Annotated in this window: 59 protein-coding genes, 2 rRNA genes and 1 other RNA gene (2 of these 62 only partly in view); 38 read left to right on the forward strand and 24 right to left on the reverse strand. The window is 58.5% G+C overall.

The window, feature by feature from the left end:
- The 4 genes from ONZ54_RS01720 to ONZ54_RS01735 all read left to right on the forward strand — a co-directional run.
- Positions 1-1,262: ribosomal RNA gene (locus ONZ54_RS01720) — 23S ribosomal RNA — on the forward strand; it begins 1,628 nt to the left of the window's first position.
- 121 nt (positions 1,263-1,383) lie between these two features.
- Positions 1,384-1,498 (forward strand): 5S ribosomal RNA (rrf, locus tag ONZ54_RS01725).
- Positions 1,499-1,856: 358 nt separating this feature from the next.
- Positions 1,857-2,174: a PTS system regulator TmaR gene (gene tmaR / locus ONZ54_RS01730; RefSeq protein ID WP_005314445.1), complete on the forward strand. Its 318-nt coding sequence runs from the start codon at positions 1,857-1,859 to the stop codon at positions 2,172-2,174.
- Between the two features lie 217 nt (positions 2,175-2,391).
- A complete protein-coding gene (locus ONZ54_RS01735; protein ID WP_087756670.1) occupies positions 2,392-5,475 on the forward strand; it encodes a transglycosylase domain-containing protein in 3,084 nt (1,027 codons plus the stop codon).
- A 90-nt stretch (positions 5,476-5,565) separates the two neighbouring features.
- Here the strand turns inward: ONZ54_RS01735 and yjgA are convergent, their stop codons facing one another.
- A complete protein-coding gene (gene yjgA, locus ONZ54_RS01740) occupies positions 5,566-6,090 on the reverse strand; it encodes a ribosome biogenesis factor YjgA (protein WP_021140203.1) in 525 nt (174 codons plus the stop codon).
- 112 nt (positions 6,091-6,202) lie between these two features.
- Here yjgA and pmbA point away from each other — a divergent pair, with 112 nt between their 5' ends.
- The gene (gene pmbA, locus ONZ54_RS01745) at positions 6,203-7,546 is read left to right on the forward strand and encodes a metalloprotease PmbA (RefSeq protein WP_271787331.1); all 1,344 of its coding nucleotides are present in this window, start codon (positions 6,203-6,205) and stop codon (positions 7,544-7,546) included.
- Positions 7,547-7,637: 91 nt separating this feature from the next.
- On the opposite strand, the gene murA is transcribed toward pmbA, so the two are convergent.
- From murA to mlaF, 7 genes are read right to left on the reverse strand one after another with little or no spacing between them, the layout of a single operon-like run.
- Positions 7,638-8,894, reverse strand: a complete 1,257-nt coding sequence (gene murA / locus ONZ54_RS01750) for a UDP-N-acetylglucosamine 1-carboxyvinyltransferase (protein WP_021140204.1) — start codon at positions 8,892-8,894, stop codon at positions 7,638-7,640.
- Positions 8,895-8,909: 15 nt separating this feature from the next.
- Positions 8,910-9,167 (reverse strand): BolA family iron metabolism protein IbaG, encoded by a 258-nt coding sequence (gene ibaG / locus ONZ54_RS01755; RefSeq protein WP_005306001.1) that lies wholly within the window; start codon positions 9,165-9,167, stop codon positions 8,910-8,912.
- Positions 9,167-9,439, reverse strand: coding sequence for an STAS domain-containing protein (locus ONZ54_RS01760; protein WP_005314432.1), 273 nt, complete (start codon positions 9,437-9,439; stop codon positions 9,167-9,169). Before ONZ54_RS01760 ends, ibaG begins: the two co-directional genes overlap by 1 nt.
- Positions 9,436-10,068, reverse strand: coding sequence for a phospholipid-binding protein MlaC (gene mlaC / locus ONZ54_RS01765; protein ID WP_005314430.1), 633 nt, complete (start codon positions 10,066-10,068; stop codon positions 9,436-9,438). Before mlaC ends, ONZ54_RS01760 begins: the two co-directional genes overlap by 4 nt.
- Positions 10,069-10,077: 9 nt before the next feature.
- Positions 10,078-10,569, reverse strand: coding sequence for an outer membrane lipid asymmetry maintenance protein MlaD (mlaD, locus tag ONZ54_RS01770; RefSeq protein WP_005314428.1), 492 nt, complete (start codon positions 10,567-10,569; stop codon positions 10,078-10,080).
- Positions 10,570-10,576: 7 nt separating this feature from the next.
- Complete coding sequence (gene mlaE / locus ONZ54_RS01775; protein WP_005314426.1) at positions 10,577-11,356, reverse strand: lipid asymmetry maintenance ABC transporter permease subunit MlaE; 780 nt, start codon at positions 11,354-11,356, stop codon at positions 10,577-10,579.
- A complete protein-coding gene (mlaF, locus tag ONZ54_RS01780) occupies positions 11,356-12,156 on the reverse strand; it encodes a phospholipid ABC transporter ATP-binding protein MlaF (protein WP_011898278.1) in 801 nt (266 codons plus the stop codon). Before mlaF ends, mlaE begins: the two co-directional genes overlap by 1 nt.
- A 207-nt stretch (positions 12,157-12,363) precedes the next feature.
- On the opposite strand from mlaF, the gene ONZ54_RS01785 reads away from it, so the two are divergent.
- The 10 genes from ONZ54_RS01785 (at position 12,364) to npr (ending at position 19,178) form a co-directional block, all read left to right on the forward strand.
- Positions 12,364-13,359 carry a KpsF/GutQ family sugar-phosphate isomerase gene (locus ONZ54_RS01785; RefSeq protein WP_011898279.1) on the forward strand — a complete coding sequence of 332 codons (996 nt, stop codon included), beginning with the start codon at positions 12,364-12,366 and terminating at the stop codon, positions 13,357-13,359.
- Complete coding sequence (kdsC, locus tag ONZ54_RS01790; protein ID WP_005314419.1) at positions 13,359-13,913, forward strand: 3-deoxy-manno-octulosonate-8-phosphatase KdsC; 555 nt, start codon at positions 13,359-13,361, stop codon at positions 13,911-13,913. Before ONZ54_RS01785 ends, kdsC begins: the two co-directional genes overlap by 1 nt.
- Positions 13,910-14,470, forward strand: coding sequence for an LPS export ABC transporter periplasmic protein LptC (gene lptC, locus ONZ54_RS01795; protein WP_005314417.1), 561 nt, complete (start codon positions 13,910-13,912; stop codon positions 14,468-14,470). The genes kdsC and lptC overlap by 4 nt, the downstream gene beginning before the upstream one ends.
- Entirely contained in the window at positions 14,457-14,984 is a 528-nt protein-coding gene (lptA, locus tag ONZ54_RS01800) for a lipopolysaccharide transport periplasmic protein LptA (protein ID WP_005314414.1), read from the forward strand. The genes lptC and lptA overlap by 14 nt, the downstream gene beginning before the upstream one ends.
- A gap of 3 nt (positions 14,985-14,987) precedes the next feature.
- A complete protein-coding gene (lptB, locus tag ONZ54_RS01805; protein WP_005314412.1) occupies positions 14,988-15,713 on the forward strand; it encodes an LPS export ABC transporter ATP-binding protein in 726 nt (241 codons plus the stop codon).
- Positions 15,714-15,778: 65 nt separating this feature from the next.
- Positions 15,779-17,218 carry an RNA polymerase factor sigma-54 gene (locus ONZ54_RS01810; protein ID WP_059112774.1) on the forward strand — a complete coding sequence of 480 codons (1,440 nt, stop codon included), beginning with the start codon at positions 15,779-15,781 and terminating at the stop codon, positions 17,216-17,218.
- A gap of 21 nt (positions 17,219-17,239) precedes the next feature.
- Complete coding sequence (hpf, locus tag ONZ54_RS01815) at positions 17,240-17,527, forward strand: ribosome hibernation promoting factor (RefSeq protein WP_005305957.1); 288 nt, start codon at positions 17,240-17,242, stop codon at positions 17,525-17,527.
- Positions 17,528-17,529: 2 nt separating this feature from the next.
- Positions 17,530-17,976, forward strand: coding sequence for a PTS IIA-like nitrogen regulatory protein PtsN (gene ptsN / locus ONZ54_RS01820; protein ID WP_271787332.1), 447 nt, complete (start codon positions 17,530-17,532; stop codon positions 17,974-17,976).
- Between the two features lie 42 nt (positions 17,977-18,018).
- On the forward strand, positions 18,019-18,885 hold the full coding sequence (gene rapZ, locus ONZ54_RS01825) for an RNase adapter RapZ (RefSeq protein WP_005314405.1): 867 nt from the start codon (positions 18,019-18,021) through the stop codon (positions 18,883-18,885).
- Positions 18,886-18,905: 20 nt separating this feature from the next.
- Complete coding sequence (npr, locus tag ONZ54_RS01830; RefSeq protein WP_005314403.1) at positions 18,906-19,178, forward strand: PTS phosphocarrier protein NPr; 273 nt, start codon at positions 18,906-18,908, stop codon at positions 19,176-19,178.
- Between the two features lie 18 nt (positions 19,179-19,196).
- Here the strand turns inward: npr and ONZ54_RS01835 are convergent, their stop codons facing one another.
- From ONZ54_RS01835 to ONZ54_RS01890, 12 genes are all read right to left on the reverse strand, one after another.
- Entirely contained in the window at positions 19,197-21,101 is a 1,905-nt protein-coding gene (locus ONZ54_RS01835) for a BglG family transcription antiterminator (RefSeq protein WP_271787333.1), read from the reverse strand.
- A 103-nt stretch (positions 21,102-21,204) separates the two neighbouring features.
- On the reverse strand, positions 21,205-21,945 hold the full coding sequence (gene dagF, locus ONZ54_RS01840; protein WP_271787334.1) for a 2-dehydro-3-deoxy-phosphogluconate aldolase: 741 nt from the start codon (positions 21,943-21,945) through the stop codon (positions 21,205-21,207).
- Positions 21,946-22,053: 108 nt separating this feature from the next.
- Positions 22,054-23,169: a DgaE family pyridoxal phosphate-dependent ammonia lyase gene (locus ONZ54_RS01845; protein WP_271787335.1), complete on the reverse strand. Its 1,116-nt coding sequence runs from the start codon at positions 23,167-23,169 to the stop codon at positions 22,054-22,056.
- The gene (locus tag ONZ54_RS01850; protein WP_271787336.1) at positions 23,153-24,292 is read right to left on the reverse strand and encodes an amidohydrolase/deacetylase family metallohydrolase; all 1,140 of its coding nucleotides are present in this window, start codon (positions 24,290-24,292) and stop codon (positions 23,153-23,155) included. The genes ONZ54_RS01845 and ONZ54_RS01850 overlap by 17 nt, the downstream gene beginning before the upstream one ends.
- Positions 24,293-24,334: 42 nt before the next feature.
- On the reverse strand, positions 24,335-24,985 hold the full coding sequence (locus ONZ54_RS01855) for a DUF4310 family protein (protein ID WP_021140216.1): 651 nt from the start codon (positions 24,983-24,985) through the stop codon (positions 24,335-24,337).
- A gap of 11 nt (positions 24,986-24,996) precedes the next feature.
- Complete coding sequence (locus ONZ54_RS01860) at positions 24,997-25,773, reverse strand: DUF4311 domain-containing protein (protein ID WP_005314394.1); 777 nt, start codon at positions 25,771-25,773, stop codon at positions 24,997-24,999.
- A gap of 40 nt (positions 25,774-25,813) precedes the next feature.
- Positions 25,814-26,110 (reverse strand): DUF4312 family protein, encoded by a 297-nt coding sequence (locus ONZ54_RS01865; RefSeq protein ID WP_005314392.1) that lies wholly within the window; start codon positions 26,108-26,110, stop codon positions 25,814-25,816.
- Positions 26,110-26,475 carry a glycine-rich SFCGS family protein gene (locus ONZ54_RS01870; RefSeq protein ID WP_005314389.1) on the reverse strand — a complete coding sequence of 122 codons (366 nt, stop codon included), beginning with the start codon at positions 26,473-26,475 and terminating at the stop codon, positions 26,110-26,112. Before ONZ54_RS01870 ends, ONZ54_RS01865 begins: the two co-directional genes overlap by 1 nt.
- A gap of 18 nt (positions 26,476-26,493) precedes the next feature.
- Positions 26,494-26,853, reverse strand: coding sequence for a transcriptional regulator (locus ONZ54_RS01875; RefSeq protein ID WP_005314387.1), 360 nt, complete (start codon positions 26,851-26,853; stop codon positions 26,494-26,496).
- Between the two features lie 316 nt (positions 26,854-27,169).
- Complete coding sequence (gene degS, locus ONZ54_RS01880; protein WP_113720801.1) at positions 27,170-28,300, reverse strand: outer membrane-stress sensor serine endopeptidase DegS; 1,131 nt, start codon at positions 28,298-28,300, stop codon at positions 27,170-27,172.
- An 89-nt stretch (positions 28,301-28,389) separates the two neighbouring features.
- Positions 28,390-29,751, reverse strand: a complete 1,362-nt coding sequence (locus ONZ54_RS01885) for a Do family serine endopeptidase (protein ID WP_005314377.1) — start codon at positions 29,749-29,751, stop codon at positions 28,390-28,392.
- A gap of 81 nt (positions 29,752-29,832) precedes the next feature.
- Positions 29,833-30,213, reverse strand: coding sequence for a Z-ring associated ZapG family protein (locus ONZ54_RS01890; RefSeq protein WP_005314374.1), 381 nt, complete (start codon positions 30,211-30,213; stop codon positions 29,833-29,835).
- Positions 30,214-30,353: 140 nt separating this feature from the next.
- On the opposite strand from ONZ54_RS01890, the gene zapE reads away from it, so the two are divergent.
- From zapE to ONZ54_RS01930, 8 genes are all read left to right on the forward strand, one after another.
- Positions 30,354-31,448, forward strand: coding sequence for a cell division protein ZapE (zapE, locus tag ONZ54_RS01895; protein WP_271787337.1), 1,095 nt, complete (start codon positions 30,354-30,356; stop codon positions 31,446-31,448).
- 266 nt (positions 31,449-31,714) lie between these two features.
- Positions 31,715-32,143 carry a 50S ribosomal protein L13 gene (gene rplM / locus ONZ54_RS01900; RefSeq protein ID WP_005314367.1) on the forward strand — a complete coding sequence of 143 codons (429 nt, stop codon included), beginning with the start codon at positions 31,715-31,717 and terminating at the stop codon, positions 32,141-32,143.
- Between the two features lie 15 nt (positions 32,144-32,158).
- A complete protein-coding gene (rpsI, locus tag ONZ54_RS01905; RefSeq protein WP_005314365.1) occupies positions 32,159-32,551 on the forward strand; it encodes a 30S ribosomal protein S9 in 393 nt (130 codons plus the stop codon).
- A gap of 295 nt (positions 32,552-32,846) precedes the next feature.
- Complete coding sequence (petA, locus tag ONZ54_RS01910) at positions 32,847-33,440, forward strand: ubiquinol-cytochrome c reductase iron-sulfur subunit (protein ID WP_005314362.1); 594 nt, start codon at positions 32,847-32,849, stop codon at positions 33,438-33,440.
- Positions 33,441-33,442: 2 nt separating this feature from the next.
- Positions 33,443-34,660, forward strand: a complete 1,218-nt coding sequence (locus ONZ54_RS01915; protein ID WP_005314360.1) for a cytochrome b — start codon at positions 33,443-33,445, stop codon at positions 34,658-34,660.
- Positions 34,657-35,391 (forward strand): cytochrome c1, encoded by a 735-nt coding sequence (locus ONZ54_RS01920; RefSeq protein ID WP_058394604.1) that lies wholly within the window; start codon positions 34,657-34,659, stop codon positions 35,389-35,391. The genes ONZ54_RS01915 and ONZ54_RS01920 overlap by 4 nt, the downstream gene beginning before the upstream one ends.
- Before the next feature lie 87 nt (positions 35,392-35,478).
- On the forward strand, positions 35,479-36,108 hold the full coding sequence (gene sspA / locus ONZ54_RS01925) for a stringent starvation protein SspA (protein ID WP_271787338.1): 630 nt from the start codon (positions 35,479-35,481) through the stop codon (positions 36,106-36,108).
- Positions 36,105-36,530, forward strand: a complete 426-nt coding sequence (locus ONZ54_RS01930) for a ClpXP protease specificity-enhancing factor (protein WP_017412546.1) — start codon at positions 36,105-36,107, stop codon at positions 36,528-36,530. Before sspA ends, ONZ54_RS01930 begins: the two co-directional genes overlap by 4 nt.
- 53 nt (positions 36,531-36,583) lie before the next feature.
- Here ONZ54_RS01930 and dolP read toward each other — a convergent pair whose 3' ends face one another.
- The 4 genes from dolP to ONZ54_RS01950 are packed head-to-tail and all read right to left on the reverse strand — an operon-like array spanning position 36,584 to position 39,867.
- Positions 36,584-37,162 carry a division/outer membrane stress-associated lipid-binding lipoprotein gene (dolP, locus tag ONZ54_RS01935; protein ID WP_058394603.1) on the reverse strand — a complete coding sequence of 193 codons (579 nt, stop codon included), beginning with the start codon at positions 37,160-37,162 and terminating at the stop codon, positions 36,584-36,586.
- A 4-nt stretch (positions 37,163-37,166) separates the two neighbouring features.
- On the reverse strand, positions 37,167-37,757 hold the full coding sequence (locus ONZ54_RS01940) for an SIS domain-containing protein (RefSeq protein ID WP_005314325.1): 591 nt from the start codon (positions 37,755-37,757) through the stop codon (positions 37,167-37,169).
- A 9-nt stretch (positions 37,758-37,766) separates the two neighbouring features.
- A complete protein-coding gene (locus ONZ54_RS01945; protein WP_165484344.1) occupies positions 37,767-38,138 on the reverse strand; it encodes a YraN family protein in 372 nt (123 codons plus the stop codon).
- Complete coding sequence (locus tag ONZ54_RS01950; RefSeq protein ID WP_271787339.1) at positions 38,080-39,867, reverse strand: penicillin-binding protein activator; 1,788 nt, start codon at positions 39,865-39,867, stop codon at positions 38,080-38,082. The genes ONZ54_RS01945 and ONZ54_RS01950 overlap by 59 nt, the downstream gene beginning before the upstream one ends.
- Positions 39,868-40,066: 199 nt before the next feature.
- Here ONZ54_RS01950 and rsmI point away from each other — a divergent pair, with 199 nt between their 5' ends.
- The 15 genes from rsmI to ftsA all read left to right on the forward strand — a co-directional run.
- A complete protein-coding gene (rsmI, locus tag ONZ54_RS01955; protein WP_005314319.1) occupies positions 40,067-40,900 on the forward strand; it encodes a 16S rRNA (cytidine(1402)-2'-O)-methyltransferase in 834 nt (277 codons plus the stop codon).
- Between the two features lie 61 nt (positions 40,901-40,961).
- Positions 40,962-41,348: RNase P RNA component class A (gene rnpB / locus ONZ54_RS01960), an RNA gene on the forward strand.
- A 448-nt stretch (positions 41,349-41,796) separates the two neighbouring features.
- Positions 41,797-42,255, forward strand: coding sequence for a division/cell wall cluster transcriptional repressor MraZ (mraZ, locus tag ONZ54_RS01965; protein ID WP_021140324.1), 459 nt, complete (start codon positions 41,797-41,799; stop codon positions 42,253-42,255).
- The gene (gene rsmH / locus ONZ54_RS01970; protein ID WP_271787340.1) at positions 42,256-43,194 is read left to right on the forward strand and encodes a 16S rRNA (cytosine(1402)-N(4))-methyltransferase RsmH; all 939 of its coding nucleotides are present in this window, start codon (positions 42,256-42,258) and stop codon (positions 43,192-43,194) included. It begins immediately after the preceding gene.
- Between the two features lie 3 nt (positions 43,195-43,197).
- Positions 43,198-43,512, forward strand: coding sequence for a cell division protein FtsL (gene ftsL / locus ONZ54_RS01975; protein ID WP_005314205.1), 315 nt, complete (start codon positions 43,198-43,200; stop codon positions 43,510-43,512).
- Entirely contained in the window at positions 43,509-45,263 is a 1,755-nt protein-coding gene (locus tag ONZ54_RS01980) for a peptidoglycan glycosyltransferase FtsI (RefSeq protein WP_005314203.1), read from the forward strand. The genes ftsL and ONZ54_RS01980 overlap by 4 nt, the downstream gene beginning before the upstream one ends.
- Positions 45,264-45,361: 98 nt before the next feature.
- Entirely contained in the window at positions 45,362-46,846 is a 1,485-nt protein-coding gene (gene murE / locus ONZ54_RS01985) for a UDP-N-acetylmuramoyl-L-alanyl-D-glutamate--2,6-diaminopimelate ligase (RefSeq protein ID WP_271787341.1), read from the forward strand.
- On the forward strand, positions 46,843-48,198 hold the full coding sequence (gene murF, locus ONZ54_RS01990; RefSeq protein ID WP_271787342.1) for a UDP-N-acetylmuramoyl-tripeptide--D-alanyl-D-alanine ligase: 1,356 nt from the start codon (positions 46,843-46,845) through the stop codon (positions 48,196-48,198). The genes murE and murF overlap by 4 nt, the downstream gene beginning before the upstream one ends.
- Positions 48,192-49,274, forward strand: coding sequence for a phospho-N-acetylmuramoyl-pentapeptide-transferase (gene mraY, locus ONZ54_RS01995; RefSeq protein WP_005314196.1), 1,083 nt, complete (start codon positions 48,192-48,194; stop codon positions 49,272-49,274). The genes murF and mraY overlap by 7 nt, the downstream gene beginning before the upstream one ends.
- A gap of 3 nt (positions 49,275-49,277) precedes the next feature.
- On the forward strand, positions 49,278-50,561 hold the full coding sequence (gene murD / locus ONZ54_RS02000) for a UDP-N-acetylmuramoyl-L-alanine--D-glutamate ligase (protein ID WP_169046908.1): 1,284 nt from the start codon (positions 49,278-49,280) through the stop codon (positions 50,559-50,561).
- The gene (ftsW, locus tag ONZ54_RS02005; protein ID WP_005314192.1) at positions 50,558-51,742 is read left to right on the forward strand and encodes a cell division protein FtsW; all 1,185 of its coding nucleotides are present in this window, start codon (positions 50,558-50,560) and stop codon (positions 51,740-51,742) included. The genes murD and ftsW overlap by 4 nt, the downstream gene beginning before the upstream one ends.
- Positions 51,739-52,824 carry an undecaprenyldiphospho-muramoylpentapeptide beta-N-acetylglucosaminyltransferase gene (gene murG / locus ONZ54_RS02010; RefSeq protein ID WP_058394595.1) on the forward strand — a complete coding sequence of 362 codons (1,086 nt, stop codon included), beginning with the start codon at positions 51,739-51,741 and terminating at the stop codon, positions 52,822-52,824. Before ftsW ends, murG begins: the two co-directional genes overlap by 4 nt.
- A complete protein-coding gene (gene murC, locus ONZ54_RS02015; protein WP_271787343.1) occupies positions 52,821-54,275 on the forward strand; it encodes a UDP-N-acetylmuramate--L-alanine ligase in 1,455 nt (484 codons plus the stop codon). The genes murG and murC overlap by 4 nt, the downstream gene beginning before the upstream one ends.
- 97 nt (positions 54,276-54,372) lie before the next feature.
- A complete protein-coding gene (locus ONZ54_RS02020; RefSeq protein ID WP_058394593.1) occupies positions 54,373-55,125 on the forward strand; it encodes a cell division protein FtsQ/DivIB in 753 nt (250 codons plus the stop codon).
- Positions 55,106-55,792, forward strand: partial view of a cell division protein FtsA gene (gene ftsA, locus ONZ54_RS02025; RefSeq protein WP_005314183.1) — the 5' portion only. Its footprint extends 573 nt past the window's final position; the window shows 687 of its 1,260 coding nt (coding positions 1-687); it begins with the start codon at positions 55,106-55,108; the stop codon falls past the right edge of the window. Before ONZ54_RS02020 ends, ftsA begins: the two co-directional genes overlap by 20 nt.

Consider the following 55,792-nt stretch of genomic DNA (forward strand, 5'->3'; position numbering starts at 1 on the left):
GGCGCTTGAGAGAACTCGGGTGAAGGAACTAGGCAAAATAGAACCGTAACTTCGGGAGAAGGTTCGCTCTTGACAGTGAAGTCCCTTGCGGATGGAGCAGTTGGGAGTCGCAGTGACCAGATGGCTGGGACTGTTTATCAAAAACACAGCACTCTGCAAACACGAAAGTGGACGTATAGGGTGTGACACCTGCCCGGTGCCGGAAGGTTAATTGATGGGGTTAGCGCAAGCGAAGCTCTTGATCGAAGCCCCGGTAAACGGCGGCCGTAACTATAACGGTCCTAAGGTAGCGAAATTCCTTGTCGGGTAAGTTCCGACCTGCACGAATGGTGTAACCATGGCCATGCTGTCTCCACCCGAGACTCAGTGAAATCGAATTCGCCGTGAAGATGCGGTGTACCCGCGGCTAGACGGAAAGACCCCGTGAACCTTTACTACAGCTTGGCACTGAACATTGAACCTACATGTGTAGGATAGGTGGGAGGCTTTGAAGGCGTGACGCCAGTTGCGCTGGAGCCGTCCTTGAAATACCACCCTTGTATGTTTGATGTTCTAACGCAGGGCCCTGAATCGGGCTCGCGGACAGTGCCTGGTGGGTAGTTTGACTGGGGCGGTCTCCTCCCAAAGAGTAACGGAGGAGCACGAAGGTTGGCTAATCCTGGTCGGACATCAGGAGGTTAGTGCAATGGCATAAGCCAGCTTAACTGCGAGACGGACAGGTCGAGCAGGTACGAAAGTAGGTCATAGTGATCCGGTGGTTCTGAATGGAAGGGCCATCGCTCAACGGATAAAAGGTACTCCGGGGATAACAGGCTGATACCGCCCAAGAGTTCATATCGACGGCGGTGTTTGGCACCTCGATGTCGGCTCATCACATCCTGGGGCTGAAGTCGGTCCCAAGGGTATGGCTGTTCGCCATTTAAAGTGGTACGCGAGCTGGGTTCAGAACGTCGTGAGACAGTTCGGTCCCTATCTGCCGTGGGCGTTGGATGATTGAAGGGAGTTGCTCCTAGTACGAGAGGACCGGAGTGAACGAACCTCTGGTGTTCGGGTTGTCACGCCAGTGGCACTGCCCGGTAGCTAAGTTCGGAATCGATAACCGCTGAAAGCATCTAAGCGGGAAGCGAGCCCTGAGATGAGTCATCCCTGACCCCTTGAGGGTCCTAAAGGGCCGTTGGAGACCACAACGTTGATAGGTGGGGTGTGTAAGCGCGGCGACGTGTTGAGCTAACCCATACTAATTACCCGTGAGGCTTAACCATACAACACCCAAGAAGTGTTCTAAGGCTTGTAGCAAATCGAAGAACTACTACCTAATTCAGTGATAACGAAGCCAACAGGCAAATCGTTATTCACGTCAGCTTTCTCAGATTGAAGAATTTGCCTGGCGGCCATAGCGCCGTGGAACCACCTGATCCCATGCCGAACTCAGAAGTGAAACGCGGTAGCGCCGATGGTAGTGTGGCATTCGCCATGCGAGAGTAGGACACTGCCAGGCACCCAACACGAAAAACCCCGCTCATCGAGCGGGGTTTTTTATTGCCTGAAATTCAAGTTTTGGTCGGCTATCACCTTATGACGGCACATTCCATATGGCCTTAGCTCAGACCCCAAAGCACTACTGGCGTCTTGCCTCCTGACGTGACCGTTTCGTGCGCTATCATGGCTCTTGAGTTTTAGTGTTCCTATTGATGTCTCCTGCCAAAACCCGCTGCCAAGCCTGCAATTAGGGTTGTATATGCCTCATAACTCGGTAGAGTAAGGGCATCTCGGGTTTACCTGTACACTCTCTTTTTTCTCTCTTGTACCGGTAATGCTTGGCCTGCTTTTATCAACCTTAAGTCAGTGGTATCGATATGGAACAAGTAAACAAGTCCACCTTCAGCGATGTACTGGAATATGTGCGTATGTCCCGTCGCCAGAACAAACTCAAGCGTGAAATCGCGGACAACGAGAAGAAGATCCGTGATAACCAGAAGCGTGTATTGCTGCTCGACAACCTGAGTGACTACATCAAGCCCGGCATGAGTATCGATGAGGTTCAGGCCATCATCGCCAACATGCGTACCGACTATGAAGAGCGCGTTGATGATCACATCATCAAGAATGCCGAGCTGTCCAAAGAGCGTAAAGACCTGAGCGCCAAGCTCAAAGCCATGAGCTCCAGCAAGTAAGCAAGCCTCTTTGCTACCTGAAAACACCGGCTTTAGGCCGGTGTTTTGTTTTCTGCCATCAGCTCGGATCTCTCATCAAGCTGCAACAATCGGCTCCCCTTTTTTTGATCGCCCTGTTACCATCACTACAAAGCGGTCAACAGTTTTCAAGCCATTGACTTGAAACGACTAAGCTTGAGTGAAACACAATAAATTGCGCAACCATGGCGGGGCTGATATGGGCGCATCAGAACAGACGGATTTGAACAAAGTGGCATCTCAAGATTCATCTGTCCCAAGCGCGGACGGCAAGTACAAGCGCAAGCGTCGTCCCTGGTGGCGTTGGTTGTTCTGCTTTCTCTTTTTGCTGTGCCTGGCGGCTGCGATCGCCCTGGTTGGCTATGAGATGCAGACCTCCCGACTGCAGTCGCAGGAGATCTCCCGCTATGCGGCCAAGCTGACCTATCAGGTCGAAGCTGGCCCCAGCAAGCAAATAATCTTCCCTGAGGATGGCCCCTTCGACAAGCGGCTCGGCTATGTGCTGCTGCCCATGATGCAGGAGCGTCTGCTGCAACGGGGTTATCAGGTCAGCGAGCAGACACATTTTTCCGATGCGCTCTATGACTATGCCAGCCGTGGTTTCTTTGTTCCCTATACCGAGAAAGTGCAGGCCGGTCTGACCCTGCATGACTGCCGTGCCGAGCCCTTCTATCAATTCAAATATCCGACTCACTATTACCCGGATTTTGCTTCCATTCCTCCCCTGGTCATCCAGTCGCTGTTGTTTATCGAGAACCGCGATCTGTTGAGCAACGAGCAGCCGTTGGCAAACCCGGCGGTAGATTGGCCCCGCTTTGCCAAGGCGGCCATGTCACAGGTGGGCAAGGCACTGGACATGCAGGATCAGTCCGCAGGGGGCAGTACACTGGCGACTCAGGTCGAGAAGTACCGCCACTCTCCCGATGGTCTGACGCTGTCACCGACCGAGAAGATCCGCCAGATGGCGTCAGCCAGTGTGCGGGCGTATCGGTTGGGGCCGGAAACCCTGGAGGCGCGCAAGCTGGTTGCCTGGGCTTATCTCAACTCTGTGCCACTTTCGGCCGCCCCTGGTTATGGTGAGGTACATGGGCTGGGTGATGGCTTGTGGGTCTGGTTTGGCGCCAATGTGAACGAAGTCAATCGGCTGCTGGATCCGGCTCGTAACCAGGATGCGGCACTTGAAGAGCAAGGACTTGCCTTGCGGCAGGTTGTCTCGCTGATGATCGCACACCGTCGTCCCTCCTACTATCTGGCGCAGGGACGGGATGCACTGGCGACCCTGACTGACAGTTATCTGCGTCTGTTCGTGCAGGAGGGCATGATCACGCCGCCGCTGATGGAGGCTGCGCTCAAGGCCAAACTTGGTTTCCGCGACTTCCTCCAGTCCCCCGCTATGACTCGAGTCAACAACAACAAGGGCTTGCAGGTTGCTCGCACTCGCCTGAGCCGCCAGCTCGGGGTACAGCTGTATGACCTCGACCGGATGGACCTGAGCGCGGATACCAGCCTCAATATGCCGCTGCAAAACGAGATATCCCGTTACCTGCAACAGCTTGCCGATCCCGCGTTTGCCGCTCAGGTCGGTCTGTTTGGTGAGCGTCTGCTCTCGCCGGAGAAGACAGGGGATGTGCGTTACAGTTTTACTCTGTTCGAGAAATCACCGGAAGGTTTCAAGGTACGAGTGCAGACGGACAACACGGATCAGCCATTCGACATCAACGAAGGCAGCAAGCTGGAGCTGGGTTCCACCGCCAAGTTGCGGGTATTGACCACCTATCTGGAAATCATTGCAGAGCTGCATGACAACTATTCCGAGATGCCAGCAGAGAGCCTGCGCAAGATTGAGGTCTCGGGTCAGGACAACCTCAGTCGCTGGGCTGTCTCTTATCTGATGACGGCCAAGGACAAGAGCCTGCCGTTGATGCTGGAGGCCGCTCTGGATCGCCCATACTCCGCCAGTCCGCACGAAGGTTTCTTCACCGGGGGCGGTATGCACACCTTCAACAACTTCCGCCGTGAGGATAACGGACGCATTCCTCCGATACGAGATGCACTGCGCGAGTCAATCAACCTGCCGTTCGTGCGTCTGATGCGGGACATAGTGCGCTACAGCCTCTATCGGGAGGGCAACCGCGCCCAGCTGCTCAAGGATGACAAGGATCCCCGTCGTACCGAGTATCTGGCCAAGTTTGCCGATAAAGAGGGGCAAACCTATCTGCTGCGCTTCTGGCGCAAGTATCGCGGCAAGACGGCGGATGAGCAGCTCGACACCTTCCTGGATGGCCTTAAGCCCAGCGCCGTACGGCTTGCTGCCGTGCATCGCTATCTGATGCCGGATGCCTCGCAGGAGACCTTTGCCGCCTTCCTGGCCAAACGGTTGCCGCGTGACAAGCTCAGCGACAGACGCATTGAGCAGCTTTACACCAGCTATGGCCCAGGCAAGTATTCCTTGCCGGATCAGGGCTACATCGCGCGGGTGCATCCGCTGGAGCTGTGGTTGCTTGCCTATCTCAAGGAGTTCGACAAGGCGACCTTTGCCGATGCGGTTGAAGCCAGCCGGGATGAACGACAAGAGGTATACAGCTGGTTGTTCAAAACTCGTCACCGCAGTGCCCGTGACAGCCGTATCCGTACCATGCTGGAGGTCGAAGCCTTCCTCGACATCCATCAGCGTTGGGCCAAGCTGGGTTATCCGTTTGACCATTTGGTACCATCGCTGGCAACGGCTCTGGGTAGCTCGGGGGATAGACCCGCCGCGCTGGCCGAGTTGATGGGGATCATTCAGAACGGTGGCATTCGGGCTCCCACCCTGCGTATCGAACATCTCTCGTTTGCCAAGGGCACACCATTTGAGACCAACTTTGAGCCCGTTCACACCGAGGGCACCCGGGTGCTGCCCGCAGAAGTAGCGACTGCTTTGCGCAATGCACTCTCCAAGGTGGTGGAAGGGGGAACTGCAAGGCGTATCGCCGGTGCTTTTGCTCTGCCGGATGGCACTGTGCTGCCGATGGGGGGCAAGACGGGGACTGGCGACAACCGGATTGAGACAGTGGGTCGTTATGGCAATGTCACCAGTTCGCTGGCGCGCAACCGGACCGCGACCTTTGTCTTCTTTCTGGGAGAGGACCACTTCGGTACCCTGACCGCCTATGTGCCGGGCAGCCAGTCTGACAAGTTCCGCTTCACCTCTGCCCTGCCAGTGCAGGTGCTCAAGGGGATGGCTCCACTGCTGATGCCTTATCTGCAACCCGGTACTCATACACAGTGTATGGCGGGTAATTAGCTCGCAAACCAGAATAAAAAAACGGGGCCATATGTTGGCCCCGTTTTATGCTGTGTCGCTTGCTGCTCGCCATGAGGCGTGAGCCATCACTTACAGCAGGTCTTCGATTTCGCCACGCAGGTATTGGTACATTTCGCGATAGGCGACCGGCGGCTTGTTCAGTTCCCGTTCCTTGTTGGCGGAGCGGATCAGCTGGCGCAGCTTCTGGCGATCCAGCTCGTGGAACTGGGACATCAACTCGTTGAGTGCGCTGTCGCCTTCGTTGATCAGGCGCTCACGCCACTGTTCCAGGCGATGCAAGCGGGCATTCACGGTGGAGTGGCGGTTCTTGATGATGGAGAGCGCTTCTTCGATCGGCTCGATATCACGGCTGCGCATCAAGCGGCCGATGAACTGCAAATGGCGACGGAAGGACTCATCCTTCTTGGGCTTGAGTTTGCGGCCCAGCTCGACAGCATCGGCAAGCTCTTCATCCAACGGGATTTTTTCCAGCTCACTGTGGCTTAGAGAGACTATCTCTGCGCCCAGCTTTTGTAGCACCTCTGCATCACGCTTGAGCTGAGTCTTGCTGGGGCCCCAGTCTTCTAACTCGTTGTCGTCTTGATATTGACTCATCGGTCTCTTGATTCCTGTCATTCACGTTGGTGGATATGTTACCAGCTTCTCCCGCTGGGCGCAGGGGTCTGATATGCTTAGCCCCTTTCCTTCCTTCATATAGATGTGAGTTATGGATCAGCAAGACCAAATTCGCCAGGATCAAGCCCATCTCGAGGCCGTCGTTGCCGAGGCACTGGAGATAGCCAAAGGACTGGGCGCCTCGCTGGCCGAAGTCTCCATCAGCAAACAGACCGGGTTGTCGGTGAACACCCGGGGTTGTGAACTGGAAAGTATCGAATTCAACAAGGATGGTGCTCTGGGCATTGCGGTTTATCGCGATGGTTGCAAGGGTTCATCTTCTACCACGGATCTGGGCAAGCCAGCCATCCGCGCCGCCGTCGAAGCGGCCATGGAAATCGCCCGCCATACCTCTGCCGATGATTGTGCCGGTCTGGCAAATGCCGAGCTGCTGGCCTGGGATGCCCCCGATCTGCAACTGTGCCACCAAATCGAACTGGATCCCCAGCGCGGGATCGAGCTGGCCATCGAGTGTGAGCGGCTGGCGCTGGGTCGCGATACCCGCATCAAACACTCCGATGGGGCCGGTTTCTCCAGCCACCTCGGCATCAAGGTCTATGGCAACAGCCACGGCTTCGTCAAAGGCTATGCTGCGTCCCGCAACTCCCTGAGCTGCGTGCTGATTGGCGAGCTGGATGGCGACATGCAACGGGACTACGGCTACTCCTCGAGTCGCGACCTGGGTGGGCTCTGGAGTCCGCAACGCATCGCCGATGAGGCGGTGGAACGCACCGTCTCCCGCCTGGGTGCCCGCAAGATCTCCACTCGCCATGCGCCCGTGCTGTTTCACCCGGACACAGCCGCCGGCCTGTGGGGCCATCTGGTGATGGCCATCAGCGGTGGCAACCTCTATCGCAAGTCGAGCTTCCTGCTCGACAAATTGGGCAAGCAGATCCTGCCCCAGTGGCTCACTATCCAAGAGTTTCCCCACCTGCTTGGTGGACTGGCCAGTACGCCGTTTGACGGGGAAGGGGTACTTACCCGGAATATGGACATAGTGCGCAACGGCGAGCTGATGAGCTGGCTGCTTACCTCCTATTCTGCCCGCAAGCTGGGACTGACCACCACGGGGCATGCCGGTGGCATCCATAACTGGCAGGTTTCCAACACGGGCCAGGATTTCCAGGGGATGCTCAAGGAGATGGGGACAGGCCTGCTGGTGACCGAGCTGATGGGGCAGGGGGTCAACATCGTCAATGGTGACTATTCCCGTGGCGCAGCCGGCTTCTGGGTTGAGAATGGCGAGATTGCCTACCCGGTAGAAGAGATCACCATAGCAGGCAACCTGAGCGAGATGTTTAGCCATATAGCGGCGGTGGGGTGTGATGAAGATGAGCGCTCCAGCCTCAAGACCGGTTCCGTACTGGTGGAGAACATGAAGCTGGCGGGACATTAATACCCGCCCTCACGCTGAATCCATGATATGAAAAAGGCCCCCTCGCCAACGCGAGGGGGCCTTTTTAACAGACATGTTCAAGGGATGGCAATCAGCCCTTGATACGCTCGATGCGCCCGCCCAGACCTTGCAGCTTGTGCTCGATATCTTCGTAGCCACGGTCGATGTGATAGATACGGTCGACTATGGTGGAGCCTTCGGCGACGAAGCCGGCCAGCACCAGACTGGCGGAGGCGCGCAGGTCTGTGGCCATCACCTGGGCACCCTTGAGTTGCTCGGTGTCACGGCAGATGGCGACATTGCCCTGCAGCTCTATGTCCGCGCCCATTCGCACCAGTTCAGGTACGTGCATGAAGCGGTTCTCGAAGATGGTCTCTGTGACCATGCCGGTGCCCTTGGCGACGGCGTTCAGCACGGTGAACTGTGCCTGCATGTCGGTCGGGAAGGCCGGGTAGGGAGCTGTCTTGATGGTGACCGGCTTGAGAGTGCGGCCTGTCATGTCGAGGGTGATCCAGTCAGCCCCTTTCTCGATCAAGGCGCCTGCCTCTTCCAGTTTGACCAGTACCGCCTCCAGCAGGGAAGGATCTGTCTTGCGACAGGTGACTTTGCCACCGGTAACCGCTGCGCCAACCAGGAAGGTGCCGGTTTCGATACGGTCAGGCTGTACGCTGTAGCTGCCACCGTGCAGACGCTCGACACCGTCTATGGTCAGAGTGTCGGTGCCCGCGCCCTGAACCTTGGCGCCAAGCGCGTTGAGGAAGTTGGCCAGATCGACCACTTCCGGCTCACGGGCGGCGTTCTCGATCACGGTGCGACCGTCGGCCAGGGTAGCGGCCATCATCAGGTTCTCGGTACCTGTGACGGAAACCATGTCCATCAGGATATGAGCACCCTTGAGGCGACCGTCGACACGGGCCTTGATGTAACCATCCTCGATGGCAATCTTGGCACCCATCAGCTCCAGGCCGTGGACGTGCAGGTTCACCGGACGGGCACCGATGGCGCAGCCACCGGGCAAGGAGACGTCGGCAGCCCCGAAACGGGCAGCCAGCGGGCCCAGCGCCAGTATGGATGCGCGCATTGTCTTCACCAGCTCGTAGGGGGCGACGTGGTTGTTCACCGCACCGGTCAGCACTGTCACGTTGCCGTTGACCTTGGTGGTGGCGCCCAGCATCTCCAGCAGCTTGAGGGTGGTACCCACGTCTTTCAGGCGCGGTACGTTGGAGAGGTGGATCTCCTCATCACACAGCAGGGTGGCGAACAGGATCGGCAGGGCGGCATTTTTGGCGCCAGATATGGTCACTTCGCCGTTGAGAGTACAACGACCATCGATCTTGAATTTGTCCATTTACTTAGATACCAATCAGGAGGGCAGTAGGAATTTACGTTCGCGTTTCCACTCGGCATCGGTAAAGGCCTTGATGGAGAGTGCGTGGATGGCGTTGCTGGCGATCTTGTCCATCAGCGGGGCATAGATGGCCTGCTGCTTCTTGACCCGGCTCATGCCGTCAAACATGTCACCGACGGCGATCACTTGATAGTGACTGCCGTCTCCTTTGACATGGACTTCGGACAATGGCAGAGCCTCAAGGAGTATCGCTTCAATTTCAGAGACTTGCATTATGCGTCCTCAGTTGTGAGCGGAGTTGACTGAAACAGCCCGGCCACCCCATACAGGTTGGCCAGGGTATAAAAATCAGTGGAGGCGCCCACCAGTTGCGGTGTGGCGCCTCGTACCAATACGGCTTTGGCCCATTTGACCAGCAGTGCCAGCCCGGCGGAGTCCAGGGTGGTGACGCCACTCAGTTCGAGCTGATCTTCCTGCCACCAGTCGGCGCGGCGTTGCCACAGGGCATTGACCTGTGGTGCCTGCAGATCGCCGCTAAATTTCATGACTTGATGACCAACGGCTTGGCGTTGTGAGCACGCAGCTGGGCGATCACTGCATCTATGCCATTCTGGCGAATGAGGCCGCCCAGCTCGTTCTGCTTGGCGGAGAGCAGGCTGATCCCTTCGGCTACCATGTCGAAGGCCTTCCATTCGCCGGTCTTGTTGTTCTTGCGCAGCTTGAATTCGAGGAAAATATCCGGCTTGCCGGCCTCTTTCACGCTGACGTTGACGGCGGTGATATTGCTGTCACCCGGCGCCTTGCCCGGCTCGACTTTGACAGTTTGCTTGTCGAAATGGGCCAGCGCATCGGCGTAGGAACTCACCATGTACTCGGTGAACACCTCGACGAAGGCGTCACGCTGAGCCGGGGTGGTCTGCTTGATCTGGTTGCCGAGCACCTTGTAGGCAGCGAAGCGGTTGTCCACGTAGGGCAGCAACTCTTCACGGATGATGACCCGCAGGTGATCCGGATTGCTCTTGACCTGGGACTTGTCCGCCTTAAGGCGGGCAAAGGTCTGCTTGGCCGCTTCGTCCACCAGGGCATAGGGGTCGGCGGCATTGGTGGCGTGAGCCACCAGGGAAAACAGCATGCTGGTCATCAGACCCAGCAACAGGGCGATCTTCTTGAACATGGTTACTCCTTACTTGCTGTCGGATTTGGTGTCGGAAGACTGGCTATAGAGGAACTTGCCAATCAGGTCTTCCAGCACAATGGCTGATTTGGTGTCTTCAATCATGTCGCCATCCTTGAGCATGCTGGTACCCATCTCCTCATCGCTGAAGCCGGGCATCAGGCCGATGTACTGCTCGCCGAGCAGTCCCGAAGTCAGGATGGAGAGGGTGCTGGTTTCGGAAAACTCGCCGGCACTCTTTTGCATCAGCAGGGAGACGACCGGCACCTGGCTCTTGGCATCCAGGGTGATGTCGCTGACCCGACCGACGACGACGCCACCAACCTTGACCGGTGAGCGTACTTTCAGGCCGCCGATATTATCGAAATGGGCGCGCAGGGTATAGGTTTCTCCTTCCGGTTTGAAACTCAACCCTGCTACTTGCAGTGCCAACGCCAGAATGGCACCGATGCCGGCCAGCATGAAGGCGCCAACCAGGAATTCTACTTTGCTGAACTTCATCTTTACCTTATCCAAACATGACTGCGGTGAGTATAAAATCCAGGCCGAGCACGGCCAGGGAGGAGTGGACCACGGTACGGGTTGTGGCCTGACTGATCCCGGCCGAGGTCGGCTTGGCATCATAACCGTTAAAGAGCGCAATCCAGGTGACCACCAGAGCGAAGATCAGGCTCTTGATGGCACCTTGCATGATGTCATCCTGCCAGTCGACGGATGCCTGCATGGCGGACCAGAAGCTGCCTTCGTCCACCCCCAGCAGATCCACACCGACCAGCTTGCCACCGAAGATGCCGATCAGACTGAACATGAAGGCCAGCAGCGGCATGCTGATGACGCCGGCCCAGAAACGAGGGGCCACTACCCGGCGCAGCGGGTCGACCGCCATCATCTCCAGACTGGAGAGCTGTTCTGTGGCCTTCATCAGGCCGATCTCGGCGGTCAGTGCAGAGCCGGCGCGGCCGGCAAACAGCAGGCCGGTCACAACGGGACCCAACTCCCGCAACAGGGAGAGGGAAACCAGCGGGCCCAGGCTCTGCTCGGCGCCGAAGTCTTTCAATACGTTGTAACCCTGCAACGAGAGCACCATGCCGATGAACAGACCGGAGACCAGAATGATGGCAACGGACTGCACACCCACGACATACAACTGTTGAAGCAGCAGAGGGAAGTGCTTGCGTGGCTCGGGTTTGCCCGCCAGCGCATGAAACAGCATTATGGTGGCACGGCCGATGGAGCTGATGACGCGCACGCCAACCCGGCCCAGCTTGCTTACTTGGCTTATCAACATCACAGATCCTGTAGCAGGTCGCCTGCCGGAAAATGAAACGGGACAGGACCGTCGGGCAATCCAAGCAGGAATTGCTCGACTTCGGGATTATGCTCTTCGCGCAGCTGCGCCGGCGTGCCGTGCGCCACCACCTTGCGGTTGGCGATGATATAGGCGTAATCGGCGATGGTCAGCACCTCGTTCACGTCGTGGGTCACGATGACGGAGGTGATGCCGAGGGCGCTGTTCAGCTCCTTGATCAGCTTGACCAGTACCGCCATCGTGATGGGGTCCTGTCCGACAAACGGTTCGTCATACATGATGAGGTCCGGATCCAGCGCTATGGATCTGGCCAGTGCGGCACGGCGTGCCATGCCACCGGAGAGCTCGGACGGCATCAGCTGAGCGGCCCCGCGCAGACCCACGGCCTGCAGCTTCATCATGACGATGGTGTGGATCAGCTCCTCCGGCAGACCGGAATGCTCCCGCAGCGGGAAGGCCACGTTGTCGTAGACTGTCATGCCGGTAAACAGGGCGCCGCTCTGGAACAGCATGCTCATCCGCTTGCGCACTTCGTACAGACGAGAGCGGGAGAGGGTGGGGATATCTTCCCCGTCAAACAGGATATGACCGGACTCCGGCTTGATCTGGCCACCGATCAGCCGCAGCAATGTGGTCTTGCCGATGCCGCTCGGGCCCATGACCGCAGTGACCTTGCCACGGGGAATGGTCAGGTTGATCCCGTCGTATAACAGCCGATCTCCGTGACTGAAGGTCAGATCGGAGATGGTGATAAGGTCATTGTTCAAACAATTGTCCATCCGGTGTAAATGAAGAGCGAATTTTATGGGCTAGTCTAGGTCTAAGCAACAGCAAGGAACAACTATTGAACAGCCTGCCTCCTCAAAAGCGCGACAGTTTTGCGTCACCGATTGTCTCTCTTTTGGGACCGAGAAGTATCCGATTCGCTTATCTCGACAGACTTTTTTATAATCCCGCAGCAAATTTCCGCCCGGAGCTGTGCCTTTATGTCTGTAAAGCCTGAGAAAGTGTCTGAACTGTTCGATTTTCGTCGCAGCGCCCGTACTGTGCTGGACATTGAAAAACAAGCGATTGATGGACTCTATCAGTACCTGAACGATGCCTTTGACAAGGCGTGCGAGCTGGTGCTGCGCTGCAGTGGCAAGATAGTGGTCACCGGCATGGGTAAGTCAGGTCACATCGGGAGCAAGATTGCTGCCACCCTGGCCAGCACTGGCACCCCTGCCTTCTTCCTCCACCCGGGTGAAGCCAGCCATGGGGATCTGGGGATGATCTCCAGCGGCGACCTTATCATCGCCATCTCCAACTCCGGTGAGAGCGACGAGATCCTGGCCCTGCTGCCGGTGCTCAAACGTCGCGGCATCCAGTTGATCTGCATGACAGGCAATCCGGCCTCCACCATGGCCAAAGAGGCCAACGTGCATCTGTGCATCAAGGTGGATAAAGAGGCCTGCCCGCTGGGCCTGGCACCGACCTCCAGCACCACGGCTACCCTGGTGATGGGCGATGCACTGGCGGTTGCCCTGCTGGAAGCCCGCGGCTTCACCGCCGATGACTTCGCGCTCTCCCACCCTGGTGGCTCCCTTGGCAAGCGGTTGCTGCTGCGGGTCGGTGACCTGATGCATAGCGGCGATCTGTTGCCCCAGGTGGGGATCGATGCCACCATCAGCCAGGCGCTGCTGGAAGTGAGTCGCAAAGGTCTGGGCATGACGGCGGTCGTCAACGACGAGGGTCTGCTGGCCGGACTGTTCACCGATGGTGACTTGCGCCGGATCCTGGATCTGCAGGTGGATATCCATCACACCTCGATCGCCAAGGTGATGACGACCAACTGTGTTACCGTTGGCCCCGAGATGATGGCGGCAGAAGCTGTCAAACTGATGGAAACCAGAAAGATCAACGGATTACTGGTGGTGGATGGTGACAAGCGCCCGCTGGGGGCCTTCAACATGCATGACCTGCTGAAAGCCGGGGTAATTTGATGCAAAACGTACCGACCCTTTATGGTCCGGTGACGCGCAGCCAATACGACAGGGCGGCGCAAATTCGCCTGCTGGTGTGCGATGTGGATGGAGTGCTCTCCAACGGCCTCATCTATATGGGCAATGACGGCGAAGAGCTGAAGACCTTCTGTACCCGCGATGGCGCCGGTATGCGGGCCCTGCTCAATGCCGGGATTGAAATAGCCATCATCACCGGGCGCAACTCCCGCATCGTCAGCGATCGGATGAAGAGCCTGGGAGTGCAGCATCTGGTACAGGGGGCGGATCAGAAGCTGCCCCACTTCGAGGCGCTGCTGACAAAGCTGGGTCTGGAAGCGTCACAAGCCGCCTATATGGGGGATGACACCATAGATCTGCCGGTGATGCAGGCCTGCGGGCTCGGTATTGCCGTGGCTGATGCTCATCCGCTGGTACTGGCCCGGGCCGACATGGTGACTCGACTGGCTGGCGGAGTCGGTGCTGTGCGTGAGGTGTGTGACCTCATACTGCAGGCGCAAGGGCATGGCGATTATCAGCCAGAGGCCTCGGTATGAGCAGACAGACGCTGTTGTTCGCCCTGCTGTTTCTGGTGGCGCTGGCCGCCTGGCAGATTGGTGATGTCGACCTGACGCCGGAGCCGACCACCAAGGCAGAAAACTACCAGCCGGACTTCACCGCCAGGAACCTGGTGACCACCCGTTTTGATGTCAACGGTCGACGCACAGAACGGCTGGAGTCCGAGTATGCGGAGTATTACCAGATCATCGAGCAGGCTACCTTCAACAAGCCGGTGGTCTACATGTTTGACAAGCAGGGTGAGGCCGAGTGGAAAGTCACGGCCGACACAGGTGTCCTCAATACAGATGACAACGTGATCCTGCGCGACAAGGTACATCTGGATGGCCTGCTGCCCACCTCCTTCATCTCCACACTGGATACCCCCTATCTGGAGCTGGATCTGGTGACTCAGAATGTGAGAAGCAATCAGCATGTCAGCATAGTGGGTAAGGAATTCCAGACCGAAGGCGTTGGCCTGAAGGGTCATCTGGAACGCAAATATTTTGAATTACTGGATCAGGGCCATGCCATCTATTTCAATGAAAAACGCTAATCTGGCCCTCGCGGCTTTGCTGCTGTGCGGCACCGTGAGTGCCAAAGAGTCCGACTTTGCCGAAAAGGTCTATGTGGATGCGGTCAGACAGGTGGCCGAGATGCAGGACAACCGCATCACCTTCAGTGACGATGTCATCATCACTCAGGGCACCATCAAGATTAAGGCTGACAAGGTGGTGGTGATCCGTTCCGGCGACAAAGGGGCCGAGGTCATGACGGCCTATGGCAAGCCTGCCACCTTCTTCCAGATCCTGGACAACGGCAAACCGGTCAACGCCCACGGCAACAGCATTCGCTACGAGCTGAAGAATCGCCTGGTGACCATTACCGGCAACGGTCAGCTCAAACAGGAAGACAGCCAGGTCAACGGTGACCTGATCCGCTACGACATCGTCAAACAGAAGATGATCGCCGAGAGCAAGGGGCCGACCCAGCGGGTCAAGACGGTGTTCCTGCCTGATCAGGTAGAGAACTTCGACAAGCCCGCCGACCAGAAGAAGCAGGGAAAATAAACCATGGCAGTGTTGAAAGCAGCCGGCCTGCAAAAAAGTTACAAGCGTCGCATGGTGGTCAGTGACGTGAGTCTGGAGGTGGGTACCGGCCAGATCGTCGGCCTGCTCGGCCCGAACGGTGCCGGCAAGACCACCTCCTTCTACATGATAGTGGGGCTGGTGCAGAGCGATGCCGGCCTCATCACCATCGACGATCAGGACATCAGCCAGCAGCCCATGCATATCCGTGCCCGTAACGGCATCGGCTATCTGCCGCAGGAGGCCTCCATCTTCCGTCGTCTGTCCGTGTTCGACAACCTGATGGGGGTCATGCAGACCCGCAAGGGGCTGAGCCGCGAAGAGCGTGAAGACAAGGTCGAACAACTGCTGGAAGAGTTCAACATCACCCATATCCGTGACAACCTGGGTCAGAGTCTGTCAGGGGGGGAGCGACGCCGGGTCGAGATCGCCCGCGCGCTGGCGGCCGAGCCGCGCTTTATTCTGCTGGATGAGCCGTTTGCCGGGGTCGACCCCATTTCTGTGATAGACATCAAGAAGATCATCCAGCATCTGAAAGATAGAGGCCTTGGTGTCTTGATCACCGACCACAACGTCAGGGAGACTCTGGACGTATGTGAGAAGGCTTATATCGTCAGTCACGGCAAGATGATCGCCGAAGGTGCACCGGCCGAGATCCTTGCCGATGAACAGGTCAAGCGCGTCTATTTGGGCGATCAATTCAGTCTATAGTAAGGGGGCATCTCTTCATTTCCTTTGACGACTGCCTCGCTGAACATAAGGATATCCCGACGTAGATGAAGCCGACATTACAGTTGCGTCTCGGTCAGTCCCTGACCATGACGCCGCAATTACAACAAGCGATTCGTCTGCTCCAGCTCTCCACCCTGGAACTCCAGCAGGAAATTCAGCAAGCGCTCGATAACAATCCTTTGCTTGAGCAAGAGGAGAATGACGTTCAGGAGACCAGCCCGGAAGAGCCCGTCGACGACAGTCAGCTCGACTCCAGCGATGCCATGGCCCAGGATCAGATGCCGGACGAACTGCCGGTAGATACCACCTGGGAAGATGTCTATTCAGCCGGCACAGCCCAGAGCGCAGGCCCCATCCACGATGGAGAGGACAGCGTCTATCAGGGGGAAACCACCGAGAACCTGCAGGACTATCTGCTGTGGCAGATGCGCCTCACCCCGTTCAGCGATCTGGATGCCGCCATTGCGCTGGCCATCATAGATGCCATCGATGACTCCGGTTATCTGACCGTCTCTCTCGAAGATATACAGGCGGCGGTGAGCAGCGAGGATGTCGAGGTGGAACTCGACGAGGTCGAGGCAGTGCTCAAGCGGGTGCAGCATTTCGATCCGGTCGGCATCGCCGCGCGCTCGGTGCAGGAGTGTCTGCTGATCCAGCTTGGCCAGTACGCTCCTGAACTGCCCTGGCTCAATGAGGCCAGGGAGGTGATCAAGGAGCACATGGATCTGCTCGGCAACCGTGATTACCGCACCCTGGCCCGCAAGACCAAGCTCAAGGAGAGTGATCTCAAGGAGGTGCTGGACCTTATCCAGCAACTGGAGCCCAGGCCGGGTAACGGCATCATACAGAGTGACTCCCAGTACGTGATCCCGGATGTCACCGTCGTCAAGAAGGGCAACAAATGGGTCGTCGAACTCAACCCGGATTCTGCACCGCGCATCCGGGTCAACGAGACCTATGCCGCCATGGCCCGTCAGGCGCGTACTAGCCAGGATACCCAGTTCATTCGCTCCCACTTGCAAGAAGCCAAGTGGTTCATCAAGAGTCTGGAGAGTCGCAACGACACCCTGCTCAAGGTGGCGACCTGTATTGTCGAGCAACAACAGGGCTTTTTCGAGTATGGTGAAGAAGCCATGAAGCCCATGGTGCTCAACGATATCGCCGAGGCGGTGGAGATGCATGAGTCGACCATTTCCAGGGTAACGACCCAGAAATACATGCATACCCCCCGCGGCATCTTCGAACTGAAGTTTTTTTTCTCCAGTCATGTGAACACAGAAGGAGGAGGAGAGTGCTCATCGACCGCAATTCGCGCGCTGATCAAGAAGCTGGTGACGGCGGAGAATCCCGCCAAGCCGCTAAGTGATAGCAAGATCGCGGATTTGCTGGCCGAACAGGGTATTATGGTGGCGAGACGCACGATCGCAAAGTACCGTGAATCCTTGTTGATCCCGCCATCCAATCAGCGCAAACGCCTGGTTTAGGCAAAACAAAAGGAAGACGTTATGCAAATTAACCTGACCGGACACCATGTCGAGATCACCGAAGCTCTGCGTGATTATGTGAATAACAAATTTGCCAAACTCGAGCGTCACTTTGACCACATCAATAATGTTCATGTGGTGTTGAGCGTAGAAAAACTGAACCAGATCGCCGAAGCCAAGCTGCATGTCAGCGGTGGTGAGGTGTTCGCCAATTCACAGCATGCTGATATGTATGCTGCGATTGATACCCTGCTGGACAAGCTGGATCGGCAGATCATCAAGCACAAAGATAAGTTAAATCAAAAATAACTATGCAACTTGAACACATACTGAGTCGGGACTGCACCAAAAGTGCGGTCCCTTGTACCAGCAAGAAACGCGCCCTCGAGATCATCAGTGAATTAGCTGCTGAGCGCTTGGGGACCTCTCGCCAGACACTGTTCGAGTGTTTGCTGGCACGAGAAAAAATGGGCAGTACCGGGATCGGTGCCGGTATTGCCATTCCCCACGGCCGGATCGGTGACGAGTTTCCGCCGACCGCCATCCTGATGACCTTCGCAGAGCCTATCCCCTTCGACTCCATCGACAATCAACCGGTTGACCTGCTCTTTGCCCTGCTGGTGCCGGAAAGCGAGTGCAAACAGCACCTCAAGACCCTTTCCCTGATGGCATCCAAACTCGGCGACAAGGCGGTTTGCCGCCAGTTGCGCCAGGCAAGCAGCGATGAAGATCTCTATCAGATCATGACGTCGGCCTGATATTCGGGCCCTCGTGATGACCCCAAGCGGTGAGGCAACAAGATGCAATTAATAGTGGTAAGTGGGCGCTCCGGCTCGGGCAAGACAGTTGCCCTGCGCGTGCTGGAGGATCTGGGTTATTACTGTGTGGATAACCTGCCGGTCAACCTGCTGCCCCAGTTGATCGTGTCGGTCGAGAGCCAGTATGACAAGCTGGCGGTCAGTATCGACGTGCGCAACCTGCCGGTGAGCGCAGACAAGCTGGAGACCCTGCTGGCCCAGGTTCGCAATGAGGGTCGGGTGGAATTTTCCAGTTTCTTCTTCGATGCGGAGAACTCCACCCTGCTCAAACGCTACGGTGAGAGCCGCCGGCTGCACCCCTTGTCCCGCAAGCAGCTCTCGCTGGATGAGGCGATCCGTGAAGAGACCAATCTGCTGGCGCCGCTCTCCTCGACCGCCGACTTGCGTATCGACACCACCAGCCTCAGCATTCATGACCTGAGTGAGCTCATCAAGACCCGGGTGCTTGGCAAGAAAGAGAACGAACTGGTGCTGGTGTTCGAGTCGTTCGGCTTCAAGTACGGCATCCCCAAGGACGCTGACTTCGTGTTCGATGCTCGCTTCCTGCCGAATCCACACTGGATCCCCGAGCTCAAACCCTTTACCGGCAAGGATGAGCCCGTGGCCCGCTACCTTTCCAGCCAGCCAGACGTGATGCAGTTCATCCTGCAGATTGAAAACATGCTGGCGACCTGGTTGCCACATCTGGAGCGCAACAATCGTAGCTATGTCACTGTGGGAATTGGTTGCACTGGGGGCCAGCACAGGTCCGTGTTCATCGCAGAGCAGCTGGCTGGCGCGTTCCGCTTGCTCGGCAAGAACGTTCAGATCCGCCACCGCACCCTCGACAAAAGTACGCCGCAACATTGATGGACCAATAGGAAGATCAGATGACCGTCTCAGCCTCGGTGGAAGTGAAGAACAAACTGGGTATGCATGCCAGACCGGCCATGATGCTGTTCGAGCTGGTACAGGGCTTCGATGCCCACGTGCTGCTGCGCAATGAGGACGGCATCGAGGCCGATGCAGACAGCGTGATCGGCCTGCTGATGCTGGATTCAGCCCAGGGCAAGCAGGTGGAAGTGCAGGTGGAGGGCCCCGAAGAAGTAGAGGCGCTGGCCGCCGTGGTGGCGCTGTTCACCTCCGGCTTCAACGAGGAGTGACTCACTCCTCGCCCTAGTTCAGGAACCGGTGCGCGCCAGCCCCTTGAAGCTGGCAAAATCCCGACAAGCCAGCAGATTCTTGCTGGCTTTTTCGTTCATCAGCGCCAGAAACAGATCGTAGAGCCCCATCGCCTCTTCGTAGTCCGCCTTGCTGATGGCCAGCACGAATATCAGAGTGGCTGTCTCGCCATTGCCCCAGTCGATCCCCTGTGGTGCCAGCACTGTATAGACCAGGGTGCGGCGGGCCAGCAGGCCGAGGGAGTGGGGGAGGGCTATGCCTTCTCCCAGCAGGGTGGAGACGATGCGCTCCCGTTCGTGGAGTGAACTTCTGAACCCCGCTTCCACCAAGTCTTCCTGTTCCAGCTGATCGCAGATGCGGGCGAACAGCTGACTCTGGTTGAGTGGCTCATTGACCACCATGAAGTGGTCGGCATCGAAGTATTTGTCGAGCAGGTAGGGGCGGGTGCGGTCGATCAGCACCAGTTTACCGAGCTGTTCCAGCTGATACTGGGTCGGGAAAGGTGCCACCTGCACCACGGGCACGTTCTTCTCGCTCACTTTGACAGTGCTGATGACAAAATCCTGCTCGATCCGCGTCAACCCCTCGTAATCTCGCACCGACTCCAGGCTGGCCAGTTGCAGCTGGGGATATTCCCGCTTGATGCGCGCCTCCAGCACCCGAAAGGTGGCGTTGCCGGCATCGCACAGCAGCAGTGCCTGGGGACGGCGGGTGTAGCCGATGTCGTAGTGGCGCTCCAGCCCTACCCCGATATGGATTACCAGGTAGCCGATCTCGTGGTGGGTCAGCCGGTAAGGTGTCTGTTTTATCCACTCCGAAATGGCGGCCAGCGTGATGTCGTAGGCGAGGGGATAGTACTGCTTGATGTGATCCGCCAGCGGATTGTGGCTGCCAATCTGGTATTTGACCCGCAGCAGCATGGCGCTGATATGGGTCTGCAGATCCGCGCGCAACTGCTGATCGCCGCGCAGATCATAAGGATAGTGCTGATGGATATAGGCAAGCAGATGCTCGACCAACTGCTCGCTCTCGGCGGCCATGGCCGGGCTGAGCCTGGGTGTGTCGGCGGTGAGGCGGGCCTGGATCTGGATGGCGAGGCAGGCGATCTCCTCTTCTCCCGGTGGCATCAGGGTCGGCAGCTCTGCATAAATGTCACTGGCTACGGCGGCCAGCGTCTCTGTGATGTCTTCGCTGGCAAACTGGCGCAGCTCGTGCCCCGCAGCCTGCCGCAGCAGGGCGACGGCGCAGTAGATTGTGAGCTGCTGCAAGCTCTCGTCGGCGAGGCGCAGCTGATGGCGGCTGAGCTGGGCATGGATGTGATTGCCCACTACCTCCAGCGTCTTGCTGGGGCAAAGGTTGGGCAGCAGGCTCTGCAACTGGTTGTTGTGAAGCAGCTCCTGATAGAGCAACTGGGTGAGGCAGGCCCTGATCGCCGTCTCCCCACCCTGGATGCGCATGCCCAGCCGTGGCTTGCTGTCGATGAGCAAGCCAAAGTGGGCGAGCCGCTCCCGCACTTCCGCCATATCCCCCTGCAGCGCCGCCCGGCTCAGATACCAGGTATCCGCCAGCTCGTCGAGCTTGATCCCCTGTTCCGCCGTCAGCAGCAAGATCTGCAGGTGCAGCACCCGCTCGCGGCTGGTGCGCGGCAGGCTGCTCTCCTGCTCCTGGGCCGCCAGCAACTCATCAAACAGCCCCTGATTGTAAATCTTGAGCTGGTAGCCGCTGCCGCGCTGGTGGATCAGGTGGGCGCCGTGGGTGGTAATCAGCTCGTTGAGGGTCGCCACGTCGGTGCGCACAGTACGGGTGGAGACATTGAGGCGGCGAGCCAGCTCCTCCTGTGGCAGCGGTTCGGCATGGAGCTGGGTCAGCAGTTGATGGAGTCTGGGGTGGGGCAGCTTGGTCATGAGGGGGGACGGGACTCCTGTCGCGAAGTAAAGGGTCGATGTTAACAAGTGGGTCATTAACAAGCCAGGCACCGGCCAGTGATCGGACCGGTGCCATCTTTCATCACGCCAGCAGTCGTTTCACGGTGGCGAGCAGGGTGCGTACATCCTGGGGGCGGGTCTGGCCGCTCTCGCTGTCGATGATGGAGCTGTAGACGTGGGGGATCACCTTTTCGACCCCGGCGTCCAGCGCGATCCGCACTATCTCTTCGAAGTTGTCGAGATCGATGCCACCTGTGGGCTCCAGCCAGAAGCCGTGGCGGGCACAGGCCTCGGCCACCGCCTGATACTCGTCACGACAATCCAGCCCTCCCATGGGGAAGAACTTGACCGAGCTGCCGCCCATGTCCTTGAGCAGGGCGATAGCAGTGTCGATGGGCACAATCCCGTCCGGTTGCTGGGCACTGAGGGGACCGGTGGAGATCTTCACCAGACCCGGTGTGCCGGTGGGGGAAATGAGGCCATTGACCAGTGTATCTGGCTGGCCCAGCAGCGCCCGGCTGGCACCGACCCCGGTGAAGACCTGATTGACGTGCTGGGGCTGCAACTGACAGGCCAGCTCGGCCACCATGGCGGACTGGCGAGGATCGCCCGCCCCCAGCCCGATGGAGAGAGCGTTGTCGATGAGTTTCGCGTAATCGCGCATATCGGCGACCGCGGAGGGCACATCCGGATAGTTCTTGGAGAGCACGCCGACCAGTACATGGCCTTCGGCCGCCTCATAAATGTCGACAGCATTCTGTTTGGAGCCCGCTAGTACATTGAGGCAGACACGGTTGCGGTAGTAGTTGGGAATAAGGGACATCAGTGATCCTCCTGAATTAGATATGGCCTTCGACGACGGCTTGCTGTTTGGAGCCCGGTAGTACATTGAGGCAGACACGGTTGTGGTAGTCGTTGGGAGCTAGGGACATCAGCGATTCTCCTGAACGAGGTTGGCAATGGCGGCATGGATCTGGTCGAGCTGGGGGGCGGTGACGCTGCGCACGTCGATCTCGATGTGGCCTTCGTTGGCCTTGTAGCCACGGCAGTAGATGGCTGGGTTGCCCTGTTGCAGTCGAGCCACCAGTTGGACTGTGGTCATGCCGATCTGCTGGTGGTCAAAAGCGATATCGGTGCGGGCTATATCGCGCCCCGCACTGTCCCATACCACCTTTGCGCTGACGCCCGGAAGCTGGTTGAGGCGCTCGATGAAGGGGGTCATCTTGGCGACCATGGCGGCATCGCTCTCCTTCTCTTTTTCCAGGTAGCGCTCGATGGCGCGGGTCAGGCCGAGGATCCCCTCCTTGCCTACCTTCATGGCGCGGCCTATGCCGTTGGCCTGCTGCTTGACCCATTCCACATACTGACGTTTGCCGAGCACCAACCCGCTGGTGGGCCCTTCGATGGCCTTGGCGCCACTGTAGATAACCAGATCCGCCCCCTGGTTGTAATAGAGACACAGGTCCTCTTCCGCTGCCGCATCGACGATCAGTGGCAGCTGGCGAGCCTTGGCCACTTCTGCCGCCTCTACCACCGACAGAATGCTCTTCTGCACGCAGTGATGGGACTTGATGTAGAGGATGGCTGCGGTATTGGGATTGATGGCGGCGGCCAACTGGGCAGGGGAGCACTCGTTGGCATAACCGGCCTCCACCACCTTGCCGCCACCCAGGTTGACCATGGTGCCGACCGGCGCGCCGAAGTTGACGTTGTGCCCCTTGGGTAGCACGATTTCACTCGGCACCCCGTGGGCATGGGCGTGCAGCTGCTCCAGCCGGTAGGGGTCGCCACGCACTATCACGGCGGCCACCGACTGGGCTATGCCGGCGCTGGCGCAGGAGACCACCACCGCATCTTCCACATCCAGCAAGCCTGCCAGGTAGGCACCTGTCTTGTTGACCAGATCCTTCACCTCGAAGTAGTGGCCCAGGCCGAAGTTGACCGCATCGACCACCTCTTGCTCGGGGGTGGATACGCCGAGAATGGTCATGCGCCCGGAGGCGTTGATCACGGGTTTGAGCTGATATTTCTCATAAACAGAAGGCATGCTGTGATTTCCCATAGTGAGTCAGAACCAGATCACCGCCCACCAGGGCGGCGAGGGGAAGCAGTTGCAGGTCGCCGCTGCGCGATTGCGCCTCGGTATCCATAAACAGGGTCGGGCCGCTGGCCAGTTCAAACAGGGTCAGATCGGCATCGGCGCCCACCTCGAGTCGTCCCTTGCCGGTCAGGCGAAGCGCATCGGCGGCATGGTCGGTGACGCAGGCGAGCACCTGCTCCAGCGTCATGCCGATGGCGAGAAACTTGGACATGACGTGGGCCAGGCTGTAGACGGGCCCCTTGATACGGTTCTTGCAGTAGATATCCGAGCTGATGGTGTGGGGCTGTATCCCCTGACGGATGGCAAGCTCCGCCACCTCGAAGCTGAAGCTGGCGCCGCCGTGGCCTATGTCGAGCAAAAGGCCCCGTTGCATCGCCTCGCGCACCGCGACCCGCAGCTCGCCGGCCGGTGTCAGGATGCGGTTCGGTTTGCCGTTGAAGCAGTGGGTCAGCAGGTCGCCATCCCCCAGCAGGGCGACAATCTCGTCCAGATCCGGCGGCGTGTTGCCCACATGCACCATCAGCGGCAGCCGGCCGTGGGCCTGCTGCAGCGCCTTGGCCATGCGCAGCGGCTGCAGGCCGTTCTCACCCACCACACTGCCGCTCATGCGCGCCTTGATGCCGATAATAAAGTTGGGGTGACGGGCAATGGCTGCCGAGGCGAGTGCCATGTCCAGATCCCGGCTGTCCGCCAGCTCGTTCTGGCGCAGCAGGCCGATGCGGGAGATGTTGAGCAGGGCATGCACCCGGGTCTTGCAGCCTGAAGCGAGGCGCTGGAAGTCGTCCACGTCGTCGGCGCCTGTGCTGCCCGCGTCTATGACGGTGGTGACACCAGACTCCACGCCCACCTTGTCCGGCTCATCGTGATAGATGGGGGAGGCGGGATAGCAGTGGGTGTGGCCGTCGATCCAGCCCGCACTTACATGCACCCGGCCAGCCAGATCCAGGGTTTGCTTCGCCTCGGTCTTTGCCGGCAGCTGGCCGAGGGCCGCTATCTTGCCGTCCCGGATGGCGATATCGATGAGCTCGCCATTTCCCAGGCGTCCCGCTCTGATGATCATGTCATGCATGGTGATGACCTCGAAGAGGCCGCCCCGCAGGGCGGCGAGTGCTTATGCAAGGGCGACCGGGAAGAAGGTGCCGAGCAACATGGCACCCAGGATGGCGCCCCCTGTGATGGGCTTGCTCCATACATAGAACAGCAGTGCCCCCAGCAGGGAACCCAGTCCTATGGGGATGGAGGCACCCATGGCAGAGAGGATGATCAGGGGGCCCAGGAAGCGGCCCGAGCTGTTGCCAGCTCCCATCATGACGTCCGCACCGTAGGTGGAGTTGCTCTGGTTGATGGTGAACTTGCGCGCCAGGATGATGATGTAGCCAATCGCCAGACCAATCACCATGCCGGTCACCAGCGAGGCGCCGAAGTTCTCCACTGGATAGAGAATGCCGGCCCCCAGCAGCAGGGCGGGCACGCCCAGGCCGACGCCGGTCTGGATGGCGCCGCCTATGTCCAGGATCCCCACCAGGGAGCCCTCTATGATGCGGGCAAACAGGAAGCTGGCGCCAAAGGCCGCCACAGCGCCGTAGGCACCCGTGTCCATGCCGGCTTTCAGCATGGCGACGAAGGCCACCTCGTTGAAGGCGCCGACACCGTACAGGTAGTACATGTGGGTTCCGGCAAAGACCCCGGCCGACAGCAGGCCGACGAAGATGGGGAAGGACCAGTCTGCGTACCAGAAGTTGTTTCTCAGTTTCTCATCCATGGTGTGGCCCCTTATTTATTGGCAAGCAGGTTATGGACGTTTTCCAGCCACAGGGGGATGCCCATGTGGAAGGATTCAATCAGCTTGAGGTCAAAGCCGCGGAAGAAGCCGCTCAGCACGAACAGCAGGACGATGGCACTCATCATCACCTTGGTGACATGGTTCCAGCCGCTCTCTTCGACCCCCTTGCCGATCAGGATGCCGAGCACCAGACCCGGTACTGCGTTGCCCATGATGAGCTGCGCCAGACCGCCGAAGATGGTGGCCCAGAAACCGGACTTCTTGCCCGCTTCGATGGCGGCCAGCCAGAAGATCACCGGCATGACGGTGTTGACCAGCAGGTTGGCGGCAGGCACCAGCACCTTGACCGCTGTCACCTGCAGGGCGGCCGGTACAGCGGCAGCCGTGCTGTTGAGGAAGGCCACCACGATGGCGCCAATGATGCCGCAGGCGATGGCCATCTTTTTCGGGTCGTGCAGAGTGCTGGCGAGATCCCGGTTGCGGATCATCAGGGCCGCCGCCCCCCAGTTCGGCAGGATGCGGTGATCCACGTCCTGGGTGAAGGCACCCGCTGCCACGGTAGAGGCCCAGGCGTTGAAGAAGAAGCCCAGACCGAAAGAGAAGTGGGAGGCGGGATCCCCTTCGCATGAGTTGAGCTCACCCAGAGTACGAAAAGCACCCATGCCCTGCACGGTCGGGGCGTGAAACATCCGCGCCGCGCCGGCCCCCACACCGACGCCCACCAGGCCGCCGATGATGAGTGACTTGATAAATATGATTAGAAACATCCAATGTATCCCTCTTGTGGGGTTGTCGCTGCGGGTGGCATCACACTAGGGTGAACGTCACCTTGTCGGCGTCCAGGCTGGTGACCTTGACCGTGATCTCCAGCTGGACGCGGAATTCACGGCGCTGGCGCGGCAGGAAGAAGAACAGGAACTTCTCCACCCGGACCGACTCCTCGGCCTTGAGCACCTGCACCTCGACCGGTTCGATCCGCAGCATGACGCGCGGGTTGTCCTTGAGCAGAGTGTGCTGCACCTGGCTGAGGGCTGCGGCGAACGCCTGCTGGCGGGTCGCCCCCTTGCCGTTGACGATGACCTGGGTGGTGAAGTCCTCTTTCATCAGGCGCGTCCGTGCTTCTTGACGAAGGCTTCTACCAGCTTCTGGCCAAGCTCTTCCTTGTCCATGAAACCAAAACCCAGCACCACGCAGCCGTCATTGATGGCGGTGACACCCTCCTCGACGGAGCGCATGCCGTAGCGGCACTTGTAGCCGTACTTGGTCTGGGCCGTGATGGCACCGGCGCCACCGCTGCCGCAGAAGGAGATGCCGAGATCCGCCTGCTCCTTGTTCATCACATCACCGAGCTTCATATCGGCGGCCATGCCGGGTATCACGGTCACGCTGGCACCGGCGGATTCTGCCCCTGCCCCCACTTTCTGGCCCTTGCCGAGACGATCTCCAATCACGAGTTTGATGGCTGACATCTGGATATCTCCTTTTTGTTATTGATTCAGCACTGAGCTGAGTTCATTTTCTTTGGCGACTTCGAAATGGACGGACAAGAGGTGAGCCTCTTCATAGGCCAGCTTGTCCAGCCAGGCGACGACCTGTTCGGCCAGTCGCAGGGAAAGGGGGGAGATCTCGTCAAACAGGCTGAGGTCGACCTCCGGCAGGGATTCCCCGCTATGGGAACGCCACACCATGGCTTTGACATGGGAGGCCAGCATCTGCTTTTGCACCTCGTTGGGACGTATGCCCTGATCGCCTAGCAGGATGTGGATGCGTGCCAGGATCAGGTCGGTCTGGTGCAGCAACGCCGGGCTGTCCGGGGTCAGGTTCTGGTCATGAGTCTCTGTGTGCAATGTCTGCTCTCCAAGGCTGGCAGAAGGTATGGGATTACCCTAAGCCTGCAGGGGTGTGCAGAGGAGGCAGCGTTTTTCCGATTCGAAGCGGAAATTCCCGTGCGAAGCGGCTTAAAAGGCCCATTTTTGTGTACCAGCAGGGGAAAGGGAGCTTATCGGGGCTGGATTAGTGTGATCGATGGCGCACTTCTCTGACAGATAGCCCCAGAGCCGCACAGGCTGAAACTGTGAGTCGTCTCACGTATGAGGGGAACGAGGATCCGTAGAAATGACAAAGGGCGGTTACCCGCCCTTGTGATATGAAGAGACAAGAGGGTCAGCTGGCGGTAGCGCCACTGACATTCGTATTGGCCTTGCCCTGCTGGTAGCGCAGGTCTTCCTCTATGGTGACCTCCACTTCCAGCGGCTTGCCATCACGAAACACCGATATGGTGAGTTTGGTGCCGGGACGACTCTCGACAATCTTGTCCATGGCGGAGCGCACGCCGCTGAGCGCTTCCCCATTGATCTTGAGCAGCACATCCCCCCGCTTCAGACCGCCCTTGCTGGCCGGGCCGTCAGGATCCAGACTCTCGATCACGAGTCCGCGCAAATCACCGAGGTTCATCATGCGCGCCACTATGGGGTTGAGTTCAACGCTGGAGATGCCGAGGTAGCCGCGAATGACACGGCCGTTGGTGATCAGCTCATCCATGATCCGTTTGGCCAACCGGTAAGGGATGGCGAAGCTGATACCGTAGCTCTCCTGATTGCCGTTGAGGTGATAGGCGGCCGTGTTGATGCCCACCAGATCGCCGCGGCCATTGACCAGGGCGCCCCCCGAGTTGCCTTCGTTGATGGCCGCATCGGTTTGAAGCAGGTCCTGCCGCCCGTTGCCGTCCGGTCCCATGCTGGAGAGACCAAGGCGACCGGTCGCACTGATGATGCCCTGGGTGATGGTCTGGCCGACGTTGTAAGGGTTGCCGATGGCGAGCACAACGTCCCCCACATCCGGCTGCCTGTCGGGATCCTGGGGGATCACTGGCAGGTTGTCCGATTCTATGTAGAGCACCGCCAGATCGGTTAACTGATCGGTGCCGACCAGCTCGGCACTGAACACCCGCCCATCCTGCAGTGCGACTATGATTTGGTCCGCATCGGCGATGACGTGATAGTTGGTCAGCACATGGCCGCGCTGGTTCATGATGACTCCCGAGCCCAGCCCCTGGGGCCTGAGTTCAGCCTGGTTGCCCTGATTGCGGGAGAAACTGCGGGTGTAGATGTTGACGACGGCAGGGCCGGCTCTATGAGCAGCGTAAGAGAAGCTCAGCTCACGGGCATTGGTGATGATGCCGGGGAGTTGGGCACCGCCACGGAAATCGGGAAACAGCAGCAACAGGAGAGCCGCCACGGTGAGACCGAAGCCGACAGACTTGCCCAAGTAACTGATCAAAGGTGGGATTTTCATGTCATTCTCATCCGTACATGCAGCGGGCAGAGAATAACACTATCGGTGGATAAAAATCACCCGCGGCGAGGGCCGCGGGTGTGAGGTTATTAACGGATCACCAGATAGAGAGAAGACTCTCCGCGCTGTATGTTCAGCGCCAGCACATCCGGCTTGTTTTTCAATGCCTTGGTCAGCTCGGCCAGCGAGTTTACCCGCAGACGGTTGACGCCAATGATGATGTCGCCTTTCTGCAGACCGGAGGCCGCAGCAGGTGAGCGAGCCGCTATATCGGAGACAGCTACGCCCGTCACCGGCTCCGAGGTGGTGCTGAGCTTTGCCCCTTCCAGTGCAGGGTGCAGGACGCTGGCCAGGATCTCGCTGTCATCGGCCTTCTTCAGCATGACCTTGACGGTTTCTTCCTTGCCGTCGCGGATGAGGCCCAGCGCGACCTGCTTGTCGGCACCCATGGTCGCTATCTTGGCTCGCAGTTCGCCAAACGAGCGGATTGCCTTGCCATCTATGCTGACGATGATGTCGCCAGGCTTGATACCGGCCTTGGCGGCGGCGGAGTCAGGCATGACCTGGTTGACGAAGGCGCCATCCTTCTTGTTGTAACCGAAGGTTTTGGCGATATCCGAGGTCAGTTCAGAGCCCGTGATCCCCAGCTGACCACGGCGGACTTCACCGTACTTGACGATCTGCTCAGACAGGTCACGTACCATGTTTGACGGAATGGCAAAGCCGATACCTATGTTGCCACCGTTGGGGCCCAAGATGGCGGTATTGATGCCGATCAGCTCACCACGCAGGTTGAGCAGGGCGCCGCCCGAGTTGCCGGAGTTGATGGCCGCATCGGTCTGGATGAAGTTTTCCAGATTTTCGATGTTGAGGCCACTGCGTCCCAGAGCGCTGACGATGCCGGAGGTGACTGTCTGGCCCAGGCCAAACGGGTTGCCGATGGCCAGTGCATAGTCGCCGACCCTCAGTTCGTCTGAATCGGCAAATTTGATCTGCACCAGATCCTCGGCCTTGATTTGCAGCAGGGCGATATCGGACTGTTTGTCTTCACCTATCTTTTTGGCCGCATATTCACGACCATCTTTCAGGTTGACCTTGATCTCGTCCGCCTCGTGTACGACGTGGGCGTTGGTGATCACGTAGCCCTTCTTGGCATCTATGATGACGCCGGAGCCCAGCGCCTGGAAGGGCTGCTCGCTCACCTGCTCGTCAGGCATGTTGGGGCCGAAGAAGAAGCGGAATTGTTCAGGTAGACGCTGGCGAGTGATTTTCTTGCCAGAGACGGAGATATTGACCACGGCAGGCGTGACCTGTTCGAGAACCGGCGCCAGGCTCGGCATCTCCTGATTGTTCGCCAGCAAAGAGGGCAGTGCAGCCTGCACAGGGGCCGCAGACATGGCGATACCGACACTGAGGGCTAGCACACTGAGCACAGAAAGAGGTTTACGCATATGAAAAACAGCTCCCAGAAAAAGTTGCAATGCAATCGTCAAGGTCTGACCACAACACAGCGCAATTAGTTCCGCGGGGAACTAACTGGACTGCTTGAGCAGACCGGAGGCGCCGGCATAGTCACGGGGCGGTACGCCGGGTTCTTCGTTAGCCGGGGTATCGGCACTTTCTTCAAGCAGTGCTTCACGGAACAGCGGTTCCTGTGCCTTGGCCAGGAATTTGCTCTGCTCAGCCATGTGGCGATAGAGGGTCTGATACTGCTCGGCCAACTGCTCCATCAGGGCGGCGCTGTCGGCAAAGTGGGTATTGATCTGGCCCTGGTAGCTTTCCAGCTCCGTATGCGCTTTTTTCAGCTCTTGTTCCAGACGTCCGGCATCCCGGCTGCGCACCGTGAAGCGACCGATGATGATACCGATAATCAAGGCGGCGACAGCCAGCAGGATCCCGTTTAACAGACTCATAGATGCTCCTTGTTACAGCTAAATCAATGTGTGTTGAGGCGGCCTGGATGGCCGCTACGCCTTGATGGCACTATACCGTGCACCCCGAGAGCGTGATACCATTTTGTCCTTCATTCAGGGACTTGGAGGCGGTTGACAGGATGACCCCGCAGCAAAAATATCAGCAGGATTTGCAGCGCCCCGGCTTTGTGGCCGACCCCGCTCAGGCGATGGCCGTGACCCGCCTGCAGCGACTCTATCAGGATTTGTGCCAAAGCCCGACTCCGACCAGATCCCGCGGCCTGTTGGGCTGGTTGCAAAAGCCCAAGGCCAAGGAGCCTGTCCTCGGACTATATATGTGGGGCGGAGTGGGCAGAGGCAAGACCTGGCTGATGGATACTTTTTTCGAGAGCCTGCCGGGGACGCGAAAACTGCGTATCCACTTCCACCGTTTCATGCACAGGGTGCATGACGAACTCAGGGGGCTGACCGGCCAGGCCGATCCGCTCAAGCTCATCGCCAGCAAGCTCGCCAGCGAGACAGATGTCATCTGTTTCGATGAGTTTTTTGTTTCCGACATCACGGATGCCATGCTGCTTGGCACCCTGTTCCAGGAGCTGTTTGGTCATGGCGTTGTGCTGGTGGCGACCTCCAACATCCCGCCACAGGACCTTTATCGCAATGGTCTGCAACGAGCCCGTTTTCTGCCAGCAATCGAGCTCATCGAGCGTCATTGCGAGGTACTTAACGTGGATGGTGGCATCGACTATCGCTTGCGTACCCTGGAGCAGGCAGAGATATATCACTTCCCTCTGGATCAGCAGGCAAAATCCAATCTGGACCGATATTTCCAACAGTTAACGGGTCTGGAGCAGGTCAACGCTGGCAGTGTCGAGATCAACCATCGTCAATTGACGTCGCTGGGAATGGGGGAAGGTGTGCTGTACATGGAGTTCGAGCAACTTTGCTGTACTCCTCGCTCACAGGGCGACTATATAGAGCTGGCCCGCCTGTTTCATACTGTGCTGCTTGCCAATGTGCAACCCATGGGGGCTGGCACGGATGACGCGGCTCGCCGCTTCATCGCCATGGTGGACGAGTTCTATGAACGGCACGTCAAACTCATCATGTCGGCGGCTGTCCCCATGACAGAACTCTACGGGAGCGGGCTGTTGAATTTCGAATTCAAACGTTGTCTTTCACGGCTTCAGGAAATGCAATCGCACGAATACCTTGCCAGAGTGCACCTTCCTTAGTCACAATACCGCGCCTGCCAGTCGGATGGGCATCTGCGGCAGGTAGGGCCGGGCGACATTTGCTAGCTTCATGGCAGTGAAATTAGCAGGTGATATTTAAGGCAACTTCACTTATAATCGCCCGGCCCACGTTACAGCTGTCGATAAGACAGCGACACTTTAAGCTTTACTTGTATTCGAAGGGGTACAGGTAGGCCATCGTTTGTTGTTTGTGGGAGAGCCCCCATAAGCAATTGGGTCTGTAACAGGTAATTGGGTTTAACTTAATGAAAACTTTCGTTGCCAAGCCAGAAACCGTAAAACGTGACTGGTACATTGTGGACGCAGAGGGTAAAACTCTGGGTCGTATCGCAACCGAGATCGCTTCTCGTCTGCGTGGTAAGCACAAAGCTGAATATACTCCGCACGTTGACACCGGTGATTACATCATCGTTGTAAACGCTGAGAAGGTACATGTAACCGGTAAGAAATTTACCGATAAAATCTACCATTCTCACTCCGGTTTCCCGGGTGGTATCAAGTCAATCAGCTTCGACAAGCTGATCAAGCGTAAGCCGGAAATGGTAATCGAAGCTGCTGTCAAAGGTATGCTGCCGAAGGGTCCTCTGGGCCGTGCCATGTTCCGTAAACTGAAAGTTTACGCAGGCGCCGAGCATGCTCATGCTGCTCAGCAACCTCAAGTACTGGATATCTAATCGGGAACTGGCAACATGGCAGAAAATCAATACTACGGTACCGGCCGTCGCAAAAGCTCCACTGCTCGCGTGTTTATCAAAGCGGGTAGCGGTAAAATCGTAATCAACCAGCGCTCCCTGGAGCAGTACTTTGGCCGTCCGACTGCCCGCATGGTAGTTCGTCAGCCGCTGGAACTGGTTGAGATGACCGAGAAACTGGATCTGTACATCACCGTTAATGGTGGTGGCATCTCCGGCCAAGCTGGTGCGATCCGTCACGGTATCACTCGTGCTCTGATGCAGTACGATGAAACCCTGCGCGCCGAACTGCGTAAAGCAGGCTTTGTTACTCGCGATGCCCGTAAGGTTGAGCGTAAGAAAGTCGGTCTGCACAAAGCTCGTAAGCGTCCGCAGTACTCCAAGCGTTAATTCGCTTTTTGTACTCACTCTCACGAGTGTCAAAAAAGCCTGGCCATGTGCCAGGCTTTTTTTATTGGTAATATTACCTACGCCAATGCTAACACCACGTCACAAAAGACAAAAAAATGTATATTTATTGTTTTTGCCCTTCGCTGGTCTTTCTTGTCAAGTTGTTATCTTTTCTTTAAAATTCCCTCGGTTTTTCTGTGACAATTGTAACTCCGCTTCCGCCGCTGTTGTCACGGAAGAAAGGGGAACAGGGACACAATAAGAATGTGCGGAGTCCACATGGGAGAGTTTTTGGATGAGCAATGCGCCAGTTGATACCGGTCGCCGCAGATTTCTTACCTGGTCAACGGTTGCCGTTGGTGGGGTAGGAGCTGCTTTTACCGCAGTGCCGTTTATAAAGTCATGGAACCCGAGTGCCAAGGCCAAAGCGGCGGGCGCTCCGGTAGAAGTGGATATCAGTAAGTTGGAACCAGGCCAGCTCATCCGTGTTGAGTGGCGAGGCAAACCGGTCTGGGTGGTGAAACGCACCAAGCAGACGCTGGATGCACTGGCGGCTCACGATGGCCAGCTGCGGGATCCCGCATCTGACGAACCACAGCAGCCGGATTATGCCCATAACGGCTACAGATCCATCAAACCCGAGATCTTTGTTGCGGTCGGCATTTGTACCCATCTGGGATGCTCTCCTTCCTACCTGCCGGATAACTTCGGTGAGCAGGTTCAAGGCGTGACCTCCGGATTCTTCTGCCCGTGCCATGGCTCCAAGTTCGACATGGCTGGTCGAGTGTTCCAGGGGGTGCCTGCACCCTTGAACCTGGTCATTCCGCCGTACCAATATCTTAGCGACACCACCATCCTGGTCGGTGCCGATGATGGCAAGGAGGCCTGACCATGTTTTCCAAACTGATGGGCTGGATTGACTATCGCTTTCCGCTCACTGCCATGTACAACGACCATATGGCCAAGTACCCGGCACCAAAGAACCTGAATTTCTGGTACTTCTTTGGCTCGCTGGCCATGTTGGTACTGGTCAATCAGATCATCACCGGCATCTGGCTGACCATGAACTACAACCCTTCTGCTGAGGGCGCCTTTGCTTCAGTCGAATACATAATGCGGGATGTGGACTACGGCTGGCTGCTGCGCTACATGCACTCCACCGGGGCCTCTGCGTTCTTTGTCGTTGTGTATCTGCACATGTTCCGCGGCATGATCTATGGCTCTTATCAGAAGCCGCGTGAGTTGCTCTGGATCTTCGGCATGCTGATCTTCCTAGTGCTGATGGCGGAAGCCTTCATGGGATATCTGCTGCCCTGGGGCCAGATGTCATTCTGGGGGGCTCAGGTCATCATCTCGTTGTTTGGTGCCATTCCGGTGATCGGAGAGGATCTGACCCTGTGGATCCGTGGTGACTATGTCATCTCGGGGGCGACCTTGAACCGCTTCTTCGCGCTGCATGTCATAGCGTTGCCGCTGGTGCTGGTGATGCTGGTGGCCATGCATATATTGGCGCTGCACGAAGTGGGCTCCAACAACCCTGACGGCATCGACATCAAGAAGCACAAGGATGCTAACGGCTGGCCGCTGGATGCGGTGGCTTTCCACCCTTACTTCACCGTCAAGGACATGATCGGCGTGGCCGGTTTCCTGTTCTTCTTCTGCGCCATCATCTTCTTCAAGCCGGATATGTGGGGCTACTTCCTCGAGAAGCCGAACTTTGAAGTGGCCAATGGTCTGAAGACGCCGGCGCATATCGCTCCTGTGTGGTACTTCACTCCTTTCTACGCCATCCTGCGGGCGGTGCCGGACAAGTTGCTCGGTGTCATCATGATGGGTCTCTCCATCGTAGTGCTGTTCCTGCTGCCCTGGCTGGATCGCTGCAAGGTGCGCTCCGTTCGCTATCGCAGTACGCTGCACAAGCTGAATATCGCCCAGTTCGTGGTCTGCTTCGTCATTCTCGGTATCCTCGGCGTCTTGCCATCGACCCCGACCTTGACCCTGGTTGCCCAGTTCTGCTCGCTGGGGTATTTCGGGTTCTTTGTCCTGCTGTTCTTCTACAGCAAGAATGAGCGTACCAAGCCGCTGCCGGAGAGGGTGACATTCAAATGAAAAGAATAATATTTGCAGTGCTGGCCCTGCTGCCCAGCTTGGCGCTTGCTGCAGGCGGTACTTTCCCACTGGACAAGGCCGACTATGACTTGAGTGACAAGGCGTCTCTGCAGCGTGGTGCCACGACCTTCATGAACTACTGTGCCGGTTGTCACTCTACCCAGTACCAGCGCTACAACCGCGTTGCGCAAGACCTGGGGATTCCTGATGAGCTGATGAGGGAAAATCTTATCTTCACGGGAGCCCAAATCGGCGATCTGATGAAAATCTCCATGTCGGAGAAGGATGCGGCCAAGTGGTTTGGTGCACCGCCTCCCGACCTGACGCTGGTAGCGAGGGTGCGCGGGGCGGACTGGGTTTATACCTATTTGCGCTCTTTCTATGTGGATGAGACTCGTCCGTTTGGCGTGAACAACGCTGTTTTCCCGTCCGTGGGCATGCCTCACGTGCTGGAGCCGCTGCAAGGCACGCCCCGTGCCGAGTTTGCGACCCACACTGTGGATGGGGTGGACGTACAGCAGGTTGTCAGTGTCAAATCTGACGGCAACGGTGAAATGAATAACGAAGAGTATGATCAGACGGTACTGGATCTGGTAAACTTCTTGGTCTACTCGGCTGAACCGGTACAACAGGAGCGCGAACGCATGGGCTTCTGGGTACTTGGATTCATCGTAATCTTCTTCATCTTCACTGTGCTGTTGAAGAAGGAATTCTGGCGCGACGTTCACTAAGCGACCAGATCCGGGTAATATAATGCACGGCAATGAAGACCAAGATGCTTCATTGCCGTTTCTGCTTTTTAATGACGGGAGGGTTCAATGGCTGTAGCTGCCAATAAGCGTTCGGTAATGACGCTGTTTTCCGGTGCCAACGATATGTTCAGCCATCAGGTGCGTATTGTCCTGGCGGAGAAGGGTGTTAGCGTAGATATTTGCCAGGTTGACCCAAGCAACTTGCCAGATGAGCTGGCCGAGCTGAACCCGTACAACACTGTACCGACTCTGGTCGATCGTGAGCTGGCACTGTACACCTCACGCATCATCATGGAGTATCTGGACGAGCGCTTCCCGCACCCGCCCCTGATGCCGGTTTACCCGGTTGCCCGTGGTAACAGCCGTCTGATGATGCATCGCATCGAGCTGGACTGGTACTCCCTGGCCGACAAGATCATGGCAGGTACCGATGTCGATGCGGCGCGTTCCGAATTGCGTGACAACCTGCTGGCCATCGCGCCTATCTTCGGTGAAATGCCGTATTTCATGAGCGAAGAGTTCGGTCTGGTCGATTGCTACATGGCACCGCTGTTGTGGCGTCTGCCCAGTCTGGGGATCGATTTCGCCGGTCGTGGTGCCAAAGAGCTGAAAGCCTATATGGTTCGTCTGTTCGAGCGTGAATCCTTCCAGGCTTCATTGACTGAAGCTGAACGTGAGATCCGCGCTGGCGTATGAGCATGGAACCAACAATGACACCCAGTCGCCCGTATCTGTTACGGGCGTTCTTTGACTGGTTGCTGGATAACGAGCTGACACCGCATCTGGTGGTCAACGTCAATATCCCCCATGTGATGGTGCCGATGCAGTTTGTTCAGGATGGACAGATAGTGTTGAACATAGCGCCGCGTGCAGTAGGACAGTTCCACATGGACAATGAAGCGGTCAGCTTCAGTGCCCGTTTTGGCGGTGTCTCCCAGCAGGTTTATATCCCTATGGCTGCCATATTGGCAATTCATGCCAGGGAAAACGGCGTGGGTACCCTGTTCCCGCCCGAGCCAGGTTATGACCTGTGGCTGGAGCAGGCCGAAGCACCGGTGGAGCCTGAGCCGGAACCACCGCGGCCGACCGGTCGGCCGACGCTGAAAGTCATCAAATAAAAAAATGCAGCCAACTGGCTGCGTTTTTTTATTTCTGTTTGCTACCTGCTTGCTCAGTTCTGGGCGAACTCGAACGCTTTGATCACGCGCTTCACGCCACTGACGTGGCGAGCGATCTCAACAGCCTGGTCCCCTTCCTGGCGAGTCACCAGGCCAATCAGGAACACCTCGCCGTTCTCGGTGACCACCTTGACCTTGGCGCTGTCGAAGTTTTTGGCCCCCAGCATGTCTGCACGGACCTTGGAGGTGATCCAGGAGTCATTGCTGCGCACCCCTATGTTGACTGGCTGGCCGAGTCGCAGCTCATTGTAGACATGGCGTACGCCGTCGATACGGGCCACGACCTTGCCTGCTTCGAGTTTGTAGGCGTCAGAAGGTGTCTGGCCGACCAGCAGTACGCGGCCGTTGTTGCTGTAGACGCTGATCTTGCTGGCTGCACTCAACGGTTTGTTGTCGGCCAACAGATTGGCAGCTTTCAGTTCGATGGCCTGATCATCCCACTGGGCACCCAGAGTGCGGCGATCGCCGGAAGCCTTGGCAGTGCCTGCGGCACCGCCTACTACCACGGCTGCGCAGCCTTGCAGCAGCAGGGTGCCAGCCAGCAGGCCGAGCAGGAGTGTTTGCTTCTTCATGGTTTCAATCTTCCTGTTGCGGGAAAAGTGTCTGGTCGATGAGATCACACAGACAGTGCAGGGTCAACAGGTTAACCTCCAGAATACGGGGGCGTCGGGCGGATGGTACCCGGATCTCCACATCGTTGGGACCGAGCAGCCCGGCGATCTCACCACCGTCTCCCCCACCGAGCACCACTATGGTCATATCCCGTGATAACGCGGCCTCCGCGGCCTTGATCAAGCTACGACTATTACCTGTGGTGGTGATGACCACCAGGATGTCGCCGGCTTGCCCCAAGGCCCGGATCTGTTTGGCATAGACCTCTTCGAAGCCGTGATCGGTGGCGATGGCGCTGATGGTGGCCATGTCAGGGGTCAGTGCCATGCCGGGCAGGGAAGGGCGTTCGGTCTCGTAACAGTTGACCAGCTCGGAGATGAACAGCTGGGCCAGTGCCGCAGAGGGACCATTACCGCATGCCATCACCTTGTGGCCATTGAGCAGACAGATGGTCAGCATCTGGGCCGCAGTATGGATAGCGTCCGGCAGCGCCTCGGCGGCGGCAATTTTGGTCTGGATGCTTTCGGTGTAGTTTTCTTTGATGCGGTCAGTCATAGGGTCCTCTTAAAATGCGTTCTGGATCCAGTTTGGCTGGTCATCCTCAAACGCGATCACATCGAATCGGCAGGCCTGACTGGCCTCGTTGATGGCATGTTGCGTTAAATAGTGGCGCGCTGCCAGCACGATCTTGTGCTGTTTGCGCGGGGTGACAGAGCTGGCGGCCCCGCCATGGCTGGCATGAGCGCGGTATCTGACCTCAACAAACACCAGGGTATTCCCCTGGCGCATGATGAGATCGATTTCGCCGCCGCGGCAGCGGTAGTTGCGAGTCACGGGTTGCAGGCCGCGAGCCTGCAACCAACGTTCCGCTACTTGCTCAAAGTGTTGTCCCTTGCTCGTCGGTGACGGAAACAGGTTTTGCCACTGCTGGCTCATCCGTGCCAATAGATCCTTCATTGGGGGCTCCCTCAAGCTGAGGTGCTGCACTGTCGCTGACCAGTGCACCATTCTGGTAGGTGGCCCAATCCAGTACCCGCACAATGTTGCCATTGGCATCCACGCTCAGCTGTCCGCTCATGCCTGGTTGCTGCATGGCATTGACCTTGCGCATCTGCTGCAGGTTTTCTGCCAGGCTGACGGCATCGTAGCCCAGTGCGAACAGGCGCATCAGGTCACCCTGGGTCTGCGGCCAGAGCAGTGCGATCTGCTCCCGTTGCTGCTCGTAGCCACCCAGCAGCAGCGGCATGTCTGAGATGTGCATACCATTGAGCTCGGAAGCGACCTCTGTGGTGGCGCTGTCGTAGCTGCGTGAGCTGCTGTAGATGGGCAGGCTGCCCATGGGATTGACCGAGATGTCCACGTAGGGCTTGATCATCCGGGTCTCCAGGCTATTGGCGACCACGTAGACCACATCTATGCTGCGTGGCGCGGCTGCCGATAGTTGTACCACCTCCCCGGCCCGTGCGGTCGAGCGACCACTCAGAGCATTCTTGACCATGCCCTGCACTTCGTTACGAGCACCAAAGGTGGCCACGACCGGCTTGTCCTGACTCACTGTGGCCCACGCCTGCTCGAATGCCTTGATACTGCTGTAGCCAATTCGGCCCTGGGCAGCGATCAGCAGCGGTTTTCGGTAACCCTGACCGTAGAGATATTGCGCGGCCTGGGTCGCGTCGGCGGCAGCCGAGAGGGAGAAGTAGAAGGTGCTATCGTTGACGATAGGTTTGTCCAACTCGTTCAGCGCCAGCACGGGCACGGTCGGATTGGCCTTGAGCAGCTCCTCGACTCTGTCCTTGAGCAGCGGGCCAATGATCATGTTGGCCCCTTCCTGAATGGCTTGCTTGTAGAGTTCGCCCATCGCCTTGGTCTGGGTATCGTAGAAGTTCAGGGTAAATTGGCTCTGATTCTCCTTGTAAGACATCAACATACCGTTGCGAATGGCGGCGCCCTGCGGCTCGAGATTGCCCGAGAGCGGCAGGAAAACGGCGATCTGCTGCAGCGCATTGATGTGGCTGGTGGCGAGATCCCCCAGACCGGCCGGCATGTCTTTCTGGGCCGGGTGGTCAGAGAAAGCCTGTTTCCATCCTGCCAGCTGACGGGCCAGCTGACTGGGCTGGGCACCAAACTCGTTAACCAGTGCCGCCAGTCGCAGCCAACCTGTGGTCACGTCAGGGGCTGGTGCCTCTTCCAGTGCCTGCAAGGTGGAGGGTGTCATGCTTTTGAGCAGAGACCAGATTTGCTGATGGTTGGTCGCCAGCTCATTCTGGGCCAGATAGGGCTCCATCAAGATCAGTGACTTGGCTGCACCAAACTTGTTGTTGATATCCAGCTGCAGCACTACCCGCTGGCGATACCAATTTTTCTGCGTATCGGCATCCAGCGGCACGTCCGGTTTGCCCTCCAGCAGGATCAGCGCCTGGTTGGCGTTGCCCTGGGCGAGCAACAGATGTGCCTGCAACAGTTGCAGCTGTGCTTTCTGCTCCGCACTCTGGGCCTGCTTCTGTAGTTGCTGGTATAGCGCCGATGCCGGCTTGGCCTGGCCGAGCGCCAAGTAGCTGCGTGCCGCCATCACCTGCCAGGTAAAGGCTTCGGCAGGTTTGACAGGATCCACCTGCTCCAGATACCACTGGGCATTTTTGGTCAGATCCGAGAAGGCCGACGGCATACCTGGCTGCCCGGAAGGTTGATTGGGCCCCGACGCACAGGCGGCGAGCAGTGCTGCCGCGAGTATGATGCCGAAGAGTCGTGATACACTTAGCTGCTTTGTAACCCGGTTCAAGTTCATTCCCCGACCAGTGTTGAAGTTCCCCATAGTGTAAACGGGCCAATATGGCGACACAATTGTCGGGACACTCGGAGATCCCATGAGTGACATCCCAACCCTGTATATAGTCCCCACTCCGATCGGTAATCTGGCGGACATTACCCAGCGTGCATTGGACATTTTACGCAGTGTCGATCTGGTGGCTGCCGAGGATACGCGTCATACCGGTATCCTGCTGAGCCACTACCAAATTTCGGTACCCACCTTCGCGCTGCACGATCATAACGAGCAGCAGAAAGCCGATGTGCTGATCGGCCGGATCAAGGAAGGCAAGACCGTAGCCCTGGTCTCCGATGCGGGGACTCCGCTCATCAGCGACCCAGGCTACCACTTGGTCACCCGCTGTCGCGAAGCAGGCGTCAAGGTGGTACCACTGCCTGGTCCTTGTGCCGCCATCACGGCCCTGAGCGCAGCCGGTTTGCCGACCGACCGCTTCGCCTTCGAAGGATTTTTGCCCGCCAAAAGCAAAGGGCGTGATGACAGATTGCAGGCCGTGATCGAAGACACCCGCTCACTGGTATTTTATGAATCCCCACGTCGGGTGCAGGATACGGTAGAAGCGATTGCTCGCATTCTGGGGGAGCGTCAGGTGGTGGTGTGTCGCGAATTGACCAAGACCTTCGAATCCATCCATGGTCTGCCCGCTTCCGAGATGCTGACCTGGCTTGGTCAGGATGATAACCGCTGCCGTGGCGAGATAGTGCTGGTGGTCGCAGGAGCCAGCAAAACGGAAGAAGAGCTGCCTGCCGAGGCGATCCGTACTCTGGGGTTGCTGGTGACCGAGTTGCCACTGAAAAAGGCGGCCGCCCTGACCGCTGAGATCCATGGTGTGAAGAAAAATGCCCTCTACAAGTACGGATTAGAGCACTATTAATTGCTGTAAACGGGAATTGCCGGTTTACCCCACAGTGTCACGAGGCTATAATCCGCGCCTCGGAGTCGGCTGGGCAATCGCTGCTTCGTCGTTGTGTCCCTCGGGACAGACGGGCGGAGGGGAGGAAAGTCCGGGCTTCATAGGGCAGGGTGCCAGGTAACGCCTGGGGGGCGTGAGCCCACGACCAGTGCAACAGAGAGCAAACCGCCGATGGCCCGCAAGGGATCAGGTAAGGGTGAAAGGGTGCGGTAAGAGCGCACCGCGCGTCTGGTAACAGTTCGTGGCACGGTAAACTCCACCCGAAGCAAGACCAAATAGGCCCCTATTGGCGCGGCCCGCGTTGGGGGCGGGTAGGTTGCTTGAGCCAGCGAGCGATTGCTGGCCTAGAGGAATGATTGCTACCCGGGGCAACCCGGTACAGAACCCGGCTTACAGGCCGACTCCGAACTCATTCCGAAGAGCCCCACGATTTATCGTGGGGCTCTTTTTTATTTTTGGAGAGATATTGTCCTGTTTGAGCCGTGATATTTTTTGATAAATGATTTTTCACCCAAACTATTCTTTATAAATCATATTGTTATGGTTCATCTGTGTGCAGCGTGAGCGTTGTTTGTCGTTGGGCCAACGAGAGATGACACAGGAGTGTCTTATTCGTTCAACTTGTTTATTTTTTAATTGATTTCAATTAATCATATCGCTGTTAACACAAATAACCTGTGGAAAATCAACTCATTTAATCCTTAGTGACCAAACGCTGCGTCAATATGTTCCCCATGCCCGATATCCTCGCTTGAAAAGCCCTCAGCACGTCCTTAAACTTCAAGGTGGGGAAAAGTGGATCAAAGTGGTTTTTATCGGGCGATTTGCCCCCTTAACTCATTTTCAGGGACTGCAATTTGTTGCGTGGTGCACATGCCATCAGCCTGGACAGTAAAGGGCGACTGGCGATTCCGACCAAGTACCGTGATTGGCTGCGCGACGAAAGCGACGGCCAGCTGGTCTGCACCATAGATATTGCCCATCCTTGTCTGCTGCTTTACCCCCTGAACGAATGGGAAGAGATCGAGCGCAAGCTCAAGATGCTTTCCAGCATGAATCCCGTAGAACGCCGCTTGCAGCGGTTGTTGCTCGGCCATGCGACCGAATGCGAGCTGGACGGCAATGGCCGTCTGCTGCTCAGCCAGCCACTGCGCAGCCACGCAGGGCTGGACAAGAAGATCATGCTGGTGGGCCAGCTCAACAAGTTTGAGCTGTGGGATGAAGCCCGCTGGCAACAACAGGTCAATGATGACATTCAGGGCCTGCCTGAGGATGACTGGGCAAGCTCGCCACGACTACAGGATTTTTCTTTATAAATGACCCAAGCCGCTGAACACATCACAGTGCTGTTGCACGAAGCCGTTGAAGGGCTGGCCATCAAGCCGGACGGCATCTACGTGGACGGTACTTTTGGCCGTGGTGGTCACTCTCGTCTCATTCTCCAGCACCTTGGCCCCAATGGCCGGTTGATCGCCATCGATCGGGATCCCCAGGCCATTGCCGAGGCGGCCAAGATCCAGGATCCGCGTTTTGAAATAGTGCATGGTCCCTTCTCCGGTATCGTTTCCTATCTGGATGAGCGCGGTTTGCTGGGCAAAGTGGATGGCTTCCTGCTGGATCTCGGTGTCTCTTCACCCCAGCTGGATGATGCCGAACGTGGTTTCAGTTTCATGAAGGACGGCCCGCTCGACATGCGCATGGATCCCACCTCCGGCCAGAGTGCCGCGCAGTGGCTGGCCCGTGCCGATGTAGATGACATTGCCTGGGTCTTGAAGACCTTCGGCGAGGAGCGCTTTGCCAAGAAGATAGCCCGCGCCATCGTCTACGATCGGGTCACCGAACCCTACGTACGCACCCGCCAGCTGGCTGAGATGATTGCCCGGGTCAATCCGAGCAAGGAGAAGGGCAAGCATGCCGCCACACGCAGCTTCCAGGCGATCCGTATCTATATCAACAGCGAACTGGATGAGATAGAGACAGCGCTGGACGGTGCCCTGCAGGCGTTGGCACCAGAAGGGCGCCTCTCCGTCATCAGCTTCCACTCGCTGGAAGACCGGCTGGTGAAACACTTCATCCGCAAGCACGAGAAAGGCCCCGAAGTGCCGCGCGGTATCCCCTTGACCGAAGCTCAACTGGCCGGTGGTCGCAAATTGAAGTCGGTCGGCAAGGCGCTCAAGCCTTCCGAGCATGAAGTCACCGAAAACAGCCGATCCCGCAGCTCTGTGCTGCGGGTCGCCCAGCGTCTGGCGGAGTAAGCCATGAGCGAGGTGCGTGTTCATCTGGCCAAAGAGATCCTCGCTGATCTCTGGCGGCACAAGTTGCCGGTTGTACTGGCCTTTGCCGTGCTGATCACCGCCTTTGGCGTGATCCTGGTGACCAACATGACTCGCGGTCTGACAGCCAAGCAGAACGATCTGATGGCCGAGGAGGATCGACTCAACATCGAATGGCGCCACCTGCTGCTGGAACAGGGCACCCTGGCTGAGCATTCCCGAGTGGCGAGTCTGGCCATGGACAAGTTGCAGATGGCTCGCCCGCTGGTGACCACCGAGAAGGTAATTACACAACCATGAAACGCAAGGCATCTGCCAAGACTCCACCCAAAGCCAAAGCGCCGTCACTCTATCCGTGGCGCTTTCGCACGCTGGTGTTCTTTATCGGCATTGCGTTTGCCGGCCTGATACTGCGGCTGGCCTGGATCCAGGTAATTGACCCGGATCGACTGCGCCAGGAAGGGGATATGCGTTCCCTGCGAACCACTTCTACCCAGGCTGTGCGTGGCATGATCACGGATCGCAATGGCGAACAGCTGGCGGTGTCAGTACCGGTAGAAGCGGTCTGGGCCGACCCCAAAACCGTGCACGAATCTGGCGCCATCCATAATGAGCGCGCCTGGCTCGCGCTCTCTGCCGTGCTCAAGCTTGACATCAATACCCTCAAGCACCGCATCTCCAACCCGAGCAAGCGCTTCGTCTACCTGCAGCGGCAGGTGACACCGGCAGTGGCGGAATACATCAAGGGCCTCAAGCTGGGCGGCATTTATCTGCGTCCCGAGGCGCGTCGCTTCTACCCGACCGGCGAGATCAGCGCCCATCTGGTGGGGGTCACCAACATAGATGGCAGTGGCATCGAGGGGATCGAGCGCAGCTACAACGAGTGGTTGACGGCGACGCCGGGCGAGATGCGGGTGCGCAAAGACCGCCAGGGCAGGGTCATAGAGCGACTCGGGCTGGTCAAAGAGGGCAAGAACGCCAACGATCTGCAGCTGAGCATCGATCAGCGGGTACAGGCGCTCGCCTATCGTGCCCTCAAGCATGCCACCGACGAGAACAAGGCGACGTCCGGCTCCATGGTGATGCTGGATATCAAGACCGGCGAGGTGCTCGCCATGGTCAACACCCCCTCCTACAACCCGAACAACCGCGGTCAGTACCAGAGTTTCCGGGTGCGCAATCGGGTAGTGACAGATACCTATGAGCCGGGTTCGACCATCAAGCCCCTGATCTTGTTGAGCGCCCTGCAGGCGGGTGTCACCAGCTGGAAGGACATTATCCCGGGTGGGCCCCTGTTTATCGGGGCCAAGCAGATCCGCGACGTGAGTATCCACAAAGCGACCAACCTGTATGACATATTGCGCTACTCCTCCAACATCGGTATGTCGCGCATCGCGCTGCGGATGCCGGCGCAGGAGATGATCAATACCCTCAGCATGGTCGGCTTCGGCATGGACACGGGCAGTGGTCTGATGGGCGAGAGCAGCGGCATGCTGCCCCAGCGCCGCCGCTGGTCCGATATCGAGCGAGCAACCCTCTCTTTTGGCTATGGTCTGCGGGTCACCCCGCTGCAACTTGCGTCTGCCTATGCCACTCTGGCCAACAAGGGCAAGCGGGTGCCGCTTTCCATCGTCAAGGTAACCACGCCGCCCAAGGGTGAACAGGTCATCGACCACAACAATGCCACCGCCATGCTGCAGGCGCTGGAGTATGTGGTCAGCAATGCCATCCCGAAAGCACAGATCCCTGGCTATCGGGTTGGCGGCAAGAGTGGTACCGCCAAAGTCGCCGTCGCCGGCGGTTACGGCAAGGACTACATGGCCTGGTTTGCCGGTTTCGCCCCAGCCAGCAATCCCCGTTTCGTCATGGTGGTGGTGATCAACGAGCCAAAGGGCAGCGCTTACTATGGCGGTGCCGTGGCGACGCCACCGTTTGCCGAAGCCATGGGTGGGGTGCTGCAACTTTTCAATATTCGTCCCGATGCGATACCGCCTTCGGTACCGCCCAAGCTTGCCCGTACGGAGGCCACCCATGCTGCGCCACGTACTTGATCTGCTGCATTCCTTGTTTGTTCCTGTTGTTCTCGGGGCTTTTTCCATGTCGCTTTACCGTTTGAGCACCCGCCTTCTCGCCTGTACGGAGGCTTCCCATGTTGCACCGCGCACTTGATTCACTGCTGCGCCCCTTCGGCATCAATGCTCCGGCACTCAGCCTCACCGATATCCAGCTGGACAGTCGGCGGGTCGGGCCAGGCTGTCTCTTTATCGCTATCCGCGGGCATCAGATGGATGGCAGACGGTTTATCGAACAGGCGGTGGCTCAGGGAGCGACCGCCGTCGTGTTTGAGGAGGACGGGGAATTTGTCGCGCCGCCTCTGACCATTCCCTGCATCGGGATTCGTGATCTGCCAGCCAGGCTCTCCGAGCTGGCTGGCTATTTTTACGGGCAACCAGCCAACAAGCTGGATCTGGTGGGCATCACTGGTACCAACGGCAAGAGCACCACTGCTCTGCTGGTTGCCAACTGGCGCACTCTGCTGGGTGGCAAGGCCGGTGTGATGGGCACCATAGGCAATGGTCTGTTCGGTGAGCTGGTTGAAGCAGAAAATACCACCGGCAGTGCCGTGCAGGTGCAGGCCAATCTTGCGAGCCTGCAACAGCAGGGCGCGGATCTGGTAGCGATGGAGGTGTCCAGCCATGGTCTGGTACAGCATCGCGTTGCGGCGCTGCCGTTTGCTGCCGCCGTTTTCACCAACCTGAGCCGGGATCATCTGGACTACCACGGCACAATGGAAGCCTATGGCGCCGCCAAGGAAGAGCTGCTCAAACTGGTCGATGAACCCTGCGCCGTCATCAATGCCGATGACCGGCTGGGGTGCCAGTGGCTGGCGGCCTATCCTGGCGCGGTGGCATTCAGCGTAAACGGCCCGATTGCAGACCATCCGGGTCGACAGCTGACGGCGCAGGATCCCTACTTCCACCAACAAGGTTTTCGCACACGGATTAACTCCAGTTGGGGGAATGGTGTATTATCCGCCCCCTTGCTCGGGCGCTTCAACGTCAGCAATGTGCTGGCCGCCATGGGCGCCATGCTGGTGCTCGGTTATGACTTCAACGTGCTGCTGGCAACTGCGCCTCAATTGCAGCCGGTGACCGGTCGCATGGAGTGCTTCGGTGGCGGCAATGCACCGCTCGCCGTGGTCGATTATGCCCATACCCCGGACGCGCTGGAGAAGGCGTTGCAAGCCCTGCGGGTGCACTGCGAAGGTCAGCTCTGGTGCCTGGTCGGGTGCGGTGGCGACCGGGATCGCGGCAAGCGCCCCATGATGGCGGCCATGGCAGAGCAGCATGCGGATCGCGTGATCCTCACCGACGACAACCCCCGTACCGAGGAGTCAGCCCAGATCATGGCGGACATGGTGGCGGGCCTTCGCGATCCTGCTGCCGTGCAGATCGAGCACGACAGGGTCAAGGCGATTGCACTGGCCCTCAGTCAGGCGAGCAAACAGGACATCATCCTGGTGGCCGGTAAGGGCCACGAGGATTATCAGATCATTGGAACCGACAAGCGGCACTACAGCGACCGGGAAACCGTCGCCGCCGCCTTGCACACATTATTGGAGTCATTCACATGATGACCCTCAGGCTTGCCGACCTGGCGCAGGTGCTCGATGCGCGTCTGATTGGTGAAGACGGCGAGATCACGACTGTCAGTACCGATACCCGCACCTTGGGGAAGGGCGCCTTGTTTGTTGCACTGCGCGGTGAGCGTTTTGATGCCCACGATTTTTGCGAGCAGGCCGTTGCCGCAGGGGCGTCTGCCCTGCTGGTGGAGCGCGAGCTGCCATTGGCCATTCCACAGCTTGTCGTGACCGACAGCCTCAAGGGGTTGGGCCGCCTCGGCAAGCTGGTGCGCGAGCGCATCAACCCGAAAGTGCTGGCCATCACCGGCAGCTGCGGCAAGACCACGGTGAAAGAGATGGCGACCGCCATCCTGCGTCATGAAGGCGAGGTGCTGGCCACCGCCGGCAACTTCAACAATGAAGTGGGCGTGCCGCTGACCCTGCTGCGGCTTGAGCCACAACACAAGTTTGCGGTGATGGAGCTGGGTGCCAACCATCCGGGCGAGATCGCTTGGACCACCTCACTGGCCCGACCCGACGCCGCCCTCATCAACAACGTGGCGGCGGCCCATCTGGAGGGCTTCGGCTCCCTTGAGGGTGTCTTTCACGCCAAGAGCGAGATTTTTGAAGGTCTGAGCGAGCAGGGAACCGCCATCGTCAACGCCGATAGCGCCTTCTGGCCCAAGTGGCAGGCAGCTGGGATCCACTGTGCCTTCTCCATCGAGGATCAGAACCAGCCTTTCCATGCCCGTGGCATAGCGCTCAACGGGCAGGGCTGCGCCGAATTCGTGATGGTGACGCCGAATGGGGAATTGAGCCTGACTCTGGCCATTCCAGGTCGCCACAACGTGGCCAATGCCCTGGCTGCTGCCGCAGGCTGTCTGGCGCTCGGAGCTTCGCTTGCCTCCGTCAAGGCGGGGCTGGAGCAGATGGCGCCGGTCAAGGGACGCTTTTGCGTACAGCGCTGGGGTGGTCTCACTCTGGTGGATGACACCTATAACGCCAGCGTGGAATCCGTGCTGGCGGGTATCGATGCCCTGACTGCCATGGGCGGCTACAAGGTGTTGGTATTCGGTGACATGAAGGAGTTGGGTGAGGAGTCTGCCGAGCAACACGCCAGGGTCGGACGCCATGCCAGTGAGTGCGGTCTGGACGCCGTGCTGACAGTAGGGGAACAGAGTCGCCACACCGCAGATGCCGCGGCTGGTCGACATTTCGATAACAAGGCGTCGTTGTTTGAAGTGCTTGCGCAAATGATAAATACACATCAAGAAATTTCGATTCTGGTCAAAGGTGCCCGCGGCTCCCGCATGGAAGATATCGTCAAGATGGTCGTTGACCGTCAGGAGTCAGCCACATGCTAGTCTGGCTGGCGGAACTGCTCACCCCGCACTTCACCTTCTTCAACGTCTTCTCCTACCTGACGTTTCGGGCCATTTTGTCGATCATCACGGGTCTGGTGGTGGCGCTCTGGATGGGGCCTCACCTCATCCGTCGCCTGCAGATCCTGAAATTCGGCCAGGTGATCCGCAACGACGGCCCCGAATCTCATCTGAGCAAACGGGGCACCCCGACCATGGGGGGGCTGATGATCATCGCGGCCATCTTCATCTCTGTGCTGCTCTGGAGCCGTCTCGACAACCCCTATGTCTGGCTGGTGCTGTTCGTGCTCGGTGCCTACGGTGCCATCGGCTTTGCCGATGACTACCTCAAGGTGGTGCGCAAGAATACCGACGGCCTGATCGCCCGCTGGAAGTACTTCTGGCAATCCGCCGTTGCGCTGCTGGTGGCTGTGTTCCTCTATACCACGGCCACCCACGACGGCCAGACCCAGCTGGTGGTGCCCTTCCTCAAGGATGTGATGCCGCAGCTGGGACTGATGTTCATAGTGCTGACCTACTTCGTCATCGTCGGCACCTCCAACGCTGTCAATCTGACGGATGGTCTGGATGGTCTGGCCATCATGCCGACCGTGATGGTGGCAGGAGGCTTTGCCCTGATCGCCTGGGCGACCGGTAACGTCAACTTCGCCAACTACCTGCATATTCCCTACGTGCCCTATACCTCCGAGCTGGTGATCGTCTGTACCGCCATCGTCGGTGCGGGCCTGGGCTTCCTCTGGTTCAACACCTATCCGGCCCAGGTCTTCATGGGGGACGTCGGTTCCCTGGCCCTCGGCGGCGCGCTTGGCACCATAGCCGTGCTGGTGCGCCAGGAGTTTCTGCTGGTGATCATGGGGGGGGTCTTCGTGATGGAGACCGTCTCCGTGATACTGCAGGTGGGATCCTACAAGCTGCGCGGCGTGCGCATCTTCCGCATGGCGCCAATCCATCACCATTATGAGAAGAAAGGCTGGCCGGAGCCGCGCGTTATCGTGCGTTTCTGGATCATCACTCTCATGCTGGTGCTGCTTGGCCTCGCCACCTTGAAGGTGAGGTAAGCCATGGTCATCATCATCGGACTCGGTAAAACCGGACTCTCCTGCGTCGACTACTTCCTCGGCCGTGGCGTCACGCCTCTGGTGATGGATACCCGCGCCAATCCACCTGGCAAGGATCAACTGCCCGCCGAGGTAGAACTGATCCATGGGCTGGATGGCGATCTGCTCAAGCAGGCGCACATGATAGTGGCGAGCCCAGGCATTGCCCTGGCAACTCCCGAACTGAAAGCTGCGGCCGAGTTCGGGGTGAGTATCGTTGGTGATATCGAGCTGTTCGTGCGCGAGACACAGGTGCCGGTGATCGCCATCACGGGTTCCAACGGCAAGAGCACAGTCACCACCCTGGTCGGCGAGATGATTGCCGAGGCCGGCCTCAAGGTTGGCGTTGGTGGCAACATAGGCACGCCAGCGCTGGAGCTGCTCAAGCAGCCGATGGATCTCTGCGTGCTGGAGCTTTCCAGCTTCCAGCTGGAGACCACCCACAGCCTGCGTGCCGCCGCCTCCGTGGTGCTGAACCTGTCTGAAGACCATATGGATCGTTATCAGGGCATGGCCGATTACCGCGCCGCCAAGATGGAGATCCACCAGCATTCCAAACACATTCTGGTCAACCGGGACGATGCCCAGACCCAGCCCGACGTGGGTCAGGTATGGCAGAGCTTCGGTCTCGACTGCAACGGCTATGGCCGCTGCCTGCTGGATGGCCGCCACTGGTTGACCCTGCACGGTGAGCCGCTGCTCCCCGTGGACGAAATGAAGATCGTCGGTGCCCACAATCAGGCGAATGCTCTGGCCGCCATGGCCCTGTGCGATGCGGTGGGCATTCCCCGCGAGCCGCAACTCGCCGTGCTGCGCCGTTTTGAAGGTCTGCCCCACCGTGCCCGCTTCGTGCGGGAGGTGAACGGAGTGCGCTGGATCAACGATTCCAAGGCCACCAATGTGGGCGCCACTCTGGCTGCTGTGGCCGGTGTGCGGGAAGCGGTCAAGGGGCGCCTGTTGCTGCTGGCCGGTGGTCAGGGCAAGGGACAGGATTTTGGTCCGCTGCAGGCACTGCTTGGTCACCAGATCGATCACATGTATTGCTTCGGTCAGGATGCCGACATACTGCTCGCCCTCGGTGAGCAGACCGAGCGGGTATCCGACCTCGATGCCGCCGTGGCCAAGGCCGCGGCCGATGCCAGACCGGGTGATTGGGTGTTGCTGGCGCCGGCCTGCGCCAGCCTGGATCAATTCAAGTCGTTCGAAGCCCGTGGCGATCACTTCACCGACATGGTGCTGGCACTATGAGCGCCCTTCGCTCCGTCGCAGGATTGCTGCAACGCTGGTTGTTACCGGCGCGCCCTGCGGGTCTCTACGATCGGCAGCTGGTGGTGCTGGCGCTGGCGTTGATGGCGGTGGGGTTGGTGATAGTGGCCTCGGCCTCGATCCCGGAGGGGATCGCCATTAACAATGATCCCTTCATGTTCGTGAAGCGTCACGGCCTGTTTCTGGTGATGGCTCTTGGCATCTCCTGGTTTGTGCTGCAGGTGCCCATGGCACGCTGGCAGCATTACAACGGCCCCATGCTGGTACTCGCCATCCTGATGCTGGTGCTGGTGTTGCTGGTGGGGCGCAGCGTCAACGGTTCTATCCGCTGGCTGCCCCTTGGCCCCTTCAACCTGCAACCGGCGGAGTTTGGCAAGCTGGCACTGTTTGTCTATCTGGCGGGCTACCTGGTGCGCCGCCAGAGCGAGGTGCGCGAGCGCTTCATCGGTTTCATGAAGCCGATGGCCGTGCTGTTCGTGGTGGCTATCCTGCTGCTGGCCCAGCCTGATCTGGGTTCTGTGGTCGTGATGTTTGTCACCTCTCTGGGGATGTTGTTTCTGGCGGGGGCGCGCCTGGGCCAGTTCATCGGTCTTATCCTGGTGGGGGTGAGCGCCGTGGTGACTCTGGTTATCGCCGAGCCGTACCGGATGCGGCGGGTGACCTCCTTCCTTGACCCCTGGGCCGATCCGTTCGGCAGCGGTTACCAGCTGACCCAGTCGTTGATGGCGTTTGGTCGTGGCAGCTGGTTTGGTGAGGGGCTTGGCAACTCCATCCAGAAGATGGAATACCTGCCGGAGGCCCATACCGACTTCGTGTTTGCGATCCTGGGTGAAGAGCTGGGTTATGCCGGCGTGCTGGGTGCGCTGTTTCTCATTTTTGCGCTCTCGTTCAAGGCGCTCAAGCTGGGTCACCAGGCTCTGGTTGCCGAGCGCTTGTATGAAGGCTATCTGGCCATTGGCATCGGCATCTGGTTCAGCTTCCAGACCTTCGTCAACGTCGGCGCCGCCAGCGGCATGATGCCCACCAAGGGGCTGACCCTGCCGCTGGTCAGTTATGGCGGTTCCAGTCTCATCATCATGATGGTGGCGGTGAGCATGCTGGTTCGTATCGATTTCGAGTTGCGTCAGGCCAGTGCCCAGGCGCGCGTGCGGGAGGTTTCGTGAGCAAGACACTGCTGGTGATGGCAGGCGGTACCGGGGGCCATGTGTTCCCTGGCCTGGCCGTGGCCGATCGCCTCAAGGCCCAGGGCTGGACCATCCACTGGCTCGGCACCGCCGACCGTATGGAGGCCGAGCTGGTGCCCGCCCACGGTTATCCCATCTCCTTTATCGACATTCAGGGAGTGCGTGGCAACGGCATCAAGCGTCTGCTGGCTGCACCCTATCGCATCGTCAAGTCGGTGCTGCAGGCTCGCCGTGTGCTCAAGACCATACGGCCCGACGTTGTGCTCGGCATGGGCGGCTTTGCCTCAGGCCCAGGCGGCGTGGCGGCCTGGCTGTCCGGTATTCCTCTGCTGCTGCACGAACAGAATGCGGCGGCCGGCCTGACCAACAAACTGCTGGCGCGCCTCGCCAAACGGGTGCTGATGGCCTTCCCGGGGGCATTTGCGCCGAGTCGTCGCACCGCTGTGGTGGGCAACCCGGTTCGACCCGAAGTGGTCGCCTTGCCGGATCCGCAGCGAAGCAGCAGCACAGAGCCGCTGCATCTGCTGATCGTCGGTGGCAGCCTGGGAGCCCGGGTGCTCAACGAACAGGTGCCAGCGGCGGTTGCGGCTGCCGGCGTGCCGATTGAAGTGCGTCACCAGTGTGGCAAGGGCAACCGTGAATCTGTCGCACAGGCGTATGCCAAACAGGGCGTCGAGGCCGAGGTGAGCGAGTTTATCAAGGACATGGCCGATGCCTATGCCTGGGCCGATCTGGTGGTGTGTCGCGCGGGGGCCCTGACCGTCTCCGAAGTGGCCGCTGCCGGCGTCGCCGCCATTTTTGTGCCACTGCCCCATGCGGTGGATGATCACCAGACCCGCAACGCCCTGACTCTGGTCGATGGTGGCGCTGCTGAATTCCTGCCCCAATCCGAGCTGACCACGGCCTCTCTGGCTGCGCGTCTCTCCTGGCTTGCCGGGCGCAGGGAAACCCTATTGAACATGGCCCAGGCAGCCCGTCGTGTAGCCATTACCGATGCCGCCGAGCGGGTTGCCGATGAATGCAAGCGACTTGCAGCCGGGCAGAATGAGAGAGAACTATGACCAAGGTTGAACTGGCAAAACTGCGTACCATGATCCCTGAAATGCGTCGGGTGCGTCGCATCCACTTTATCGGCATAGGTGGCGCCGGTATGGGCGGGATCGCCGAGGTGCTTGCCAACGAAGGGTATCAGGTGACCGGTTCTGATCTGGCCCGCAATGCGGTGACTGAGCGACTGGCGTCGCTGGGTGCCCATATCTTCGTGGGGCACAGTGCCGACCACGTGAGCGAGGCGAGCGTGGTGGTGGTCTCTACCGCCATCAAGCAGGATAACCCCGAGTTGCTGGCTGCCCGCGAGTTGCGCATACCCGTGGTGCGCCGCGCCGAGATGCTGGCCGAGCTGATGCGTTTTCGTCATGGTATCGCCATAGCGGGGACGCATGGCAAGACCACCACCACCAGTCTGGTGGCGAGCATCTATGCCGAAGCGGACAGGGATCCGACCTTCGTCATTGGCGGTCTGCTCAACAGCGCCGGTACCAATGCGCGTCTGGGCAGCAGCCGTTACCTGATTGCAGAAGCGGACGAGAGTGATGCCTCCTTCCTGCATCTGCAGCCCATGGTTTCCATCGTGACCAACATCGAAGCGGATCACATGGAAACCTACGGTGGCGACTTTTCCAAGCTGAAGGCCACCTTCATCGACTTTTTGCACAACCTGCCGTTTTACGGTCTGGCCGTGGTGTGTGTGGATGACCCCGTGATCCGTGGCATGTTGCCCGAGATCGCTCGCCCGACCATCACCTACGGTCTGAGCGACGACGCCGATGTACAGGTACTGGACTTCGTGCAGGCCAGCAATCGCAGCTGTTTCCGGGTGCGTCGCAAGGATGCAGGCGAGCTGGCAGTGACCCTGAATCTGCCTGGCATCCACAATGCGCTCAATGCTGCCGCAGCGATTGCTGTCGCTACCGAAGACGGGATCGGCGATGATGCCATCATATGTGCGCTGGCCAAGTTTGAAGGGGTAGGACGCCGCTTCCAGCAATATGGTGAATTCGAGACAGGTCGTGGCAAGGCCATGCTGGTGGATGACTACGGTCACCACCCGAGCGAAGTCAAGGTGACCATCAATGCCGCACGTGCCGGTTGGCCGGACAAGCGCCTGGTCATGGTGTTCCAGCCACACCGCTACACCCGTACCCGCGATCTCTATGAAGACTTCTCGGACGTGCTCTCCAAGGTGGATGTGCTGGTGATGCTGGAAGTCTATGCCGCCGGCGAAGAGCCAATCCCCGGGGCCGATGGTCGAGCCTTGTGCCGCTCCATCCGTTCCCGTGGCAGCCTGGAACCCATCTTTGCCGCTACTCCGGACGATGTTCCTGCGATACTGGCGGACCTGATTGGCGAGGGGGATCTGGTGCTGACCCAGGGGGCCGGGAACGTAGGTGCCTTGTCCCGTCGGCTCAGTGAGATGAAATTGAGCATCGACAGCATGAAATCCGGCGCCTGAGGGCCCAATGAGTATTTTGACCGCCAAGCCGGCGCCTATATAATGGCGAGCCGGTCTGCAAAGGGCCAAAGTGGCGCGTTAAACGGGGAAAGATCGGGTGGAGGCAAGTGCACAAGGGCGCACCAAGGGTGGCTTCATTGCAGGGGTGACATTTTTCATCCTGGTCATGTGGGGTCTCTACCAGACTGCGCTGGATGTTAAAGGTTGGCTGACGGATGCCAACCGGTTGCCCATGAGCGAGCTCTTGCTGCAGGGGCAACACCAGTATTTGCAAACCGACGAGTTGCGTAGCGCCGTGCTGGATGGTGCCGAGCTGCGTAACTTCTTCGAGTTGGACGTTAACGAATTACAGGCGCGGTTGAACGCCTTGCCTTGGGTGGCCCAGGTCTCTGTACGCAAGAAGTGGCCAAACAAGATCAAGGTCTATCTCACCGAACAGGCGGTAGCGGCACGCTGGAATGGCAACCGTTTCGTCAACACCAAGGGTGAGGTGTTCAGTGCGCCGGACAGGGTGAAGACCCCCCTGATGCAGCTATCCGGGCCTGAAGACCAGGCCGCCAAGGTGCTGGAAGCCAGCCGTCAATACGAGGCGCAGCTGGCGGCCAGAGGATACAAGTTGCTGGGGGTGAATCTGACTCCCCGCCATGCCTGGGAATTGACCCTGGATGGCAACATTCAGCTGTTTTTGGGGCGCGCGGATATTGCGCTCCGACTGCAGCGGTTTATCGATGCTTTTCCGGTCATCGAACCCCGTGAGCGGGTTGCTTATGTGGATCTTCGATATGACACCGGAATGGCAGTTGGCTGGAAGAAGAACGAAGAGAAAGTGAATGACCAAAACCGCAGATAGAAATCTGATTGTCGGACTGGATATCGGCACAACCAAGGTGGCGGTTCTGGTCGGCGAAGTGCTGCCAGACGGTGAGCTCAATGTCATCGGCATGGGCAGTCACGCCTCGCGTGGCATGGATAAGGGCGGGGTCAACGATCTCGATTCCGTGGTCAAGTCCCTGCGTCGTGCGGTGGAAGAGGCAGAGATGATGGCCGACTGCCAGATCAGCTCTGTGTATCTGGGGCTGTCCGGCAAGCATATCGATTGCCGCAACGAAACCGGCATGGTGCCCATCTCCGATGAGGAGGTGACCCAGGAGGACGTGGACAACGTCATCCACACCGCCAAGTCGGTACGGTTGTCCGATGAGCTGCGGGTGCTGCATGTGCTGCCCCAGGAGTTTGCCATCGACTACCAGGAAGGGATCAAGAACCCGGTTGGTTTGTCCGGTGTGCGGATGGCGGCCAAGGTGCACCTGATCACCTGCCACAACGACATGGCCCGCAACATTGAAAAATGTGTGGAGAAGGTCGGCTTGCGAGTGGATCAGCTGATCTTCTCCGCGCTGGCTTCCAGCTATGCCGTGCTGACCGAAGACGAGAAAGAGCTGGGTGTCTGCGTGGTGGACATAGGTGGCGGTACCATGGACATGTCGCTGTTTACCGGCGGTGCTCTGCGCCACACC

It is taken from the genome of Aeromonas salmonicida (assembly GCF_028355655.1).
In the GTDB taxonomy this organism is placed as follows: Bacteria; Pseudomonadota; Gammaproteobacteria; order Enterobacterales; family Aeromonadaceae; genus Aeromonas; species Aeromonas salmonicida.

Bases quoted from the DNA above. Each gene is read 5' to 3' on its own strand.
- tmaR (WP_005314445.1), top strand. From the start codon at position 1,857: ATGGAACAAGTAAACAAGTCCACCTTCAGCGATGTACTGGAATATGTG.
- ONZ54_RS01735 (WP_087756670.1), top strand. From the start codon at position 2,392: ATGGGCGCATCAGAACAGACGGATTTGAACAAAGTGGCATCTCAAGAT.
- yjgA (WP_021140203.1), bottom strand. From the start codon at position 6,090: ATGAGTCAATATCAAGACGACAACGAGTTAGAAGACTGGGGCCCCAGC.
- pmbA (WP_271787331.1), top strand. From the start codon at position 6,203: ATGGATCAGCAAGACCAAATTCGCCAGGATCAAGCCCATCTCGAGGCC.
- murA (WP_021140204.1), bottom strand. From the start codon at position 8,894: ATGGACAAATTCAAGATCGATGGTCGTTGTACTCTCAACGGCGAAGTG.
- ibaG (WP_005306001.1), bottom strand. From the start codon at position 9,167: ATGCAAGTCTCTGAAATTGAAGCGATACTCCTTGAGGCTCTGCCATTG.
- ONZ54_RS01760 (WP_005314432.1), bottom strand. From the start codon at position 9,439: ATGAAATTTAGCGGCGATCTGCAGGCACCACAGGTCAATGCCCTGTGG.
- mlaC (WP_005314430.1), bottom strand. From the start codon at position 10,068: ATGTTCAAGAAGATCGCCCTGTTGCTGGGTCTGATGACCAGCATGCTG.
- mlaD (WP_005314428.1), bottom strand. From the start codon at position 10,569: ATGAAGTTCAGCAAAGTAGAATTCCTGGTTGGCGCCTTCATGCTGGCC.
- mlaE (WP_005314426.1), bottom strand. From the start codon at position 11,356: ATGTTGATAAGCCAAGTAAGCAAGCTGGGCCGGGTTGGCGTGCGCGTC.
- mlaF (WP_011898278.1), bottom strand. From the start codon at position 12,156: ATGGACAATTGTTTGAACAATGACCTTATCACCATCTCCGATCTGACC.
- ONZ54_RS01785 (WP_011898279.1), top strand. From the start codon at position 12,364: ATGTCTGTAAAGCCTGAGAAAGTGTCTGAACTGTTCGATTTTCGTCGC.
- kdsC (WP_005314419.1), top strand. From the start codon at position 13,359: ATGCAAAACGTACCGACCCTTTATGGTCCGGTGACGCGCAGCCAATAC.
- lptC (WP_005314417.1), top strand. From the start codon at position 13,910: ATGAGCAGACAGACGCTGTTGTTCGCCCTGCTGTTTCTGGTGGCGCTG.
- lptA (WP_005314414.1), top strand. From the start codon at position 14,457: ATGAAAAACGCTAATCTGGCCCTCGCGGCTTTGCTGCTGTGCGGCACC.
- lptB (WP_005314412.1), top strand. From the start codon at position 14,988: ATGGCAGTGTTGAAAGCAGCCGGCCTGCAAAAAAGTTACAAGCGTCGC.
- ONZ54_RS01810 (WP_059112774.1), top strand. From the start codon at position 15,779: ATGAAGCCGACATTACAGTTGCGTCTCGGTCAGTCCCTGACCATGACG.
- hpf (WP_005305957.1), top strand. From the start codon at position 17,240: ATGCAAATTAACCTGACCGGACACCATGTCGAGATCACCGAAGCTCTG.
- ptsN (WP_271787332.1), top strand. From the start codon at position 17,530: ATGCAACTTGAACACATACTGAGTCGGGACTGCACCAAAAGTGCGGTC.
- rapZ (WP_005314405.1), top strand. From the start codon at position 18,019: ATGCAATTAATAGTGGTAAGTGGGCGCTCCGGCTCGGGCAAGACAGTT.
- npr (WP_005314403.1), top strand. From the start codon at position 18,906: ATGACCGTCTCAGCCTCGGTGGAAGTGAAGAACAAACTGGGTATGCAT.
- ONZ54_RS01835 (WP_271787333.1), bottom strand. From the start codon at position 21,101: ATGACCAAGCTGCCCCACCCCAGACTCCATCAACTGCTGACCCAGCTC.
- dagF (WP_271787334.1), bottom strand. From the start codon at position 21,945: ATGTCCCTTATTCCCAACTACTACCGCAACCGTGTCTGCCTCAATGTA.
- ONZ54_RS01845 (WP_271787335.1), bottom strand. From the start codon at position 23,169: ATGCCTTCTGTTTATGAGAAATATCAGCTCAAACCCGTGATCAACGCC.
- ONZ54_RS01850 (WP_271787336.1), bottom strand. From the start codon at position 24,292: ATGCATGACATGATCATCAGAGCGGGACGCCTGGGAAATGGCGAGCTC.
- ONZ54_RS01855 (WP_021140216.1), bottom strand. From the start codon at position 24,985: ATGGATGAGAAACTGAGAAACAACTTCTGGTACGCAGACTGGTCCTTC.
- ONZ54_RS01860 (WP_005314394.1), bottom strand. From the start codon at position 25,773: ATGTTTCTAATCATATTTATCAAGTCACTCATCATCGGCGGCCTGGTG.
- ONZ54_RS01865 (WP_005314392.1), bottom strand. From the start codon at position 26,110: ATGAAAGAGGACTTCACCACCCAGGTCATCGTCAACGGCAAGGGGGCG.
- ONZ54_RS01870 (WP_005314389.1), bottom strand. From the start codon at position 26,475: ATGTCAGCCATCAAACTCGTGATTGGAGATCGTCTCGGCAAGGGCCAG.
- degS (WP_113720801.1), bottom strand. From the start codon at position 28,300: ATGAAAATCCCACCTTTGATCAGTTACTTGGGCAAGTCTGTCGGCTTC.
- ONZ54_RS01885 (WP_005314377.1), bottom strand. From the start codon at position 29,751: ATGCGTAAACCTCTTTCTGTGCTCAGTGTGCTAGCCCTCAGTGTCGGT.
- ONZ54_RS01890 (WP_005314374.1), bottom strand. From the start codon at position 30,213: ATGAGTCTGTTAAACGGGATCCTGCTGGCTGTCGCCGCCTTGATTATC.
- zapE (WP_271787337.1), top strand. From the start codon at position 30,354: ATGACCCCGCAGCAAAAATATCAGCAGGATTTGCAGCGCCCCGGCTTT.
- rplM (WP_005314367.1), top strand. From the start codon at position 31,715: ATGAAAACTTTCGTTGCCAAGCCAGAAACCGTAAAACGTGACTGGTAC.
- rpsI (WP_005314365.1), top strand. From the start codon at position 32,159: ATGGCAGAAAATCAATACTACGGTACCGGCCGTCGCAAAAGCTCCACT.
- petA (WP_005314362.1), top strand. From the start codon at position 32,847: ATGAGCAATGCGCCAGTTGATACCGGTCGCCGCAGATTTCTTACCTGG.
- ONZ54_RS01915 (WP_005314360.1), top strand. From the start codon at position 33,443: ATGTTTTCCAAACTGATGGGCTGGATTGACTATCGCTTTCCGCTCACT.
- ONZ54_RS01920 (WP_058394604.1), top strand. From the start codon at position 34,657: ATGAAAAGAATAATATTTGCAGTGCTGGCCCTGCTGCCCAGCTTGGCG.
- sspA (WP_271787338.1), top strand. From the start codon at position 35,479: ATGGCTGTAGCTGCCAATAAGCGTTCGGTAATGACGCTGTTTTCCGGT.
- ONZ54_RS01930 (WP_017412546.1), top strand. From the start codon at position 36,105: ATGAGCATGGAACCAACAATGACACCCAGTCGCCCGTATCTGTTACGG.
- dolP (WP_058394603.1), bottom strand. From the start codon at position 37,162: ATGAAGAAGCAAACACTCCTGCTCGGCCTGCTGGCTGGCACCCTGCTG.
- ONZ54_RS01940 (WP_005314325.1), bottom strand. From the start codon at position 37,757: ATGACTGACCGCATCAAAGAAAACTACACCGAAAGCATCCAGACCAAA.
- ONZ54_RS01945 (WP_165484344.1), bottom strand. From the start codon at position 38,138: ATGAGCCAGCAGTGGCAAAACCTGTTTCCGTCACCGACGAGCAAGGGA.
- ONZ54_RS01950 (WP_271787339.1), bottom strand. From the start codon at position 39,867: ATGCCGTCGGCCTTCTCGGATCTGACCAAAAATGCCCAGTGGTATCTG.
- rsmI (WP_005314319.1), top strand. From the start codon at position 40,067: ATGAGTGACATCCCAACCCTGTATATAGTCCCCACTCCGATCGGTAAT.
- rsmH (WP_271787340.1), top strand. From the start codon at position 42,256: ATGACCCAAGCCGCTGAACACATCACAGTGCTGTTGCACGAAGCCGTT.
- ftsL (WP_005314205.1), top strand. From the start codon at position 43,198: ATGAGCGAGGTGCGTGTTCATCTGGCCAAAGAGATCCTCGCTGATCTC.
- ONZ54_RS01980 (WP_005314203.1), top strand. From the start codon at position 43,509: ATGAAACGCAAGGCATCTGCCAAGACTCCACCCAAAGCCAAAGCGCCG.
- murE (WP_271787341.1), top strand. From the start codon at position 45,362: ATGTTGCACCGCGCACTTGATTCACTGCTGCGCCCCTTCGGCATCAAT.
- murF (WP_271787342.1), top strand. From the start codon at position 46,843: ATGATGACCCTCAGGCTTGCCGACCTGGCGCAGGTGCTCGATGCGCGT.
- mraY (WP_005314196.1), top strand. From the start codon at position 48,192: ATGCTAGTCTGGCTGGCGGAACTGCTCACCCCGCACTTCACCTTCTTC.
- murD (WP_169046908.1), top strand. From the start codon at position 49,278: ATGGTCATCATCATCGGACTCGGTAAAACCGGACTCTCCTGCGTCGAC.
- ftsW (WP_005314192.1), top strand. From the start codon at position 50,558: ATGAGCGCCCTTCGCTCCGTCGCAGGATTGCTGCAACGCTGGTTGTTA.
- murC (WP_271787343.1), top strand. From the start codon at position 52,821: ATGACCAAGGTTGAACTGGCAAAACTGCGTACCATGATCCCTGAAATG.